This window comes from Pseudomonas sp. zfem003, from assembly GCF_032621675.1.
Taxonomy (GTDB): domain Bacteria; phylum Pseudomonadota; class Gammaproteobacteria; order Pseudomonadales; family Pseudomonadaceae; genus Metapseudomonas; species Metapseudomonas otitidis.
The window spans coordinates 113,231-167,620 of sequence record NZ_JAVYJG010000010.1; the positions used below are offsets into that span (position 1 = coordinate 113,231).

52 protein-coding genes, 1 tRNA gene and 2 riboswitches (1 of these 55 running past the window's edge) are annotated in these 54,390 nt (G+C 68.3%); of the genes, 25 read left to right on the top strand and 28 right to left on the bottom strand.

Annotated elements, in window-relative coordinates; translation table 11 throughout:
• Positions 1-254: 254 nt before the first annotated feature.
• The gene (locus tag RTK35_RS23425) at positions 255-2,264 is read right to left on the bottom strand and encodes an NADPH-dependent 2,4-dienoyl-CoA reductase (protein WP_316909116.1); all 2,010 of its coding nucleotides are present in this window, start codon (positions 2,262-2,264) and stop codon (positions 255-257) included.
• 199 nt (positions 2,265-2,463) lie between these two features.
• Between RTK35_RS23425 and fdnG the strand changes: the two genes are divergently transcribed.
• The 7 genes from fdnG to RTK35_RS23460 all read left to right on the top strand — a co-directional run bounded on the left by fdnG (position 2,464) and on the right by RTK35_RS23460 (position 12,551).
• A complete protein-coding gene (gene fdnG, locus RTK35_RS23430; RefSeq protein ID WP_139233695.1) occupies positions 2,464-5,538 on the top strand; it encodes a formate dehydrogenase-N subunit alpha in 3,075 nt (1,024 codons plus the stop codon).
• Positions 5,539-5,548: 10 nt separating this feature from the next.
• Complete coding sequence (gene fdxH / locus RTK35_RS23435; protein ID WP_316909117.1) at positions 5,549-6,475, top strand: formate dehydrogenase subunit beta; 927 nt, start codon at positions 5,549-5,551, stop codon at positions 6,473-6,475.
• Positions 6,476-6,550: 75 nt separating this feature from the next.
• Positions 6,551-7,180: a formate dehydrogenase subunit gamma gene (locus RTK35_RS23440; protein WP_142012440.1), complete on the top strand. Its 630-nt coding sequence runs from the start codon at positions 6,551-6,553 to the stop codon at positions 7,178-7,180.
• Between the two features lie 36 nt (positions 7,181-7,216).
• Complete coding sequence (gene fdhE / locus RTK35_RS23445; protein ID WP_316909118.1) at positions 7,217-8,146, top strand: formate dehydrogenase accessory protein FdhE; 930 nt, start codon at positions 7,217-7,219, stop codon at positions 8,144-8,146.
• A gap of 545 nt (positions 8,147-8,691) precedes the next feature.
• Entirely contained in the window at positions 8,692-10,098 is a 1,407-nt protein-coding gene (gene selA, locus RTK35_RS23450; RefSeq protein ID WP_069561565.1) for an L-seryl-tRNA(Sec) selenium transferase, read from the top strand.
• Positions 10,095-12,005, top strand: a complete 1,911-nt coding sequence (gene selB / locus RTK35_RS23455) for a selenocysteine-specific translation elongation factor (protein WP_316909119.1) — start codon at positions 10,095-10,097, stop codon at positions 12,003-12,005. The genes selA and selB overlap by 4 nt, the downstream gene beginning before the upstream one ends.
• Positions 12,006-12,119: 114 nt before the next feature.
• Positions 12,120-12,551 (top strand): hypothetical protein, encoded by a 432-nt coding sequence (locus RTK35_RS23460; RefSeq protein ID WP_316909120.1) that lies wholly within the window; start codon positions 12,120-12,122, stop codon positions 12,549-12,551.
• Between the two features lie 176 nt (positions 12,552-12,727).
• Here the strand turns inward: RTK35_RS23460 and RTK35_RS23465 are convergent, their stop codons facing one another.
• Genes RTK35_RS23465 through RTK35_RS23475 form a run of 3 tightly spaced genes read right to left on the bottom strand, consistent with a single transcriptional unit; the run spans position 12,728 to position 14,481 of the window.
• Positions 12,728-13,207, bottom strand: a complete 480-nt coding sequence (locus tag RTK35_RS23465) for a Mov34/MPN/PAD-1 family protein (RefSeq protein ID WP_316909121.1) — start codon at positions 13,205-13,207, stop codon at positions 12,728-12,730.
• A 19-nt stretch (positions 13,208-13,226) separates the two neighbouring features.
• Positions 13,227-14,054, bottom strand: coding sequence for a hypothetical protein (locus RTK35_RS23470; protein ID WP_316909122.1), 828 nt, complete (start codon positions 14,052-14,054; stop codon positions 13,227-13,229).
• Position 14,055: 1 nt separating this feature from the next.
• Complete coding sequence (locus RTK35_RS23475; RefSeq protein ID WP_316909123.1) at positions 14,056-14,481, bottom strand: hypothetical protein; 426 nt, start codon at positions 14,479-14,481, stop codon at positions 14,056-14,058.
• A gap of 616 nt (positions 14,482-15,097) precedes the next feature.
• Here RTK35_RS23475 and RTK35_RS23480 point away from each other — a divergent pair.
• The 4 genes from RTK35_RS23480 (at position 15,098) to RTK35_RS23495 (ending at position 18,810) form a co-directional block, all read left to right on the top strand.
• Positions 15,098-16,579, top strand: a complete 1,482-nt coding sequence (locus tag RTK35_RS23480; protein WP_316909124.1) for a hypothetical protein — start codon at positions 15,098-15,100, stop codon at positions 16,577-16,579.
• A 459-nt stretch (positions 16,580-17,038) separates the two neighbouring features.
• Positions 17,039-17,134 (top strand) — tRNA-Sec (locus RTK35_RS23485).
• A gap of 471 nt (positions 17,135-17,605) precedes the next feature.
• Positions 17,606-18,169: a hypothetical protein gene (locus RTK35_RS23490; protein ID WP_316909125.1), complete on the top strand. Its 564-nt coding sequence runs from the start codon at positions 17,606-17,608 to the stop codon at positions 18,167-18,169.
• Positions 18,166-18,810 carry a hypothetical protein gene (locus tag RTK35_RS23495; RefSeq protein ID WP_222900915.1) on the top strand — a complete coding sequence of 215 codons (645 nt, stop codon included), beginning with the start codon at positions 18,166-18,168 and terminating at the stop codon, positions 18,808-18,810. The genes RTK35_RS23490 and RTK35_RS23495 overlap by 4 nt, the downstream gene beginning before the upstream one ends.
• A 28-nt stretch (positions 18,811-18,838) precedes the next feature.
• On the opposite strand, the gene RTK35_RS23500 is transcribed toward RTK35_RS23495, so the two are convergent.
• From RTK35_RS23500 to RTK35_RS23535, 8 genes are all read right to left on the bottom strand, one after another.
• Complete coding sequence (locus RTK35_RS23500) at positions 18,839-19,132, bottom strand: hypothetical protein (RefSeq protein ID WP_316909126.1); 294 nt, start codon at positions 19,130-19,132, stop codon at positions 18,839-18,841.
• 50 nt (positions 19,133-19,182) lie between these two features.
• Entirely contained in the window at positions 19,183-19,683 is a 501-nt protein-coding gene (locus RTK35_RS23505) for a GNAT family N-acetyltransferase (RefSeq protein WP_316909127.1), read from the bottom strand.
• Complete coding sequence (locus RTK35_RS23510; protein ID WP_208276529.1) at positions 19,680-20,174, bottom strand: GNAT family N-acetyltransferase; 495 nt, start codon at positions 20,172-20,174, stop codon at positions 19,680-19,682. The genes RTK35_RS23505 and RTK35_RS23510 overlap by 4 nt, the downstream gene beginning before the upstream one ends.
• Before the next feature lie 8 nt (positions 20,175-20,182).
• On the bottom strand, positions 20,183-20,743 hold the full coding sequence (locus RTK35_RS23515) for a DUF4136 domain-containing protein (RefSeq protein ID WP_316909128.1): 561 nt from the start codon (positions 20,741-20,743) through the stop codon (positions 20,183-20,185).
• Between the two features lie 95 nt (positions 20,744-20,838).
• A complete protein-coding gene (locus RTK35_RS23520) occupies positions 20,839-21,438 on the bottom strand; it encodes a DUF4136 domain-containing protein (protein ID WP_142012405.1) in 600 nt (199 codons plus the stop codon).
• A gap of 50 nt (positions 21,439-21,488) precedes the next feature.
• On the bottom strand, positions 21,489-22,241 hold the full coding sequence (locus tag RTK35_RS23525) for a methyltransferase domain-containing protein (RefSeq protein WP_316909129.1): 753 nt from the start codon (positions 22,239-22,241) through the stop codon (positions 21,489-21,491).
• Positions 22,238-22,543, bottom strand: coding sequence for a nucleotide pyrophosphohydrolase (locus RTK35_RS23530; RefSeq protein ID WP_044411248.1), 306 nt, complete (start codon positions 22,541-22,543; stop codon positions 22,238-22,240). The genes RTK35_RS23525 and RTK35_RS23530 overlap by 4 nt, the downstream gene beginning before the upstream one ends.
• A 78-nt stretch (positions 22,544-22,621) precedes the next feature.
• Positions 22,622-23,479, bottom strand: a complete 858-nt coding sequence (locus RTK35_RS23535; protein ID WP_316909130.1) for a MaoC family dehydratase — start codon at positions 23,477-23,479, stop codon at positions 22,622-22,624.
• 183 nt (positions 23,480-23,662) lie between these two features.
• Here RTK35_RS23535 and RTK35_RS23540 point away from each other — a divergent pair, with 183 nt between their 5' ends.
• Positions 23,663-24,667, top strand: coding sequence for an AraC family transcriptional regulator (locus RTK35_RS23540; protein WP_044411304.1), 1,005 nt, complete (start codon positions 23,663-23,665; stop codon positions 24,665-24,667).
• Positions 24,668-25,181: 514 nt separating this feature from the next.
• Here the strand turns inward: RTK35_RS23540 and cobJ are convergent.
• From cobJ to cobG, 4 genes are read right to left on the bottom strand one after another with little or no spacing between them, the layout of a single operon-like run.
• Entirely contained in the window at positions 25,182-26,828 is a 1,647-nt protein-coding gene (gene cobJ / locus RTK35_RS23545; RefSeq protein WP_316909131.1) for a precorrin-3B C(17)-methyltransferase, read from the bottom strand.
• On the bottom strand, positions 26,828-27,574 hold the full coding sequence (locus RTK35_RS23550) for a precorrin-2 C(20)-methyltransferase (RefSeq protein WP_202119880.1): 747 nt from the start codon (positions 27,572-27,574) through the stop codon (positions 26,828-26,830). Before RTK35_RS23550 ends, cobJ begins: the two co-directional genes overlap by 1 nt.
• Entirely contained in the window at positions 27,574-28,200 is a 627-nt protein-coding gene (locus RTK35_RS23555; protein ID WP_044411259.1) for a precorrin-8X methylmutase, read from the bottom strand. Before RTK35_RS23555 ends, RTK35_RS23550 begins: the two co-directional genes overlap by 1 nt.
• Positions 28,197-29,510 carry a precorrin-3B synthase gene (gene cobG, locus RTK35_RS23560; protein WP_316909132.1) on the bottom strand — a complete coding sequence of 438 codons (1,314 nt, stop codon included), beginning with the start codon at positions 29,508-29,510 and terminating at the stop codon, positions 28,197-28,199. The genes RTK35_RS23555 and cobG overlap by 4 nt, the downstream gene beginning before the upstream one ends.
• A gap of 87 nt (positions 29,511-29,597) precedes the next feature.
• A riboswitch (cobalamin riboswitch) is annotated at positions 29,598-29,802 on the bottom strand.
• Positions 29,803-29,882: 80 nt separating this feature from the next.
• Here cobG and cbiE point away from each other — a divergent pair.
• From cbiE to RTK35_RS23580, 4 genes are all read left to right on the top strand, one after another.
• Positions 29,883-31,085 carry a precorrin-6y C5,15-methyltransferase (decarboxylating) subunit CbiE gene (gene cbiE, locus RTK35_RS23565; protein ID WP_308724542.1) on the top strand — a complete coding sequence of 401 codons (1,203 nt, stop codon included), beginning with the start codon at positions 29,883-29,885 and terminating at the stop codon, positions 31,083-31,085.
• Positions 31,082-31,813, top strand: a complete 732-nt coding sequence (locus RTK35_RS23570) for a cobalt-precorrin-6A reductase (protein WP_160483150.1) — start codon at positions 31,082-31,084, stop codon at positions 31,811-31,813. Before cbiE ends, RTK35_RS23570 begins: the two co-directional genes overlap by 4 nt.
• The gene (locus tag RTK35_RS23575; protein ID WP_074972774.1) at positions 31,810-32,517 is read left to right on the top strand and encodes a (2Fe-2S) ferredoxin domain-containing protein; all 708 of its coding nucleotides are present in this window, start codon (positions 31,810-31,812) and stop codon (positions 32,515-32,517) included. Before RTK35_RS23570 ends, RTK35_RS23575 begins: the two co-directional genes overlap by 4 nt.
• A gap of 62 nt (positions 32,518-32,579) precedes the next feature.
• Positions 32,580-32,990, top strand: a complete 411-nt coding sequence (locus RTK35_RS23580) for a hypothetical protein (protein ID WP_316909133.1) — start codon at positions 32,580-32,582, stop codon at positions 32,988-32,990.
• 5 nt (positions 32,991-32,995) lie between these two features.
• Here RTK35_RS23580 and RTK35_RS23585 read toward each other — a convergent pair whose 3' ends face one another.
• The 3 genes from RTK35_RS23585 to RTK35_RS23595 all read right to left on the bottom strand — a co-directional run bounded on the left by RTK35_RS23585 (position 32,996) and on the right by RTK35_RS23595 (position 36,053).
• Positions 32,996-34,138 carry an MFS transporter gene (locus RTK35_RS23585; protein WP_074972778.1) on the bottom strand — a complete coding sequence of 381 codons (1,143 nt, stop codon included), beginning with the start codon at positions 34,136-34,138 and terminating at the stop codon, positions 32,996-32,998.
• Between the two features lie 254 nt (positions 34,139-34,392).
• Positions 34,393-35,121, bottom strand: coding sequence for a vWA domain-containing protein (locus RTK35_RS23590; protein WP_316909134.1), 729 nt, complete (start codon positions 35,119-35,121; stop codon positions 34,393-34,395).
• Entirely contained in the window at positions 35,046-36,053 is a 1,008-nt protein-coding gene (locus RTK35_RS23595) for an ATP-binding protein (protein WP_316909135.1), read from the bottom strand. Before RTK35_RS23595 ends, RTK35_RS23590 begins: the two co-directional genes overlap by 76 nt.
• A gap of 513 nt (positions 36,054-36,566) precedes the next feature.
• On the opposite strand from RTK35_RS23595, the gene RTK35_RS23600 reads away from it, so the two are divergent.
• Entirely contained in the window at positions 36,567-37,658 is a 1,092-nt protein-coding gene (locus tag RTK35_RS23600; protein ID WP_253124622.1) for a 3-deoxy-7-phosphoheptulonate synthase, read from the top strand.
• Positions 37,659-37,709: 51 nt separating this feature from the next.
• Here the strand turns inward: RTK35_RS23600 and RTK35_RS23605 are convergent, their stop codons facing one another.
• Entirely contained in the window at positions 37,710-38,051 is a 342-nt protein-coding gene (locus tag RTK35_RS23605) for a zinc ribbon domain-containing protein YjdM (protein ID WP_044402578.1), read from the bottom strand.
• Between the two features lie 242 nt (positions 38,052-38,293).
• On the opposite strand from RTK35_RS23605, the gene RTK35_RS23610 reads away from it, so the two are divergent.
• Positions 38,294-39,004 (top strand): sulfotransferase family 2 domain-containing protein, encoded by a 711-nt coding sequence (locus tag RTK35_RS23610; protein WP_107331005.1) that lies wholly within the window; start codon positions 38,294-38,296, stop codon positions 39,002-39,004.
• On the top strand, positions 38,991-39,599 hold the full coding sequence (gene cysC / locus RTK35_RS23615) for an adenylyl-sulfate kinase (protein WP_044402573.1): 609 nt from the start codon (positions 38,991-38,993) through the stop codon (positions 39,597-39,599). The genes RTK35_RS23610 and cysC overlap by 14 nt, the downstream gene beginning before the upstream one ends.
• A 103-nt stretch (positions 39,600-39,702) precedes the next feature.
• Here cysC and RTK35_RS23620 read toward each other — a convergent pair whose 3' ends face one another.
• Entirely contained in the window at positions 39,703-40,179 is a 477-nt protein-coding gene (locus RTK35_RS23620; RefSeq protein WP_410478710.1) for an LEA type 2 family protein, read from the bottom strand.
• A 233-nt stretch (positions 40,180-40,412) separates the two neighbouring features.
• On the opposite strand from RTK35_RS23620, the gene RTK35_RS23625 reads away from it, so the two are divergent.
• Positions 40,413-41,312: a YihY/virulence factor BrkB family protein gene (locus tag RTK35_RS23625; RefSeq protein WP_142012372.1), complete on the top strand. Its 900-nt coding sequence runs from the start codon at positions 40,413-40,415 to the stop codon at positions 41,310-41,312.
• Between the two features lie 4 nt (positions 41,313-41,316).
• Here RTK35_RS23625 and cobN read toward each other — a convergent pair whose 3' ends face one another.
• Both cobN and cobW read right to left on the bottom strand, forming a co-directional pair.
• A complete protein-coding gene (cobN, locus tag RTK35_RS23630) occupies positions 41,317-45,051 on the bottom strand; it encodes a cobaltochelatase subunit CobN (RefSeq protein WP_316909137.1) in 3,735 nt (1,244 codons plus the stop codon).
• A 61-nt stretch (positions 45,052-45,112) separates the two neighbouring features.
• Entirely contained in the window at positions 45,113-46,165 is a 1,053-nt protein-coding gene (cobW, locus tag RTK35_RS23635) for a cobalamin biosynthesis protein CobW (protein WP_074972792.1), read from the bottom strand.
• A 90-nt stretch (positions 46,166-46,255) separates the two neighbouring features.
• A riboswitch (cobalamin riboswitch) is annotated at positions 46,256-46,450 on the bottom strand.
• Positions 46,451-46,548: 98 nt separating this feature from the next.
• Between cobW and RTK35_RS23640 the strand changes: the two genes are divergently transcribed.
• From RTK35_RS23640 to RTK35_RS23655, 4 genes are all read left to right on the top strand, one after another.
• The gene (locus tag RTK35_RS23640; protein ID WP_236213731.1) at positions 46,549-46,989 is read left to right on the top strand and encodes a cobalamin biosynthesis protein; all 441 of its coding nucleotides are present in this window, start codon (positions 46,549-46,551) and stop codon (positions 46,987-46,989) included.
• On the top strand, positions 46,986-47,738 hold the full coding sequence (gene cobM, locus RTK35_RS23645; protein ID WP_236211387.1) for a precorrin-4 C(11)-methyltransferase: 753 nt from the start codon (positions 46,986-46,988) through the stop codon (positions 47,736-47,738). Before RTK35_RS23640 ends, cobM begins: the two co-directional genes overlap by 4 nt.
• A 211-nt stretch (positions 47,739-47,949) precedes the next feature.
• Positions 47,950-48,834 (top strand): sugar nucleotide-binding protein, encoded by an 885-nt coding sequence (locus RTK35_RS23650; protein WP_074972798.1) that lies wholly within the window; start codon positions 47,950-47,952, stop codon positions 48,832-48,834.
• On the top strand, positions 48,827-49,753 hold the full coding sequence (locus RTK35_RS23655; protein WP_316909138.1) for an NAD-dependent epimerase/dehydratase family protein: 927 nt from the start codon (positions 48,827-48,829) through the stop codon (positions 49,751-49,753). The genes RTK35_RS23650 and RTK35_RS23655 overlap by 8 nt, the downstream gene beginning before the upstream one ends.
• 134 nt (positions 49,754-49,887) lie before the next feature.
• Here RTK35_RS23655 and RTK35_RS23660 read toward each other — a convergent pair whose 3' ends face one another.
• From RTK35_RS23660 to RTK35_RS23680, 5 genes are all read right to left on the bottom strand, one after another.
• Entirely contained in the window at positions 49,888-50,580 is a 693-nt protein-coding gene (locus RTK35_RS23660; protein ID WP_142012364.1) for an OmpW/AlkL family protein, read from the bottom strand.
• A gap of 285 nt (positions 50,581-50,865) precedes the next feature.
• Positions 50,866-51,387: a DUF3299 domain-containing protein gene (locus tag RTK35_RS23665; protein ID WP_044402546.1), complete on the bottom strand. Its 522-nt coding sequence runs from the start codon at positions 51,385-51,387 to the stop codon at positions 50,866-50,868.
• Positions 51,388-51,394: 7 nt separating this feature from the next.
• The gene (locus RTK35_RS23670) at positions 51,395-52,657 is read right to left on the bottom strand and encodes an ABC transporter permease (RefSeq protein WP_316909139.1); all 1,263 of its coding nucleotides are present in this window, start codon (positions 52,655-52,657) and stop codon (positions 51,395-51,397) included.
• A gap of 1 nt (position 52,658) precedes the next feature.
• Positions 52,659-53,366: an ABC transporter ATP-binding protein gene (locus tag RTK35_RS23675; RefSeq protein WP_074972806.1), complete on the bottom strand. Its 708-nt coding sequence runs from the start codon at positions 53,364-53,366 to the stop codon at positions 52,659-52,661.
• Between the two features lie 40 nt (positions 53,367-53,406).
• The gene (locus RTK35_RS23680) at positions 53,407-54,003 is read right to left on the bottom strand and encodes a DUF2796 domain-containing protein (protein WP_316909140.1); all 597 of its coding nucleotides are present in this window, start codon (positions 54,001-54,003) and stop codon (positions 53,407-53,409) included.
• A 104-nt stretch (positions 54,004-54,107) separates the two neighbouring features.
• On the opposite strand from RTK35_RS23680, the gene RTK35_RS23685 reads away from it, so the two are divergent.
• A protein-coding gene (locus RTK35_RS23685) for a hypothetical protein (protein ID WP_074972810.1) crosses the window boundary here: on the top strand, positions 54,108-54,390 show its 5' portion. It continues 71 nt past the right edge of the window; 283 of the gene's 354 nt are visible here — the first part of the coding sequence; it begins with the start codon at positions 54,108-54,110; its stop codon lies beyond the right edge, outside the window.

Consider the following 54,390-nt stretch of genomic DNA (forward strand, 5'->3'; position numbering starts at 1 on the left):
CAGCGGCCCATGAGCGTTGCGTTTGTGGATCGATTCCGCACGCCGCGCACCCTGATGGGCTTCGCACAGCTCAGCCCATCCTACGGATGGAGCGGAACCGTAGGATGCGGTGAGCTCGGCGAACCGCATCGATGTTGAAAGGCTCCCACAGGGTGCAGCCAAACAGCTTCAGGCATCGGTCGTAGGGTGGGGCGGGCGGCGTTCCGCTTCAGCCCACCGGCTTCTATCTACATGCCCGGGAATGTCGACGACCCTCACAACCGCGCCGCCAGCTCGGCGCCTTCGCGGATGGCGCGCTTGGCGTCGAGTTCGCCGGCGCGGCGGGCGCCGCCGATGAGGTGCAGGCGCAGGTGGTCGGAGCCCTGCACCGGGTGCAGGTCGCGCACGGGTTCCTGGCCGGCGCAGATCACCACGTTATCCACAGGCAGCACCTGCTCGCGTCCGTCGTGGCGGATGTGCAGGCCGTCGTTGTCCACGCGCAGGTATTCCACCCCGCCCAGCATCCGCGCGCCCAGGCGTTGCAGGTGGGCGCGGTGGACCCAGCCGCTGGTCTTGCCCAGCCCCCGACCGAGGGGCGCCAGCTTGCGTTGCAGCAGCCACAGCTCCCGCTGCGGCTGCAGGGCGAGCGGCGGAACCAGCCCACCGGGCGTGGTGCCTTGCAGGTCGATGCCCCACTCGGCACGCCAGCGTGCCGGGTCCGGTGTGTGCGGCTGCAGCAGGAAGGCCGCCAGGTCGAAGCCGATGCCGCCGGCCCCCACCAGCGCCACCCGTTCGCCCACCGGCGCACCCAGCAGCACCTCGGCGTAGCTGAGCACCTTGGGGTGCCCGCCGCCCGGCAGCGCCAGCGCGCGGGGGCGCACCCCGGTGGCCACCACCACCTCGTCGTAATGGCCGCTCAGCTCGCCGGGGCCGATGCGGCGGTTGAGCACCAGCTCCACCCCCAGCTCCGCCAGGCGGGTACGGAAGTAGCGCAGCGTCTCGTCGAACTCCGCCTTGCCGGGGATGCGCCGGGCCAGGTTGAACTGCCCGCCGATCTCGGCCGCCGCCTCGAACAGCGTCACCCGGTGCCCGCGCTCGGCGGCCACGCAGGCGGCGGAAAGCCCCGCCGGCCCGGCGCCGACCACGGCGATGCGCTTGGGCTGGCGGGTGCGGCGGTAGCGCAGCTCGGTCTCGAAACCGGCCCGTGGGTTGACCAGGCAACTGGCGCGGCGGTTGGCGAAGGCGTGGTCCAGGCAGGCCTGGTTGCAGGCGATGCAGGTGTTGATCGCCTCGGGCCGACCCGCCGCGGCCTTGGCGACGAACTGCGGGTCGGCCAGCAGCGGCCGGGCCATGGACACCAGGTCCGCCTGGCCGTCGGCGATCAGCGCCTCGGCCAGCTCCGGGGTGTTGATGCGGTTGCTGGCCACCACCGGCACCCGCAGCACGCGCCGCAGCCGTGCGCTGACCTCGGCAAAGGCCCCGCGCGGCACCGAGGTGACGATGGTGGGCACCCGCGATTCGTGCCAGCCGATGCCGGTGTTGAGCAGGTCGATGCCGGCCTCCTGCAGCGCCAGGGCGATCTGCTGCACCTCTGCGGCGGTGTTGCCGCCCTCCACCAGGTCCAGTAGCGACAGGCGGAAGCCGATGGCGAAGCCGTCCCCGGCCATGCGGCGGATGCGTCGGACGATCTCCACCGCCAGGCGCATGCGGTTTTCCAGCGAGCCGCCCCAGCGGTCGCGGCGCTGGTTGGTACGCGGGCAGAGGAACTGGTTCAGCAGGTAGCCCTCGCTGCCCATGATCTCCACCCCGTCGTAGGCCGCCGCCTTGGCCAGCCGCGCACAGCGCACGAAGGCCCGCAGGGTGCGCTCGATGCCCCGCTCGCTCAGCTCGCGCGGGGCGAACCAGCTGATGGGCGACTTCAGCGGCGAGGCCGAGACCACCAGCGGGTGATAGCCGTAGCGCCCGGCATGCAGGATCTGCAGCAGGATGCGCCCGCCCTCGGTGTGCACCGCCTGGGTCAGGCGGCGGTGGGCCGGCACTTCCAGGCCGCGGGTCAGGCTGCTGCCGAAGGGCAGCAGCCAGCCCTCCCGGTTGGGCGCGAAGCCGCCGGTGATGATCAGCCCGACGCCGCCCCGCGCCCGCTCCCGGTAGTAGGCCGCCAGCTTGTCGAAGTCCCGCAGGCGGTCTTCCAGGCCGGTGTGCATGGAGCCCATCACCACGCGGTTGCGCAGGTGCAGCGGGCCGACGTGCAGGGGCGAGAGCAGATGGGGATAGGCTGTGTTCATGGCGGACCGGCGCGGGGAGAAGGGCCTTCACCATAGGAAGTTGCGCCCGGCGGGATAACGGCCCGGTTGACGTGCCGCTCGGGCATTTCGGTCAAACCATTGCTCTGGATCCATGCGCGGAGCGGTTCGCTTGACTAAGCTTCCGGGGCTGAAGAGTCGCCGAAGAGCGGCTCCCTTGCCTGATGCAGGAGAACCCACGATGGACATGAACCGTCGACAGTTCTTCAAGGTCTGCGGTGTAGGCCTTGGAGGATCGAGCCTGGCGGCGCTGGGGATGGCACCCCCGGTCGCCTTCGCCGACCAGGTGCGCCATTTCAAGCTGGCGCGAACCGTCGAAACCCGTAACACCTGCCCCTACTGCTCGGTCGGCTGCGGCCTGATCATGTACAGCCAGGGCGATGCGTCGAAGAACGTGGCGCAGAACATCATCCACATCGAGGGCGACGCGGACCACCCGGTCAACCGCGGCACCCTCTGCCCGAAAGGCGCCGGCCTGCTGGACTTCGTCCACAGCCCCAACCGCCTGAAGTACCCCGAGGTCCGCGAAGCCGGTTCCAGCGAGTGGAAGCGCATCGAATGGGACGAGGCGCTCGACCGCATCGCCCAGCTGATGAAAGCGGACCGCGACGCCCACTTCGTGGCCAGGAACGACGCCGGACAGACGGTCAACCGCTGGCTCACCACCGGTTTCCTCGCCGCGTCGGCATCAAGCAACGAAGCCGGCTACATCACCCACAAGGTGGTGCGTTCACTGGGCATGCTGGGGTTCGATAACCAAGCACGTGTCTGACATGGCCCGACGGTGGCAGGTCTTGCCCCGACGTTTGGCCGTGGCGCCATGACCAACCACTGGACCGACATCAAGAATGCCGATCTGGTGCTGATCATGGGCGGCAACGCTGCCGAAGCCCATCCCTGTGGCTTCAAATGGGTGACCGAAGCGAAGGCCCACAACAAGGCCCGGCTGATCGTGGTCGACCCGCGTTTCACGCGCTCGGCTTCCGTGGCCGACTACTACGCACCCATCCGTACCGGGACCGACATCGCGTTCCTGGGGGGGCTGATCAACTACCTGATCACCACCAACCAGATCCAGCACGAGTACGTCCGGCACTACACCGATGCGTCGTTCATCGTGAACGAAGGCTTCAGCTTCGAAGACGGCCTGTTCAACGGCTACGACGAGGCCAAGCGCGCCTACCCGGACAAATCCGCCTGGAGCTACGCCAAGGGCGAGGACGGCTACGCCCGCGTCGACCCGACGCTGGAAGACCCGCGCTGCGTGTTCCAGCTGATGAAGAAGCACTACAGCCGCTACACGCCCGAGGTGGTCAGCCGCACCTGCGGCACCCCGCCCGAGCAGTTGCAGAAGGTCTGGAGCCAGATCGCCGAGACCTCCGCGCCCGGCAAGGTCATGACCATCCTGTACGCCCTCGGCTGGACGCAGCACTCGGTGGGCTCGCAGATCATCCGCACCGGCGCCATGGTGCAGCTGCTGCTGGGCAACATCGGCATGCCCGGTGGCGGGATGAACGCCCTGCGCGGCCACTCCAACATCCAGGGCCTGACCGACCTGGGGCTGCTTTCCAACTCCCTGCCGGGCTACCTGACCCTGGCCGGCGACGCGGAGCAGGACTATGCCGCCTACATCGCCAAGCGCGCCGCCAAGCCCGCGCGGCCGGGGCAGCTGTCCTACTGGCAGAACTACGGCAAGTTCCACGTCAGCCTGATGAAGGCCTGGTTCGGCAAGTCCGCCACCGCCGAGAACAACTGGTGCTACGACTGGCTGCCCAAGCTCGACGTGCCGGCCTACGACGTGCTGCGCTACTTCGACCTGATGCACCAGGGCAAGGTCAACGGCTACTTCTGCCAGGGCTTCAACCCCATCGCCTCGTTCCCCAACAAGGGCAAGGTGGTGGAGAGCCTGGCCAAGCTGAAGTACCTGGTGGTGATGGACCCGCTGGCCACCGAGACGTCCGAGTTCTGGCGCAACGCCGGCGAGTACAACGACGTCGACACCGCCAGCATCCAGACCACCGTGTTCCGCCTGCCCACCACCTGCTTCGCCGAGGAGGACGGCTCCCTGGTCAACAGCGGACGCTGGCTGCAGTGGCACTGGAAGGGCGCCGAGCCGCCCGGCCAGTGCCGCACCGACATCGCCATCATGGGCGCACTGTTCCACCGCCTGCGCGCGGCCTACACCCGCGACGGCGGCGCCTTCCCCGACCCCATCCTGGGGCTGGACTGGAACTACCTGCGCCCCGACGAGCCGGCCCCGGACGAGATCGCCCGCGAGTTCAACGGCAAGGCCCTGGCCGACCTCAACGACCCGGCCACGGGCGCACCGCTGCTCAAGGCCGGCGAGCAACTGCCCGGCTTCGCCCTGCTGCGGGACGACGGCAGCACCGCCAGCGGCTGCTGGATCTTCGCCGGCTGCTGGACCGCCGCCGGCAACCAGATGGCCCGCCGCGACAACGCCGACCCCTACGCCATGGGCCAGACCCTCGGCTGGGCCTGGGCCTGGCCGGCCAACCGGCGCATCCTCTACAACCGCGCCTCGGCCGATCCCAACGGGCAACCCTGGGACCCGAAGAAGAAGCGCCTGGTGTGGTGGAACGGCAAGGCCTGGGGCGGCACCGACGTGCCCGACTACAAGCCCGACGTGCCGCCGGAGCAGGGCATGAACCCGTTCATCATGAACCCCGAGGGCGTCGCGCGATTCTTCGCCCTCGACAAGATGAACGAAGGGCCCTTCCCCGAGCACTACGAGCCGTTCGAGACGCCCATCGGCCGCAACCCGTTGCACCCGGAGAACCGCAAGGTCACCAGCAACCCCGCCGCCCGCCTGTTCCCGGGGGACCGCGAGATGCTCGGCACCGCCGACGAGTTCCCCTATGCGGCGACCACCTACCGCCTCACCGAGCACTTCCACTTCTGGACCAAGCACTGCCGGCTGAACGCCATTGCCCAGCCCGAGCAGTTCGTCGAGATCGGCGAAGCGCTGGCGCGGGAGCTGGGCATCGTTGCCGGCGAGCGGGTCAAGGTGTCGTCCCAGCGGGGCTACATCAAGGCGGTGGCCGTGGTCACCAAGCGCATCCGCCCGCTCGAGGTGGACGGCAAGACCGTCCACCAGATCGGCATCCCGCTGCACTGGGGCTTCTCCGGCGTGGCGCGCAACGGCTACCTGACCAACACGCTGACGCCCTTCGTCGGGGATGGAAACACCCAGACGCCGGAGTTCAAGTCGTTCCTGGTCAAGCTGGAAAAGGCATAGGAGCAGCGCCATGGCCTCACAAGACATCATTGCCCGCTCCGCCACCACCACGCCCAGCCCGTCCGTTCGGCAACTGGGCGAGGTGGCCAAGCTGATCGACGTCTCCAAGTGCATCGGCTGCAAGGCCTGCCAGGTCGCCTGTTCCGAATGGAACGACCTGCGCGACGAGGTCGGCCACAACCACGGGGTGTACGACAACCCCATGGACCTGACGGCCGACTCGTGGACGGTCATGCGCTTCACCGAGCACGAGCCCGAGGAGAACAAGCTGGAGTGGCTGATCCGCAAGGACGGCTGCATGCACTGCGCCGAACCCGGCTGCCTCGCGGCCTGCCCGAGCCCCGGCGCGATCATCCAGTACGCCAACGGCATCGTCGACTTCAACCAGGACAAGTGCATCGGCTGCGGCTACTGCGTCACCGGCTGCCCCTTCAACATCCCGCGCATCTCGCAGAAGGACCACAAGGCGTACAAGTGCACCCTGTGTTCCGACCGCGTGTCCGTCGGGCTGGAACCGGCCTGCGTGAAGACCTGCCCCACCGGGGCCATCGTCTTCGGCACCAAGGAGGCCATGAAGGAGCACGCCGCCGAGCGCATCGTCGACCTCAAGTCGCGCGGCTACGACAACGCCGGGCTGTACGACCCGCAGGGCGTCGGCGGCACCCACGTCATGTACGTGCTGCACCACGCCGACAAGCCCGCGCTCTACGCCGGCCTGCCCGAGGCGCCTGCCATCAGCCCGCTGGTCGGGTTGTGGAAGGGCATCACCAAGCCTCTTGGCCTGCTGGCCATGGGCGCGGTGGCGCTGTTCGGCTTCTTCCACTACGTGCGGGTCGGCCCCAACCGCGTGGAAGAGGACGAAACGCCCCCCAGCGAGCCGGCGGTGCACAAGGTCGACCCCTCGGTCCACGAGTTCGACCCCAGGGCACCGTGTTGACAGACAACCCCCTCGCCCAGCGGGCGAGGGCCGGTCAGGGGCGCAGGGACGCGCCCCCGGGTTACGGAGTACGACATGAACAAAGACATCCAGCGCTACACCGCCTCCGAGCGCAGCAACCACTGGGCGGTGGCCATCCTGTTCTTCCTCGCCGGGCTGTCCGGCCTGGCCCTGTTCCACCCCTCGCTGTTCTGGCTCACCCACCTGTTCGGCGGCGGCCCCTGGACGCGCATCCTGCACCCCTTCATGGGCGTGGCGATGTTCCTGTTCTTCAGCGTCCTGGCCCTGCGCTTCGCCCACCACAACCGCTGGGAGAAGGGCGACGGCCAATGGCTGCGGCAGATGAAGGACGTCATCAACAACCGTGAGGACCGCCTCCCCGAAGTCGGCCGCTACAACGCCGGGCAGAAGATCCTCTTCTGGGTCCTGCTGGCCTCCATGATCACCCTGCTGCTCACCGGCATCGTCATCTGGCGCCAGTACTTCAGCCACTTCTTCGGCATCGACCTGATCCGCCTCGCCGCGCTGCTGCACGCCTTCGCCGCCTGGGTGCTGATCCTCAGCATCCTCGTGCACATCTACGCCGGCATCTGGGTCAAAGGCTCCATCGGCGCCATGCTCCACGGCTGGGTCAGCCGGGGCTGGGCGCGCAAGCACCATGGCGCCTGGTTCAAATCCATCGAGAAGGGCGACGGCAAGCACTGACCTCGCCCCATCCAGCACCTTCACAAGGAGTCCTGCGTGTCAGGCCAATTGCTCGAACCGGAACAGATCGCCGCCGCGGCGAACATCCCGCCCTTCCTCCACCTGCCGCAGCGCTACCTCTTCGCCACCCGCGCCGAACGCCTGCGCCAGCTCGCCGACGGCCACCCGCTGGCCGCCTACCTGCTGCTGATCGCCGACCTCTGCGAGGCCCAGCAGCGCGTGCTCGACAACCCGCCCGCGCTGCCCGGCCCCGCCCCGGAAGCCGTCGCCCGCAGCCGCGAGCACCGCATGCCGCCGCTGCCCTTCGAAACCCTGGTGCGCGCCGACGGCTGGCTGGCGGCCGTGGATGCCCTGCTGGACCAACTGCCGGCCCCCGGCAACCCCGCCGTCGCCGCCGCCCTCCAGCAGCTGCGCCAGGCCGCCGCCGGCCAGCGCAAGGCCTGGGGCATCAGCCTGCTCAGCGGCCAGTTCGACCTGCTGCCGCCCGCCGTCGTCCCCTTCCTCGGGGGCGCCCTGCAGGTCGCCTTCAGCCACTGGCTGCTGGCACTGCCCGCCGGCAGCGTGCAGGACGGCGAAGCCAAGGTGGTCTGCCCCGCCTGCGGCTCCCCGCCCGTGGCCGGCATGGTCCGCCACCTCGGCCAGCACAACGGCCTGCGCTACCTCAGCTGCTCCCTGTGCAGCTGCGAATGGCATTACGTGCGGGTCAAGTGCAGCCACTGCCAGGAGAGCAAGCGCCTGGCCTACCTCAGCGTCGAACGCGACGACCGCCCGGCCGACAAGGCGCCCCTGCGCGCCGAGACCTGCCCCAGCTGCCAGGGCTACCTCAAGCACTGCTACCTGGAGCACGACAGCCATGCCGACGCCCAGGCCGACGACCTCGCCAGCCTCGACCTCGACCTGCGCCTGGCGGAGGAGGGGTATCTGCGACGTGCGCCGAACCTGTTGCTCGCGCCTGGGAGCGAATGAGCACCTAGACTCAGCAACCAACCCCAATGGACTCGGCCGGCCACGGGAGGGCTGGAGAACATGGCTATGTCCGCGTCGCGTGCTGCCAGCAGGTCAAGGAGCCCAGCTCATTACTGCGTGTGCTGCGAGCCCCTGTTTCGCCTTGCCTGGCGAGTTTCTTTTTTCAGTCGCCAAAAAAGAAACCAAAAAGGCTTGCCCCTGCATCCGGGTCCCGCTGCGCGGGACTTCCCTCGCTCCATCGGTGCCCCGGGGGCACGGCGCGACTGGCCATCCATGGCCAGATCGCGCCTCTCGCGGCATCCATGCCGCTCAACCCCCGTTGCACCGACTCCGCTCGGCCTCCTGAAGGGGCGTTATCCCCGCCCCACCTTTTCCGCTCCGTATGAATACGGAGTGGGCACCCGAGGTATTTTGGCTCCCACGTCAGGGCGCGCGATGACGATGGCGGGACGCGCTCGTAACAGGCATTGCCCCAGCGCAATCCCATGTCAACCGCGCTACCGAACCCGCACGCGCTAACCCGGACGCCGCTCAAGGAATCCCCCATGTCAGCCCCCCGCCTACCTTCAGTCGACCGCCTGCTGCGCAGCCCCGCCTGCACGCCGCTGCAGCAGCGCTACGGCCGCGAGCCCCTGTTGAAAACCCTGCGCGACCTGCTCGACGAACTGCGCGAGCCCGCCCGCCAGGGCCAGCTCGCCGCCATCGAACTCAGCGAAGCCGTGCTCGCCGGCCGCGCCGGTGAACGCCTCGCCGCCTGGCACGCCAGCCGCGTGCGCCGGGTGTTCAACCTCACCGGCACCGTGCTGCACACCAACCTCGGCCGCGCCCTGCTGCCCGAGGAGGCCATCGAAGCCATCACCCTGGCCGCCCGCTATCCGCTCAACCTCGAATTCGACCTCGCCAGCGGCAAGCGTGGCGACCGCGACGACCTCATCACCGGCCTCATCCGCGAGCTGACCGGCGCCGAAGCCGTCACCGTGGTCAACAACAACGCCGCCGCCGTGCTGCTCGCCCTCAACAGCCTCGGCGCGCGCAAGGAAGGGGTCATCAGCCGGGGCGAGCTGATCGAGATCGGCGGCGCCTTCCGCATCCCCGACATCATGGCCCGCGCCGGCGTGAAGCTCGTCGAGGTGGGCACCACCAACCGCACCCACGCCAAGGACTACGAGGCCGTCATCAACCCCCGCACCGGCCTGCTCATGCGCGTGCACACCAGCAACTACAGCGTCCAGGGCTTCACCGCCAGCGTCGCCACCCCCGACCTCGCGCGCATCGCCCACGCCCACGGCCTGCCCCTGCTGGAAGACCTCGGCAGCGGCACCCTGGTGGACCTCACCCGCTGGGGCCTGCCCAAGGAACCCACCGTGCAGGAAGCCCTGCGCGACGGCGCCGACATCGTCACCTTCAGCGGCGACAAGCTCCTCGGCGGCCCCCAGGCCGGGCTCATCCTCGGCAGCAAGGAACTCATCGGGCGCATCAAGAAGAACCCCCTCAAGCGCGCCCTGCGGGTGGACAAGCTCACCCTCGCCGCGCTGGAAGCCGTGCTCGCCCTCTACCGCGACCCCGAGCGCCTCGCCGAACGCCTCACCACCCTGCGCCTGCTCAGCCGCCCGCAGCCCGACATCCTCGCCCAGGCCCAGCGCCTCGCCGCGCCCCTGGCCACCCAGCTCGGCGCCACCTGGCAGGTCAGCGTCGAGCCCGCCCTGGGCATGATCGGCAGCGGCGCCCAGCCCGTCGCCCGCCTGCCCAGCGCCGCCCTCTGCCTGCGCCCGCAGCAGCCCAAGCGCCTGCGCGGCCGCGCCCTGCGGCAACTGGAGGAAAGCCTGCGCACCCTGCCCATCCCGGTGATCGGCCGCCTCGACGACGACGCCCTCTGGCTCGACCTGCGCCAGCTCGACGACGAGCCCGCCTTCCTCGCCCAGCTGCCCCACCTCGACGGAGCCCTGCCGTGATCGTCGGAACCGCCGGCCACATCGACCACGGCAAAACCGCCCTGCTCACTGCCCTCACCGGCCAGCAGGGCGACCGCCGCCCCGCCGAGCGCGAGCGCGGCATCACCATCGACCTCGGCTACCTCCACGCCGACCTCGGCGACGGCCAGAGCACCGCCTTCATCGACGTGCCCGGCCACGAACGCTTCGTCCACAACATGCTGGCCGGCGCCTGCGGCATCGACCTGTTGCTGCTGGTGGTGGCCGCCGACGACGGCGTCATGCCGCAAACCCGCGAGCACCTCGCCATCGTCGAACTGCTCGGCATCCGCCGCGCCCTGGTGGCCCTCACCAAGATCGACCGCGTCGAGCCCGCGCGCATCGCCCAGGTCCGCGCTGAAATCACCGCCCTGCTGGCCTCCGGCCCCTTCGCCGGCGCCCCGGTGTTCCCGGTGGACAGCCTCGGCGGCCAGGGCATCGACGCCCTGCGCCAGGCCTTGCTGGGCGAGTCCCTGCTGGCCGCCACCCGCCGCGACGACGGCTTCTTCCGCCTGCCCATCGACCGCGCCTTCAGCGTTTCCGGCGCCGGCGTGGTCGCCACCGGCACTGCCTTCGCCGGGCAGGTGCGCATCGGCGACGAACTGGTGCTCAGCCCCTCCGGGCGCCTGCTGCGGGTGCGCGGCCTGCACAGCCGCAACCAGCAGGTGGAGAGCGCCCGCGCCGGCCAGCGGGTCGCCATCAACCTTGCCGGCGAGCGCCTCGCCGTCGACGACCTGCACCGGGGCGACTGGCTGCTGGCGCCGGCCCTCGCCGCGCCCACCACCCGCCTCGACATCGACCTACACCTGCTGCCCGGCGAGCCCCATCCGCTCGCCCACTGGACGCCCGTGCACGTCCACCTCGGCGCCCAGGACGTCACCGGCCGCGTCGCCCTGCTGCAAGGCAACAGCCTCGCCCCCGGCCAGCAGGCCTTCGCCCAGCTGCTGCTCAACGCCCCCGTCCACGCCGTGCACGGCGACCGGCTGGTGCTGCGCGACCAGTCCGCCCAGCGCACCCTCGGCGGCGGCCGCGTCCTCGACCCCTTCGCCCCCACGCGCAACCGCCGCAGCACCGAACGCCTCGCCCAGCTCCAGGCCCTGCGCAGCGCAAGCCTGGAACAGGCACTGCCGGCCCTGCTCGACGCCGCCGACAACGGCCTCTACCCGCAACTGCTGGAACGCCAGTTCAACCGCCCCCGCAGCGGCTGGCAGCTGCCGCCCGACACCCTGCAGATCGACACCCGCCTCGGCCCCCGGCTGTTCACCCGCGCCCGCTGGCAGGCCCTGGAAAACCGCCTGCTGGACGGCCTCGCGCGCTTCCACACCGAGCAGCCCGACGAACTCGGCCCCGACCGCGACCGCCTGCGCCGCTATGCCCTGTCGGAACTGGAGCGCCCGGTCTTCATCGCCCTGCTGGAACAGCTCATGGTGCGCGAGGCCGTCCAGGCCAGCGGCCCCTGGCTGCACCTGCCCGGCCACCGCGTACAGCTCAACGACGCCGACGAAGCCCTGCGCCAGCGCATCTGGCCGCTGCTGGAGGCCGGCCGCTACGACCCGCCCTGGGTCCGCGACCTGGCCCGCGAACTGAACGTGGATGAAAGCGCCATGCGCCTGCTGCAACGCAAGCTCGCCCGCCTCGGGCACCTGCACCAGGTGGTGAAAGACCTCTTCTACCCCGACGCCACCCTGCGCGAACTCGCCCAGCACGCTCGCCAGCTGCAGGCCGCCCACGGCACCATCAAGGCCGCCCACTGGCGCGACCGCATCGGCCTCGGGCGCAAGCGCAGCATCCAGTTGCTGGAGCACTTCGACCGCATCGGCTACACCCGCCGCATCGGCGACGAACGCAAGATCCGCGAAGACTCCGCCCTGGCCCTGCTCACCCCCTAGCCCCCGGTGCACCGCGAGCGCCCCGGCCGGCAGAGTCTGTAGGACGCCCCGCGCCGGGCACACTGGCGGCCTGATCGGCGACGACGTCGCCCCGCCCGGTGAAGGAGCCAAAGGATGAAACCCTGGATCGTCGGGGCCGTGGATGCGGCCCTGTTCCTGTTCGGCTGGAGCGCCATCGCCCTGGCAGCCGCCCCTGACGCACAGGCCGCGCTGCTGTTCTCCGCCTGCTGGCTGCTGCCCGTTTCCATCGCCGTGTGGGCACTGGGCACCCGCCAGGCCCGCACCATCCTGGCTGGTCGGGGCGGGCTACGCCGCGCGGCGTGGGAGGGGTTCTGCTGGGGCGCCGGGCTTGGGCTGGCCGTCGTACTGCTCAGCAACGCCCCGGATACCCTGGCGGCAGGGCGCGTGTTGGAGGGGCAGCCGTTGTTCAGTGGGCATACGGCGCGGTTTCTGCTGGATGGCTGGCCGGTTTATTTGGTGACGGGGGTTCTGGGGGGTGGTCATGCGGTGGGGTTTTACGGCGTCAATGTGTGGCTGCTGCGGTAGGTGGCCCTTGGGAGAGTGAAGGAGGTAGTAACGCCCAATGGCGTAACTGTTCATCCCTTTGGTTTTGATGTGTTGTTTTTCTGGCAGGGGACTTATGTCTGCTAACGGCCAATAGCTGCCGGTGGCTACAGAATGCACTGGGCTAAGAAACCTAATCACCAGGCGCCTCGAAGTAGCTAGGTCCCCTCGGTGGTTGTTGGGCTGCATTTAATTAGTGCGTTGTTAACAGATAGCCCCAACCATATAGTTCCTGTCAGGCCTAAAATCATGAACGCCATAGGCTTGGTTAGCCGATTTGTGATCTTGACCCACTCATTGATATCGACGCCTGAAGGAGATGGATTGATTTCTGGGTGTGCGTGCCATTCGCCCAGATAATCCATTGTCTTTTCACTAACATGCCATTGTTCCAAGGCGATTTGCTGATGATGAGTAGACCTGTCAAATCGGAAGCGGCGGCGCCGATCGGTCAACTGCGGAACTGTAACTTGGACGATGTGAAGGTGTTGACCTTTCCGATATCCCAGTAAAATCCCCCCGGCTTCGGTTTTGTCGCTTCGGTCTTGGCGGTACCTATCCATGGTCTGGAGAGGCTCGTCTTCTACAAGAATTTTGTGATGTTGTGGTGAGGCTTCCCACGCTATTGCGGTTCGCATGCAGGACTCTCGTGAGCGGTTAGGCGGAGGTCCTAGGATCTTTTAGCAGCTCTGCCGGTACGCCAACTTTCTTGTAGAGTACGTCAAGATGCTTAAGCCCCTCGATCCAGCCAGCAGTCAGGGTGCTGCCGTTGCTGATCCAGTTTAGGAATTCGACGTAGGAGATGCTTCTGGAAAGTTGAGGCAGTTCGTACTGGAACTCAAACTGGCGATGTTCTTCGGTCCCCGCGTGTGCTTTGAACACATGTTCCTGTGTGAGCTTGGCCTTCTTCCTAGGCGTGCGTCTGGCACGTTTGGCAAACGTGAGTTCGGAAAAGATCCAGGGAGAGGAGAGGTATTCATCCCCTTCCATGAGATCCTTGACCTTAACGGACTGATCCGTATCCAAAAAAATCAGCAACTCAGAGCGGTCGATCATCTCATGCAGGGCTGAATTCAAGATCATGTGAACGTTGGATGTCGTTCGGTTCCTCAGTTCGTAAGAGTACGAGTGCTCTTTCTCTCGGTTGGCGCTGAATTGCTTGTCTACTTTGAGCAAAAGGTCATCCGCATGACCCCACACGCACGAATCCACAAACGCAGTGAGCCCGATTCTTTGGAAAGCGATAGCGAGGTTGATCGCTTGTGCTTTATCGGCATGGGCATGCGATATGAAGACGTCAGTATGCATTTTGGGAAAGAGGTGGTTTTCGATAGCCTTGGCGTTGAGGTTCTTCTCGCCGTCGACCAGGTACCGCTCGATATCGGCAGTCAGGTTGGCATTTTTGGATTCAAACTCCGCGATTTCGGTAGTAGTGGCGCTCAAGTTTGCCCCGGAAAATCCACTGATCCGCAAGTCCAGAAACATATCAACCTCTCGGGGAAAGACAGAAGACGATGACAAAACCAGCGATCATGGGGAGGTGAAACCCCCAAATAGTTTTTCTAAACAAGACGGACCAGTAGGTCTCCTTCGCTGAATTAATCTTTGCCGCGTCAATCACCAAACTTACCTGTGTGGTGATTGGTTGGGCCGCAGCAATATTGTAAAGCTTCACGAATGCACGCTCCTGCTGCAAAAAGTAAGCGTGATAACACATGAAGATCAGGCCTGGCAGAATGAACATCCACGCATGAAATTTGACATGCTCTCCACCGGCGAAGGCAAGCAATGCGCTAAGCACGGTGACGCTCGCACCTTTAATGACAGAGGAACTGTTGGCCAAGCGTGAAATTATCCCCTGAACAATGTTCAGGTATGCCACCCGCAGAGCGGCGTTGTCTGAATCAGACATCATTCATCCTTATGTATTGAGTTTCTTAACAGTCCCGAACGCTGAGCCGGAAGGTGGCACATTGGTATCATATGTGTAGGGCTGCGTAAACATCAGATTCGCTGATACTGCCAAGCTTATAAATGGTATGGCCGAATCAGGATTTTCTGTGCATCCCGAGGGTAAATGGTTTTCCGAACGGGTCTTTCGTTTTCAGGACGATCACATCCGAGCTGACCGACTGTAATTCATATTCTTCAGCCATTAAGAGTCGCTGGGGGGTGGCAAAGGTTGGCCCGACAGCCTCACAGCAAGCTCCTGGGGGATGTTGACACCAGCGAGGGTCAGCGATTTGGTCATAGATTTCATATTGGTCAGAGAGACCTACATCCGCTCGCTGTCGCCACTCCAGACCCCAGCCCCCACCACGTCATAGGTGCAGAAAACCAACCGGTGTAGCTTTTTCTGTGGGTAGGCATTTGACGGACGTCCCGTTATGAGAGACATGCGTGTTGCATGGAACGGCAAGACAGAAATAGCACCATGTCGATTGGGCCTCCTCTACTAAGAGGGCTTGCTCTTTAATAGGCTCAGTGTCTTAATCGTCCTTATGAATCTGCACACGGAGGGCGTTAGAATGGCTGGCTCGTCAAATCTGGAAGATGTTTTCGTAACTGAAGGTGTTCCGCTAATAACATTTGTAAAACCCCCAAATTATACCGCGCTGTTGGTAGATATACGTCGCGAAGCTAAGCCCGTAATAATCGAAGGCCAGTCAGGAACTGGAAAAACGACTACTTTGAAAAAAGTGTTGTCAGATGTGTTTCCCGACAATCCTCCCCGAGTCTTAACGCCTAGAAATCCTGACGACCTTCCTATAATTGAAGCAATATCAGAAAAATCCGGTGCGGAAATATTCGTTATCGATGACTTCCATAGACTACCTAAATCCACCAAAGAAAGATTAGCTAACCTTGCGAAGATTGTTGCAGAACGGGAAGATCGGGCGGGCCTTCCCAAAATAGTTATCATAGGAATAAATGAGGTAGGCTCCGATCTAATTCAACTTGTGCCAGATATCGCCAAACGAATTGGTGTGCATCGAATATCTCCCGGCACGTCAGAAGCCATTCGAGAAATAATCAGCCTAGGTTCAAAGCAGCTAAACATTATAATATCCGACCACGAGGGAATTATTTCCGACAGTCGCGGCGACTATTGGCTCACGCAGCAAATTTGCAAGACTATCTGCATAGCAGCGGAAATATCCCAATCCCAACAAAGCACAAAGACAGTAACCTGGCAGCACGAAAATATCAGGGGTTTAATAGTCGCAATACTAAAACATAATTATGACGCACCGGTTCGTGAGTTTTGCCGCGGCCGGAGGTTTAGACCATCAAACGATCCATATTTCAAGCTTCTGAGAGCAATATCAGAGCAAGAGTCTTCGAACGTTGATTTAAATGAGTTAGCCAACTCCAGGCCAGATATTAAGGGCAGCATCAATAATATAAAGGACCACAGACTAACGGTTCTGCTTGAGAGGAAGGAGGCATGCTCAAGATTATTCTATTATGATTCAGCTACAAAAAACTTTGCACTTGAGGACCCGGCATTGTTTTTTTATCTAAAAAACTTGAACTGGGATGATCTTAGGCAGCGTTGCGGCTTTAGAGATGGCGCGAAAGACTTCGAGTTTGATATAGCTATTTCATTCGCGGGGGAGAATCGGGTCCTAGCTAAATTCATCGTAGATCAGCTGGCAGAGCTCGACATCTCATCCTTCTATGATAGAAATTATGAAGACAACTATTTAGGTGGCCCGTGGGCAAAACTTTTTAAAGAGATCTTTGTTGAGAAATCTCGCCTAGTCGTCGCGATATTGGATGCACATCACTATGAAAAAGTCTGGCCGACGTTCGAGCGAGACTGCTTTACGGTCAGAGTCGCGCAGTCCGAAGTGATACCTATAATTCTTGATGACACTGTCTTCCCTGGCTTTCCAAAGGATTTGGTATCGATTTACACTAGTTTGGAAGGAGGCATCGAATCCAATAGAGATAATTTAATTGATAATGTAGTTCTCAGAATCGCTTCTAAATTAGACTCACTGTAATCATGATGGTGCCGGGGGCATTAATGGCTCGAGGAAAGGCCCCATGTGATAGGCGCGTGGGGCTTCACCGTATAGGCGCATTCGGGCAAATCCAGGTGTAACAAGAAAACTCATGACCCTCTGATTCATAAGCTTAAATTGCCTTCCTTGTAATAAATCGCTCTCAAGTCATGAAGAGCGCCAATTCGCCATTCTGTTGCGGCGACCGATTGAATCCACAGTAGACTGCTACCCTTCGCCACAGGCAGCAATGCCCCAGAGCGGCCCTTCGTGGAGGGCAGCATTTGGCCGGTTCCGGCCGAGTGCAGACGGTTGGAAAACCAAGATGCTCATGCGATATGCTCGCCGCGCTCTAGGGCATAGGCGGACGTGCTAGCGGTCGTCGAACTATCGACGCTTCGTAGACACTCCACGTGGGGTCGGTAACGGAGCTGACGCGAAAGCCCTGCAGGTCAACAAGGAAGGCAATCACGCCCGGTGGCGTGGCCGGGCTTCAAACCCGGTGGGGGACGGCAGCCGTTCCTGGGTGGGTTCGACTCCCACTGCCTTCCGCCACGTTCCCTCCCTTCTTCACTGTCCTGACCGGATGCAATGCGCGGATGTCTGACCAGAAGAGTTCTTCCGGGAACATCTGCGAGCCGTTGTATTGGAAGGTGAGGAAGTGCGGGGCGTCGTAGACGCCTTCCATCGCCATCACCACACCGACGATATGCACGCAGGTGAAGGTGGGTTCCGGGACGTCGGGCCAGTTCAGTTCTATCCAGGCGGTGCGGCCCATCAGTGCGCAGGCGGCGTCGAAGGTGAAGTCAGCCATGTTCAATCTCCTTTCAAACGGGGTGCTGTGGAACATGTCCATAACGCCAGGCTGAACTTTCTTGCAGGCAGCCCCGGCCCTTCCAGTTCCTGGCAGGTTCCTTCAGTATTCGTGGGTTTCGATGCGGCTTAATGGCAAATAATTAGTCTGTCGCGCTCACGATTCTGACAAATATCTTGTCAATCAAATAAATTGTCTGGCTAGGGTTCAGGATGATTGAGGATCGGCTTCGGTTTCTGGTGCGCCATCTCGGCGCGACCCGCCTGGCAGGTGTGACGGCAATTGAGCGCAGGCGCTGGCAGACCGTTGCGACCAACTACGCTGTAAAGCCCCGCGTAGAGGACCTTGAGGCGCTGATTCAGGCGTTTCCGCAATACGAGCTCTGGCTGTGGCGCGGGCAGGCCGATCCGGAAAACGGTCAGCTCGCCCCCGATACCGAGAACATGTCTAGCACTCAGGCTCCTCCTGTTTCGCCTGATCCACAGAATCTAGTTTATGATGAAAACACATATTCCCGCAATGCCATGGCGGAAGGTGTGACCGATCGCGTGCTCCATCTGCTCAACCTGACCAGCTTGAAAGACCTCGCCGAGGTCAACAGCAAGGAATACGTGCGCTGGCAGAGCATCAAGCGCGGCAATGCACGTCTCCGCGCGGATGACCTGGAGAAATTGAGTCGGTTTTATCCACAGTTCCGCTGGTGGCTGCTAACCGGGGAGGTGCTGCCCGAGGCCGGCCAGACCAGCCCCATCGACGTCCCCCCGCCGGACGCATGAGCCGCCTCACCCACCTGATCGAAGCCGCCCGTGGCGACCTGCCGCCCTGGGTGTCGACACCGGCCGAGCGCTGGGACGCCATCGCGAGCGAGTGCGGGCCGGATGAGGTGCTGGAGATCGAGCAGCGCCTCTACGCCTTGCGCTTGGAACTGGATGCGGTGGAGGACTGGGACGGCGACACCCGGGACGATATCCACAAGGCCATCGAACAGTTCCGTCGTCTGCTGCAGCTGGCGTTGCTGCGTGTGGGGGCGGCATGGACGTATTCCATTGAAACGCTGGCGGGGCCACTGGAGGGCGACGCTCTGCAGGCTGCAAGGCGCTGGCTGGCGGGGTTGCCCGAAGGCGAGCGGCTAGAGGTGTTGAAGGGCCTCTGGCACCTGCACTTTCGCCGGGCGTTGGCATTGATGCAGGGGGCGCAACTGTCGCGTGCCTCGGCACGGGCGCTGTGCCGCTACTGGCTGCAGTACGGCGGTCACAACGCCGCGCAGATGTTGATCAAGGCTTTTGTGCCGGTACTGGGAGAGGCGCGCTTCTGGCAACTGGCCGCCGAGGCGCCGCTGCTGCCGGCCATGGCGGAGTTTCTCGACTACGCCAGCAACGGCCGCTTGAGTGAGACCCGGGCGGCTAAACGTACCTAGCGCGGCTGTGGATAAGCCGCTTCCCGCCTTACGACGCGCCCACCATCTCAGCAAGACGCGCCAGCACCAACAGCACCAAAGCCCCTGCAAACAGCCCAAGGCTTGGCGCGGGCAACCGCTGGCCATCCCGCAGGCTTTGCAGAAGCCGGCCGCGCACGACTTGCGGGGTGAGGGCGAGCCCGGCGAACAGGCTGCATATGGCAGCGGTTTCGAGCAGGGCCTGTACGTTGAAGGGCTGGGTGAGCAGCAGGCTGAGCGGCATCAGCAGCACGATCAGTGCGGTGCCGCGTTGGCGGGCAGTGAGGGTGGTCCATTCGAGCATGGTGGGTCCGTCCAGAAAACATCCGGCGCAGTTTATCGACGGCCCCGACCTCAGCCAACAACCCGCCGCATGGCCACGCGCCCGCTGAGGCCGGCTTCACGCTCGGCGGCAAGGTGCGCGGCGAGGGCGCTGTCGCAGGCGGCTTCGGCCAGTACCTGAAAGCCCGCGCGTTCGTAGAAGGGGCGGTTCCAGGGCACGTCAGCGAAGGTGGTGAGGGTGAGGCAGGGCAACCCTTCGGTGCGGGCGCGTTCGGCGGCGGCCTCCAGCAGGGCGCGGCCGTGGCCCTGGCCGCCATGGTCGGGGTGCACGCTGACTTCGGCGATGTGCAGCCCCTGGCCTTCACGCTCGGCCAGCAGGAAGCCGACGGCGTGCCCGGCGTGTTCCACCACCCACAGCAACCCGGCCTCTAACCCGCGCTGGAGCACGTCGCGCGGCAGTGTGTGGCCGCGCAGGTGCGCGGGCAGGTGGGTGGTGCTGAAGCGTTCGGCGGCGAGCCGTTCGATGTCGCCCAGGGCGGGCAGGTCGGCGGGGTGGGCGAGGCGAAGGGTCATGAAGCGGTATCTACCAGGGGTTTCTCCATCTGCACCAGGGCCACGCGCTGGCCGCCCGGTGCCTGGCGCTCGACGATGGCGCGGGGCTGGTAGCCGAGGCGGGTGTAGAGCAGCAGGCCGCCGGTGTTGGCGTTGAAGCAGGAGATCTTCATCAGCTTGGCGTCGTAGCCGGCGCGGGCCTGCTGTTCCATCACGCCGATGAGGTACTGCGCCACGCCCTGGCCACGGGCCCAGTCGGCCACGAGCATGTTGCCGAGGGCGCAGTAGGCGCCCGGTTCCCACTGGTAGAAGTTGGCGAAGCCGGCGATGCGCCCGTCCAGCAGGGCGACGGTGCTGCCCTGGCGCTGGGCGATGGCGTCGGCCAGTTGCTCGACGCTGAAGGGCCAGGTGGCGCGGGGGTAGGCGAAGAAGAGTTCGTCGGCGTCGCGGGGGAAGCGGACGACCTCGGCGAGGTCGTCCGCGCCCACGGGGCGGTGGCTGAGTGCGGGCATGGCGGGGCTCATCGGGGCGGGTAGTGGTCGAGGATGCGGCCGATGGTGTCGCGGATGGCGGCTTCGCGCTCGGCGGGGCTGGGCGGGGTGGCGGGGAGGATCTGGGCGGCGCTGCCGCGCCAGACGAGCTTGCCGTCCTTGCTGTCGTAGAGGTCCACCTGCAGGGTGCCCACCTGGTAGTCGTAGGTACGGGTTTCGGTCAGGCCGGGGCCGCCCCAGTAGTTGCCCCAGCTGCCGCCCCAGTAGCCGCCGTAGTTGGTGCTGACCTGCTGCTGGCGGTCGTCGACGATCAGCCAGCTCTGCACCAAGAGGTCGGCGCGGGCGCCGGGTGCAGCGGGGCGCAGGCCGCGCTGGTCGAGATGCTGGGTGAGGGCGTCGCGCAGGCGCTGTTCGGTGAGGTCGCTCTTCAGGCGCGGGTCGTCGGGGCGGTACTGCAGGGCGGGCTCTTTCCAGGCCCAGCTGCGGTAGGCGCCGAAGTCGCGGGTGCGGTCGTAGTCGCGGTCGATCTCCACGCTCTGGCAGGCGGCCAGCAGCAGGACGGAGGCGAGCAGGAACAGGCGGCGGATCATGGTGGGTCTCCTAGGCCGGGGGGCCTATCCAATCCCATGCCGGGGTGGCCGGCAAGGGTCTGGGTCAAGGTTTTGCACGCTGTCGGGGGTTCGCTTCAGCGCGGGGGGTACTCGCCGAGGGCTTCGGCGGTGGCCTCGCGCAGGGCCTGGTTGCGGTCGCTGCGCTCGCCGCTGGCGTCGGTTTCGGCGCTGCCGGTCCACACCACCTGACCATCGCGGGCGTCGCGGAACTCCAGGTAGACCACCGCCACCTGCACCTCGTAGGTACGTACCAGCGGGGCGCTGGCCCAGCCGCCGTAGCGGTCGCCCCAGGGGTCGTTGCCGTAGTAGACGCCGCTGCGGTCTTCGTATTGGCGCAGGCGTTTCTCGAAGCGCAGGCTGGCGCTCACCCGCAGGTCGGCGCCGGCCGGGTCGTGGGCCTGGCGCAGGCCGCGCTGGTCGAGCCCGGCGTTGACGATCTCGGCCATCTGCTCGGGGGTGACCCAGGTGTTGCCGGCGGGCAGGCGGCCGTCCTGCCAGCTCCAGCTGCGGTAGCGGCCGAAGTCGCGCGGGGCGGCGGGGTAGGCGCTGCGGTCGAAGTGGGTGGCGGCGCCGGGCGGGGCCGGCGGCATGGGCAGGGACTGGGCCTGGTAGGGGTTGGGGCTCTGGCAGGCGCTGAGCACCAGCAGGCTGGCGATGAGGGTGGCGCGGTGCATGGTGGCCTCCGTCGAGGCGGGTTCTGGGTGCCCCGTTTCCGGGGCGCTGCTCATAGCGGGCGGCAGATCCAGTGTAGATAGCGCCCCAGGCCGGCGAAGGCCGGGTGGCGCCGGTGGGCCAGTTCCATCTCCAGCAGGTCGGCCAGTTCGGCACGGGCCTGGAACTCGCTGGGCATGTAGTCGTGGAACACGCGGATGCCGCTCTGCGCTTGGACACGCCAGTGCGTGCCGAGTTGCGCGGCCAGCTCGCGCGGGTCCAGCGGGCGCTGGGGGGTGAGGCTCTGGCCTTCACCGGCGAAGCGGTTGCGCCGCAGCTTGCGGAAGTGCCCTTTGAGCAGGTTGCGGTAGATGAGCGCATCGCGGTTGTAGAACGCCAGGGACAGCCAGCCCTCCGGGGCGGTGAGGGCGTGCAGGGCCGGGAGGATGGCGTGGGGCTCGGCGAGCCATTCGAGCACGGCGTGGCAGATGACCAGGTCGAAGCGGCCGTCGAGCTGCTCCGGCAGGGCCTGCCAGGGGGCCTGGATGAAGGTGGCCTGGCAGCCGGCTTCGGCGAAGCGCTCGCGGGCGCCGTCGAGCATCGGTTCGGCCGGTTCGGCGAGGGTCACCTGGTGGCCGCACTGGGCCAGCCAGAGGCTCATGTGGCCGAGCCCGGCGCCAACGTCGAGCACCCGCAGGGGGCGTTCGGGCAGGGCTTCGCCGAGGTCGGCCTGGAGCACGGCGAGGCGGATGGCGCCCTTGGCGCCGCCGTAGATCTTCTCCGCGAAGCGCGCGGCGAGGGCGTCGAAATGGCGGTCGTCGGTCATGGCAGGAAGCGCCGTTCGCTGTCGGCCAGCTTGTCCAGCACGGCCTGGTTCATGTCGATGCCCAGCTCGCTGCACATCAGCAGCAGGTAGAGGATCACGTCGCCCACTTCCTGGCCGGCGTGGTGGAGGGTGTCGGCGTCGAGCTGGCGGGACTGGTCTTCCGTCAGCCACTGGAAGATTTCCACCAGCTCGGCCATCTCCACGCTGGCGGCCATGGCCAGGTTCTTGGGGCTGTGGAATTGGCGCCAGTCGTTGTGGTCACGAATGGCGTGCAGGCGGCGGGTAATGGCGTCGAGGTTCATGCGGCTCTCCTGGGAGGCCGCATAGCTTGGTGCCGGGGACGGCGGGGTGCAAGCGCCGCGCAGGGGGCGGCGCTGGTGCTAGTCGGCCAGCGGTGCCCAGCTGCCGGCCATGTGCGGCAGGTCGTCCTTGCCGCGCAGGGCGAACTGGCCGCTGGGGCCGGCGGCGCTGGCCAGCAGGCGCACTTCGGCAGGCAGCAGGACGGGCTTCTGGAAGCGCACCTCCACTTCGTAGCCGGCATCCGGCAGGTGGGCGCCGAGGGCGGCCAGGGTGCGCGCCTTGTTCCACAGGCCGTGGGCGATGGCGCGGGGGAAGCCGAACAGCTTGGCGCTGGGGGCGCTGAGGTGGATGGGGTTGTAGTCGCCGGCGACGCGGGCGTAGCGCCGGCCGATGTCCTTGGTGGCGCGCCAGTGGTCCAGCTCGGTCAGCGGCAGGGCGTCGACCTCCTCGCGCGGGGCGGGGGCGCCCTCCAGGCGCAGGCCCCGGTAGAGGATGCGGCTGTCGCCTTCCCAGAGCAGGCCGAGCTGGTCCTCCAGGCGGGTGATGAGGCTGAAGGTGGCGCCTTTGTCGTGGGGGCGCAGGTCCTGCACGGCGACGCTGACGCGGAACGGCCCGAGGCCGCCGAGGGTGCGCAGCACGCGGATGCGGTTCTCCAGGTGCACCAGGCCGAGCAGCGGGAAGGGGAAGCGCTTGTCGGTCAGCAGTTGCATCTGCAGCGGGAAGGCGAGGATGTGCGGGTAGGTGGCCGGCAGCCGGCCGTTGTCGCCAAAGCCGCAGACCTGGCGGTAGCGCGCCAGGTGGCGGGCATCTACCTCCACCTGGGTGCGCAGGCCGAGGTCGGGCAGGGTGCGCCCGCTGGCACCACGGCGCAGGGCGGCACGCAGGAACAGGCCGGGCAGGGCCGGGAGGGTGGGCAGGTCGAGCCAGTCGGTGGCCATGGGCGATCTCCTCGTTGCGAACGCGATGCAGCTTAGCCGCCCCGTCCGGCGGCACATTGGCCGCGCCGCATGGCGTCCTGGCAGGGCAGTCAATCCGTCCGGGCGGCTCAAGCGCGCCTTGAGCGCACGGTAAAAAGCTGCATAAGATGGCCCCCGCCTCGCATGACAAGAATTCGGAAAATGATGCGTGACCTGACCGACGACGTGGCGCTGATGCGCGCGGTGATCGACGCCCTGCGCGCCAGCGGCGCCGACCCTGACAAGGTGTTGGGGCGGCTCGGCCTGCCAGCGGGCGGCCTGCCCGCCGGACGCTTCCCCCATGCTGCCCAGGCCCAGTTCTGGCGGGCCGCGGCGGAAGAGTGCGGGGAGGAGCATGTCGGCCTTTACCTGGCCGGCCACCTGCCGGCCTTCCATGGCCTGCTGCTGGAATACCTCTTCCTCTCCAGCGAAACCTTCGGCGATGGCCTGCGCCACGCCCTGCGCTACGTGCGCCTGCTCTCCGACACCCTCAATGCCCGCCTGGAAGTGGACGGCGACCGCGCCGTGCTGTCCCTGGGCCAGAGCATCGGCAGCAACCGGCACTTCCCGGAGATGCTCGCCGGGGCGGTGATCCGCCTGTTCCATGCGCTGACCGAAGGTGACTTCATCCCCCGCGAGGTGCTGCTGATGCACGCCGAGGGCGCGCCGGCCGAGCGCTACCAGGCGGTCTACGGCTGCCCGGCACGCCTGGGCGCCGAGCGCTACGCGCTGGTGTTCGACGCCGCCGTGCTGGACAAGGCCTCGCGCCATGCCGCGCCGGAACTGCTGCGCATGCACGAGTCCCTGGCCCGTCGGCAACTGGCGGAAGTGGAACGGCTGGACCTGGTGCGCAAGGTGCGCGAGCTGATCGGCGAACTGCTGGTGGACGGCGGCGCCACCCTGGAACAGGTCGCCGCCCGCCTCAACATGCCCGCCCGCCGCCTGCGCGAACGCCTGGCCATGGCCGGCGTGCGCTTCAACGACCTGGTCACCGACTACCGCTGCCGCCTGGCCAAGGAACTGCTGCTCAAGACCGACGAACGCATCGAGGTGATCGTCGAACGCACCGGCTTCTCCGAACCCAGCACCTTCTACCGCGCCTTCAAACGCTGGGTCGGCGAAACCCCCGTTGAATTCCGCCGCCGAGGCCGCCCCCAGGCTGATGCCTGACCCGCCCACTCCCAATGCCGTGTGCCTGGACTTGGTGGATGAAAAGAGCGTCATCCACCCTACGCGAGCCCGCGCCGCCGCTGCCCCGTAGGGTGGATCGCGCTCCACCGATCCACCGTCTCGACGCCAGAACGGAGTGAGTTCGTAGGATGCGGTGAGCTATGCGAACCGCATCAATCCAAGCCCCGCCCGGGATGATGGGCTTCGCACAGCTCAGCCCATCCTACGGGGGCCGCCGTGCCATCCGGTGAGCGCCGATCTATGGGGGTATCCCCAAGGCCTGGGTGCCGGGAGTTGGTGGATGAAAAGAGCGTCATCCACCCCACGCGAGCCCGCGCCGGGTGGATCGCGCTCCACCGTCTCGACGCCGGAACGGTGTGAGTTCGTAGGATGCGGTGAGCTATGCGAACCGCATCATTCCGCACCCAGCCCACCATGCCATCCGGTGACTACCGATCCACCGCCGTAGCCCGGGCTTCAGCCCGGGAACTGGAGTTATCCCGAAGGATGAGGCTCAGCGATACCAGCGCGGGGTGTAGACCCATTCGTGGCCGTCGGGGCGGGGGATGCGGCGGGTGAGGGAGGAGCCGATGATCACCAGGGTGCGCATGTCCACCTGGTCGGGGGTGAGGTCGCCGAGGGTCGTCACGGTGAGCTTCTCCGCCGGGCGGCCGATGTCGCGGCCGAGCACCACCAGGGTCTCGGGCGTGCGGTGCTGGCGGACGATCTCCAGGGCGCGGGCCAGTTGCCAGGGGCGGGCCTTGGAGATGGGGTTGTAGAAGGCCATGGCGAAGTCGGCGGCGCCGGCGTGGTCGAGGCGCCGTTCGATCACGTCCCAGGGTTTGAGGTTGTCCGAGAGCGAGATCAGGCAGAAGTCGTGGCCGAGCGGCGCACCGGCCTTGGCTGCGGTGGCCAGGGCGGCGGAGACGCCCGGCTGGATCTGCAGGTCCACCTGTTGCCAGGCCGGGTCGCGGGATTCGTCGAGGGCTTCCAGCACGGCGGCGGCCATGGCGAACACGCCCGGATCACCGGACGACACCACCACCACCCGGCGGCCGCTGGCGGCCAGCTCGAAGGCGTGGCGGGCGCGTTGCAGTTCTTCGCGGTTGTCGGTGCAGTGGGCCACCTGGTCGGCGCGCAGCGGGCCGGCCATGCGGATGTAGGTTTCGTAGCCCAGCAGGTCCTGGGCTTCGTCGAGGGCCTGACGGGTGGCGGGGGTCATGAAGGCCGGGTCGCCGGGGCCGAGGCCGATCACCGTCAGCCGGCCCCGGGCCTGGCCGATGCGGGTCGGGTCCAGGGGCGCGTCGGCGCGGTACAGCTGCACTGCGCCGAGGCGGGCGACCGGCGCGGGCAGGTCGGCGTCATCGCTGGCGAAGCGCAGCGGCACGCGCAGTTCGGCGGCCGTGGCGGCCAGCCCGGCGTCGCTCATGCGCGCTGGGTCGGCCACCAGGCAGGCCAGGGCCTGGGGGGCCAGGCTGGCAGTGGCGAGGGCCTGGCGGATGGCCTCGGCCGAGGCCTCGCCCTCCACGCGCAGCACCAGCACGCGGGGGTGGATCAGCAGTTCGTCGCGGGCGGCAGGGCGTTGTTCGGGGGTGATGTGCAGGGTCAGCTTGGCGGCGCTGTCGCGGGGCAGGGCGACGGCTTCCAGCCAGGGGGCTTCACCGGCCACGTGCAGTGTCTGGCCGCCGAGCAGGTCGGCGACGAAGCGCTTGCCCTGTTCCAGGTCGGCCAGGGCGTAGCCCTCCGGCGGGTCCAGCAGGCAGGTGCCGAAGCGCAGTTCGCCACTGGTGGTGATGGCCGGGGCCACGTCCAGCCAGGCGGCGATCTCGCGGGCCAGGCTGTTGACCCCGCCCAGGCCGCCGAGCAGCGGCACCACGGCGCTGCCGTCTTCGGCCAGGGCCAGCACCGGCGGTTCGGCGCCCTTGTGGGCGATCAGCGGTGCGAGGGTGCGGATGACGATGCCGGCGGCGCACAGGGCGATGATCGGGGTGTCGTTGCGGTACAGCTCGCGCAGGGTCTCACCGAACTCGCTGTAGCGCTCGTCGGCACCGTCGACGCGGCCGGCGAGGCCGAGCACCCGGGCCTGTGGATAAAGCGCCTGGAGTCGACGGGCGACGGCCAGGCCGCCGTTGCCGAGGAGGACGATGGCGGGGGCGTTCATCAGCCCCTCCATTTCTGGCCGGGGACCAGGATCATCGAGAAGTACGGCGAGGCCATCGGGTCCACCTCGTCCAGCGCCACGATGCGCTGGTTGGCCATGGTGGCGCGTTCGACGTAGTGGGCGCGGTCGGCCAGGCCCAGCTCGCCCAGCACGCGGCGCACCTTGTCGAAGTTGCGCCCGAGCTTCATCACCACGGCGGCTTCGGCGGTGGCCAGGCGGGCCTTGAGTTCAGCCTCGGGGAGCACCCCGGAGAGCACCGAGAGGCTCTGGTTGCGGTACACCAGCGGCAGGCCGAGCACGGCGGCGCTGCCGAGCATGGAACACACGCCGGGCACCACCTCCACCTCGTAGCGGTCGGCCAGGCGGTCGTGCAGGTACATGTAGGAGCCATAGAAGAACGGGTCACCTTCGCAGATCACTGCCACGTCGCGGCCGGCGTCGAGGTGCTCGGCCACCTGCTGGGCGGCGGTGTCGTAGAAGTCGCTGATCACCGTTTCATAGGACAGCGGCGGCTCCAGCTTCTCGGTGGTCACCGGGTACACCAGCGGCATGCGCACCTGGGCGTCCACCAGGTGCTGCTCGATGATGCCGAAGGCGTTGCCACCCTCGCCGCGATTGGCCTTGGCCTTGGCGACGAAGTAGCCCACCACCTGGGCCGATTGCAGCAGGCGCAGGGCCTTGAGGGTGATCAGTTCCGGATCGCCCGGGCCCACGCCGAGGCCGATCAGCCGTCCCTTGCCGCTCATCACTCCACCTCCGTGGCCAGGGCGTTGACGGCGGCGGCGGCCATGGCGCTGCCGCCGCGACGGCCGCGCACCACCACGTAGGGCACGCCGCGGCTGTCGGCGGCGAGCATGTCCTTGGACTCGGCCGCGCCGACGAAGCCCACCGGGAAGCCGAGGATCAGCGCCGGTTTCGGGGCGCCGGCGTCGAGCATCTCCAGCAGGTAGAACAGCGCGGTGGGGGCGTTGCCGATCACCACCACGCTGCCTTCCAGGTGCGCGCGCCAGTGCTCCAGGGCCACTGCCGAGCGGGTATTGCCCAGTTCGCGGGCCAGCTCCGGCACGCCGGGGTCGTTGAGGGTGCAGATGACCGGGTTGTTGGCCGGCAGGCGCGCGCGGGTGATGCCTTCGGCCACCATGCGCGCATCGCAGAGGATCGGCGCGCCAGCGGCCAGGGCGGCGCGGCCGGCGGCACCTGCTCCGGGGGAAAAGGCCAGGTCCTGCACCACGTCGACCATGCCGCAGGCGTGGATGACGCGCACGGCGAGCTTCTCCAGGTCCGGCGGGATGGCGCTGAGGTCCGCCTCGGCGCGGATGATGGAGAAGGAATGGCGATAGATCTCCTGACCATCGCGGATGTAATCGATCATTCGGTGGAGCTCCAGCTGTCAGGAGTGGCGGCCAGTCGGGCGCTGGCCTGTTCGAGGTCGAGGTCGCTCGCCAGCAGCAGGCCGAAGCCGCTGCGGGCGCGCTGGTAGAGGTCGTAGCGGCCCGGTTCGCGGGCCAGCAGGGTGAAGGGCGCGACGTGGGCGGCGGCGCAGGAGCGCGGGCAGCCGGTCAGGTGCAGCTGCACCCGGGGCGGCAGGTGCGGCGCCAGGGCCAGGGCGTCGGCCTTGGTGTCGGCCAGGCTGCGTGGGCAGCCGCTGGAGCCGGTGCAGGCGATGAGCCGGGCCAGGGGCGCGTCGGGGTCGGTGACCAGGCCCAGGGCGGCGAGGGCGGCGAGGGTACCGTCGAGGTCGCGGGGGGCCGGCAGCAGCACCGATTGCCAGGGGGTGAGGCGCAGGTGGCTGTCGCTCTGCTGGTCCGCCAGGTCGGCCAGGGCCATCAGTTGTTCGGCATCGAGCCGGCCGAGGGGGGCGGCGGCGCCGGCATGGCGGCCAGCCACGGCGCCCAGGTGGCCGAGGGCGCCGGCGCTGTCGCGACGCCAGTCCGGCACGGCATGCAGGGGCGCGCCGAGGCGGGCTTCCAGCTCTGCCAGCAGGGCGGTGGGGCCGAGGTCGGCCAGCAGGTGGCGCATGCGCGTCTGCTCGGGGCGGGCGCGGTCGAGGAACAGGTGCAGCAGCGCCTCCACCAGGGCCGGCACCTGGGCGGCGGGCACGGCGCCCAGGGCGGGGGCGTCGTACGCCTGTTGCGGCGGGCACCCGGCCAGGCCGAAGGCGAAGAGGGCGTCGGCCTGCGGCCCGAGGGCGCAGAGCCAGAGGTCGTGGGGGTGCTCCAGCATGGCCAGGGCTTCGCCGCCGTCCAGCAGCAGGGCGAACTTGGGCGACAGGGCGTGGAAGCGCGGGGTGTCCTGCAGCAGGGCCAGCAGGCGGTCGGCCAGGGCAGCGGTCGTTTCGTGGCCGGGCACCAGGCCCAGCAGAGGGCTGACCATCAGGTTGCGCACGTCGTCGGCACCCGGCGAGGGGGCGCCCAGGTCGGCGGCCAGCAGTGCGTCGATCAGCGCCGCTTCGGCACCGATCCGAACGCCGCGGATCTGCAGGTTGGCGCGGTTGGTGGCCTCGATCACGCCGCTGGCGTACTGCCGGGCGGCTGCGGCCACGGCGCGGGCCTGGCGGGCCTGGAGGCGGCCACAGGGCAGCTTGATGCGGCAGATGCCGCCATCGCCGGATTGCACGATGCGCAACAACCCCGGGCAGGCCGAGGGGCGGACGGTGGCGGCAGCGGATTCGGCCTGTTTCAACGGGTCACCCTGGTTGGCGTCGCGGCGACCGGAATATCCCTAGCCCAGGGACACGTTTGCATCGATACACCCCGCCCGATGCGCTCACACGCGACTGGTTTCACCGGCAGGTCTCCTGGCTGGCAGGTCGTCATCCTCCGCGGCCTTCCCGAGCGCTGCTCAGTGGCCAGGGTGCGTGGACTCGCTGCTTACAGTTGCGGGGGCAGCCACGGTGCGACCGTGTTCCCTCAGTGTCCGGATGGACGCTGGCCAGCGCCTGTAGGGGCCGGCAACCGATGAAGGGCGCTATTATGCCCGCTTTGCGCGACATGAGGAAAAGGCTGCCTGTCGGAACGGCAAGCGGCTGACACCTCGCTAGAGACGGGAGTTTCCATGCAGCCCTGGCTGACGGTTGTGGGTATCGGTGAGGACGGCTATGCGGGCCTCGGCAAGGCGGCGCGCCATGCGCTGCTGGGGGCCACTGAAGTGGTGGGAGCGCCGCGTCAGCTGGCGCTGCTGCCGCGCTGCGTCCGTGCCGTGCGTACGCCCTGGCCGAGCCCGTTCTCCCTGGAACCGGTGCTGGCGCGGCGGGGTACGGCCCTGTGTGTGCTGGCCAGTGGCGATCCGATGCTGTTCGGCGTGGGCGCCAGCCTGGCGCGGCAGGTGCCGGCCGAGGAGATGCAGGTGCTGTCGGCGCCTTCGTCCGCAGCCCTGGCGGCGGCACGGTTGGGCTGGCCGCTGCAGGAGGTGACGCTGCTGTCCACCGTGGCGCGGCCCCTGGCGGTGCTCAACGGCCACCTGCACCCTGGCGCGCGGCTGCTGGTGCTGAGCAACGATGGCCGCACCCCGGCGGCCCTGGCGGCGCTGCTGGCCGAGGGCGGCTTCGGCGCCAGTCGCCTCACCGTTCTGGAGCACCTGGGCGGCCCCCTGGAGCGCCGGCTCGACGGCCTGGCCAACGCCTGGAGCGACGTGGCGGTGGCCGACCTCAACCTGGTGGCGGTGGAGGTGGCGGCCGACCCCGGCACCCGCGCGCTGCCGGTCACCTGCGGCCTGCCCGACGACGCCTACCGCCACGACGGCCAGCTCACCAAGCGCGATGTCCGCGCCGTCACCCTGGCCCGCCTGGCGCCGCGCCCCGGCGAGCTGCTGTGGGACGTGGGCGCCGGCTGCGGTTCCATCGGCATCGAGTGGATGCGCGCCCATCCGGCGTGCCGTGCCCTGGCCATCGAGGCCAACGCCGGGCGCCAGGCGCACATCCAGCACAACCGCGATGCCCTCGGCGTGCCCGGTCTGCAGCTGGTGGCCGGCGAAGCCCCGGCCGCACTGGAGGGCCTGCCGGCGCCGGATGCCATCTTCATCGGCGGCGGCGTCACCGACCCCGGCGTGCTGGCGCAGTGCTGGGCGCGGCTCAAGCCGGGCGGTCGCCTGGTGGCCAACGCCGTGACCCTGCAGAGCGAGGCGACCCTGGTGGCCTTCCGCGCCGAGCACGGCGGCAGCCTGACCCGCATTGCCGTCGCCCAGGCCCAGCCGCTGGGGGACTTCGACACCTGGCGCTCGGCCCTGCCCATCACCCTGCTGGAAGCATTCAAGCCATGAGCCGCCTCCTGCTGCTGGGCGGCGTGACCGAGGCTTTGGCCCTGGCCCGTCGCCTCGGCCCCGCCCATGTCTACAGTCTCGCCGGCCTCGGCAAGGTGCCCCAGGACCTGGCCTGCCAGGTGCGCGTGGGCGGTTTCGGCGGGGCGGACGGGCTGGCGCAGTACCTTCGTCAGGAAGGCATCGATCTGCTGCTGGACGCCACCCACCCCTATGCCGCGCAGATCAGCCACAACGCCGCCCGCGCCGCCGAACTGGCTGGGGTGCCCTGCTGGGCGCTGCGCCGCCCCGGCTGGCAGGCCGGCCCCGGTGACGATTGGCGCGAGGTGGACGACTGGGCCGGCCTGATGGCCGCGCTGGCGCCGTTCCGCCGGCCTTTCTTCACCCTCGGCCGCGAGCCGCTGGAGCACCTGCACAGCGTGCCCGAGCACCAGCACTGGACGGTGCGCTGCCTGCAGGGGCAGGCCCCCGGCGAGCGCTTCGAGGTGATCGGCTCGCGCGGGCCGTTCCACCTGGACGAGGAGCGTGCGCTGTTCGAGCGCCTCGGCACCGACGTGCTGATCAGCAAGAACAGCGGCAGCCAGTCCACCGAACCCAAGTTGCAGGTGGCCCGTGAGCGCGGCCTGCCGGTGCTCATCCTCAAGCGCCCGGCATTGCCGCCGGTGACCCGCGAATTCGACTCGGTCGAGGCCCTCTGGCAGGCCCTCGGCCCCTACCTGGACACACCATGACCGCCACCGTTTACGCCCGCGTGCTGTTCGCCGGGCCCGATCTTGCCGAGGGCGCCTTCGCTGAGCTGTTCCGCCGCCAACTGGTCGCCCTGCGGGGCGAGGCCGCGCTGGCCGATGTGATCGATACCGGCACCGGCCTCGACGCCCTGCGCGAGGCCGTACAGGCCAGCCCGCGCCCGCTGCTGGTGATCGACCTCGACCCGCAGAGCACGCCGCCGCACCTGGACTGGCTGCGCAGCGAACTCGGCCAGTACCCGGCCCCGGAGCAGCTGTTCATCGCCAGCCTGCTGGGCCAGTACGACAGCGACCCGGCCGGCGCCGCCTGCGCCCTGGTGGCGCGTACCGAACTGCACCTGGCCTGCGCCGAGGTGCCGGCGTTGCCGGAGAGCCACGCCTGGTCCTGCATTCCGCCCCATGCCCGGCGCCTGCTGCTGTGCAACGGCCCGCGCTGCACCCGCCGGGGCGCGCTGCCGCTGTGGAAAAAGCTGCGGGAGACCCTCAAGGCCGCCGGCAAGCTGGAATGCGCAGGCGGCGTGCACATCACCCGTACCCAGTGCCAATACCCCTGCGACCTCGGCCCCACCGCCAGCCTCTACCCGGAAGGCGAGTGGTACCGCCTGGAGAGCGAAGAGCAGGTGCTGCGCTGGGTGCAGGCGCGCATCGTCGAAGAGCGGGCGGTGCCGGAGTTGTTGATGAAGGGGTGAGCGTTGCTCTTCGCTAAACGGACAGATGCCGGGCCGGGATGCCCGGCCTGCATGGAGCTGTGATGAGCCGGTCGGCTTTTGCCTGGGGTCTTGCCTTGTCCACTGTCGTCCTCGTTCAGGCTAAGGCTCAGGCTGATCCGGATTGCCCGCCGCAGCGTGAAGAGGCCGCCGCGTTGAATGCCTTGCTGAAACAGTCGCCCGAGGCGCTGGCGCTGGAAGCAGCCCGTGCGGGGCGTATCGAATTCATGCTCGTCCTCGGTTACACGGGGACGCTTCCGGGGCTGTCCCCGGCGACACTTGAGTGCCTGGGGCCGTTTCCCACCCGAGTCGTGCCGGGCACCTCGGACGTGGTTTGTACCGAGGAAATGGCTGAACTCCAGCAGCCGGCCCGGGATTTCGCCAAACGCTACAACCACCGCTTGCTGGCGCTCACCGCGCCGGCTTGCGAGAGATACAACTCTGCTGACCGCTGAACGGGTCAGCGCACGAACCAGCGCGCCGTCAGCGGGGCCGAGAGCATCAGCACCCCGAGGATCACGAAGGCCGTCACCAGCCCCAGCCCCTGGGCGACGAAGCCCACCAGTGCCGGCCCGGCGAGCACGCCGGCGTAGCCCACGGTGGTCACCGCCGCCACGGCGAGATTGGCCGGCATGGTGCCCTGGCGACCGGCAGCGCTGAACAGCACCGGCACGATGTTGGCCGCGCCCAGCCCCACCAGCAGGAAGCCCGCCAGTGCCAGGACGGTGTGCGGCGCCAGCAGCATCAGCGCGAAGCCGGCCGTGGCCAGCAGGCCGCCGCCCACCAGTACGCGGTATTCCCCCAGCCGGGCGATCACCCGGTCCCCGGTGAGCCGACCGCTGAGCATCGCCAACGAGAACAGTGCGTAGCCGATCCCGGCCTTGGCCGGGTCGAACTGGCGCGTCTCCACCAGCAGGATGGCGCCCCAGTCCAGCAGCGCGCCTTCGGCCAGGAACATGGCGAAGGTCAGCGCCCCCAGCAGCAGGACCAGCCCGCGCGGCACCACGAACAGCGGCCCGCTGCCGCCCGAGCGGGTGCGCAACAGGCGCGGGGCGGCGAGGGCGAGGCCGGCGATCACCACCAGCAGGGCGACGAGGATCGCCGGCAGCGGTGCCAGGCCGGCCGCCAGCAGGCCGGTCATGCCCAGGGAACCGACGAAGCCACCGAGGCTGAACAGGCCGTGGAAGCCCGACATCAGCGGCACCGGTGCATCGTTCGCCACCTCCACGGCGTGGATGTTCATCGCCACGTCCATGGCGCCCAGGGAGGCGCCGAACAGCGCCAGCGCGAGGGCCAGCAGCAGGCTGGAATCCGCGCCGGCCAACAGCGGCATGGCGCAGCACAGGCCCACCCCGCCCACCAGGATCACCGGGCGCGCCCCGATCCGCCCCGCCAGCACACCGGCCACCGGCATCGACAGCATCGAGCCGGCCCCCAGGCACAGCAGCAACAGCCCCAGCACCGCTTCGCCGATGTCCAGGCGCGCCTTCGCATAGGGCACCAGCGGCGCCCAGCAGGCCATGCCGAAACCGGAGACGAAGAACGCCAGGCGCGTGGCCAGGCGGGTGGCAGGGCTGTCGGCACAGGGCACGGCGTGGGTCATGGGCGCTTCCGAACGGGAAAAAGGGGTGGACCCTAACACGGGCGCGCGCGCCTTGTGGCTCCACCAGGCGGTTGATGGACGAGGTGGTGTGGTCGTGAGTGGGGCTCGCGTGGGGGATGGCGTTCTTTCCATCCACCAATTCCAGGCACGCAGCCTTGGGGATAACCCCGGTCCCGGGCTGAAGTCCGGGCTACGAGCTGGTGGGCTGAAGCCCACCCTACGGGCGGTGTCTCAATCCGTGTACCCCTGATGGATCAATCCGCCAGCGCCTGGTACTCGGCTTCGAGGAGGGTGGCGAGCTGGCGGGCGCGGCCGAGGCGGATGGGGCCGGACTCGATGTCCACCAGCAGGGTGGTGCAGCCCAGGGGTTGCAGGGCTGGCAGGTCCTTGAGGCGGCCGTCGGTGAGGATCAGCACGCGCTGCTCTTCGCTGGGCCGTTGCCGCTGGCGCGTGGCCAGCCAGCAGGCGGCCTGGGCCAGGGCGTCGGGCAGGGGCGTGCCGCCGCCGGCTCCGAGGCCCTGCAGCCAGGGCTGCAGGCGGGCGTCGGCCTTGCGGCCCTGCCAATGCCACTGGGCCTGGCGACCGCTGGCCGCGAGCACGGCGAGGCGTGCGCGTGCCTTGTAGGCGTCATCGAAGAGCTGGGCCAGCAGCCCCTTGGCACGGGACAGGGCGCCGTGGCGGCGGGTGGAGGCGGAGGCGTCGACGATCACCAGCCAGAGCTGTTCCGCCGCGCGGCTGCGGGGTGTACGGATGAGGTCCTCGGCCCGGCGCGGGCGGCCGCGCAGCAGGGTCGGCAGCCAGGCGATGGCGCCCCCTTGGCCGGGACTGCGGGCGCCGCTGCGGCCTTGGCCGAGGCGCCCTGGCCGGGGCTTGGCACCCGTCCCCTTGGCGTGGCGCGGGCGGGTGCTCAGGGCTTTTTTGGCCAGGCGGGCAGGGCCCTGCGCTCCCCGGTGGGCATGGGTTGGGCGGGCAGTTCGCCCCATTGGCCTTCGCCGCTGGCGTCCTGCTGGGGGCGAGGGGCCTGGGCAGGCGCTTCGCGGGGTGGCTGTGCGGCCGGCGGCGGCGCGTGGTGGCGACGGTGGGCGAGGGCGAAGTGCTCGACGGCGTCGATGTCCTCGGGGGCGATGGCGGTCGCGCCGCGCCAGGCGGCGTGGGCGCGGGCGGCGCGCAGCCAGACCAGGTCGGCGCGCAGGCCGTCGACGCCGGCGTCGAAGCAGCGCTGGGCGATGGCGTCCAGGGCGTGGTCGTCCAGCGGGATGGTGGCGAGGTGTTCGCGGGCGTCCTGGCAGCGGCGGGCCAGGGCCTGCTGGTCAGCGCTCCAGCGGGCGATGAAGGTAGCGGGGTCGGCGTCGAAGGCCAGGCGACGGCGGATGATCTCGGCGCGTTCGGCCGGAGCCGGGGCGTGGTCGAGGCTGACCTTGAGGCCGAAGCGGTCCAGCAGTTGCGGGCGCAGTTCGCCTTCTTCGGGGTTCATGGTGCCGATCAGCACGAAGCGCGCCGGGTGGGCGTGGGACAGGCCGTCCCGCTCGACACGGTTGGTGCCGCTGGCGGCGACGTCCAGCAGCAGGTCCACCAGGTGGTCCGGCAGCAGGTTCACTTCGTCCACGTAGAGCACGCCCTCGTGGGCGCGGGCCAGCAGGCCGGGGGAGAAGCGCGCGCGGCCTTCGCCGAGGGCGGCGTCCAGGTCCAGGGTGCCGACGATGCGGTCCTCGCTGGCGCCCAGGGGCAGGGTGACGAAGATGCCGCGCGGCAGCAGGTCGGCGATGCCCCGGGCCAGGGTGGACTTGGCCATGCCGCGCGGGCCTTCGATCAGCACGCCGCCGATGGCGGGGTCGATGGCGGCGAGGTAGAGCGCGAGCTTCAACGCGTCGGCGCCGACCACGGCGCTGAGGGGATAGTGGCCAGGTTCGGACATGGTGGGTTCCTGCTCAGACATGCCGCGCATGGTAGCGAAAGGCCGATGCAGCCGATAGAAATCCGTGATTGAACGGCGCCTCGGGATGCAGTAGGTTAGCCAGCATTCGCTTTGGAGATCGTCATGTCGCACCGTCCGTCCACTTCGCTCATCGCTGCTCCGGCCCTGGCCGTGGCGGGTGCGCGCGTGGCCACTGCGACCGGCTATTTCTACGGGTATTGGTTTAGCCACGGGCTGACCTGATACCCATCAGGCGGCCCACTCCAGCAGGGTCGCCGCCAAAGCTCCACGAAACCCCCGGTCGGCAACCCGACCGGGGGTTTTTGTTTTCCGACGGTCCACAAGACCACCACGACGTTACCGAGGATCGCACCATGATCAGCTACCGCACCTATCGCTATTACCGCACCGACTGGCGATTTAGCCGCTCCACCCGCACCCCCACACCGACAAGTCGAACACCCAGTTAGTGCGCCGCGCGCGGACCTGCCGCGCCGGCCGAGGAACCCAGCCATGAATTCGTCCGTTTCCGCCCTGTCCACCGCCGCCCAGCCCCTGCACGTCGTTGCCCTGGATGCGCCGGCATCGTCCTCCCGCACCACCCGCCCCCTGCCCACCCCCGCCGAGCTGCGCCGCCGCTTGCCGCTGTCCGTCGAACTGGCCCGCCAGATCCAGGCCCAGCGCGAAGCCGTGCGCGCCGTGCTGGATGGTGAGGATCCGCGCCTGCTGGTGGTGGTCGGCCCCTGCTCGATCCACGACCCGGAGGCCGCCCTGGACTACGCCCGCCGCCTGGCGGCCCTGGCCCCGCTGGTGAGCGACCAGTTGCTGCTGGTGATGCGCGCCTACGTCGAGAAGCCGCGCACCACCGTCGGCTGGAAGGGCCTGGTGTACGACCCGCACCTGGACGGCAGCGGCGACATGGCCGAGGGCCTGGCCCTGAGCCGCCGGCTGATGCTGGAGATCGCCGGGCTCGGCCTGCCGGTGGCCACCGAGCTGCTGCAGCCGCTGGTGGCCGGCTACCTGGACGACGCCCTGAGCTGGGCGGCCATCGGCGCGCGTACCAGCGAGTCGCAGATCCACCGCGAGATGGTCAGCGGCCTGGACCTGCCGGTGGGCTTCAAGAACGGCACCGACGGCAGCCTCGGCATCGCCACCGATGCCATGCGCTCGGCGGCCCACGCTCACCAGCACTTCGGCCTCGATGCCCAGGGTCGCCCGGCGCTGGTGGAAACCGCCGGCAACCCGGACACCCACCTGGTGCTGCGCGGTGGCCACAAAGGCCCGAACCATGATGCCGCCAGCGTGCAGGCGGCCCGCGAAGGGCTGGAGAAACTGGGGATCGCGCCGCGCATCCTGGTGGACTGCAGCCACGCCAACAGTGGCAAGGACCCGCTGCGCCAGCCGGCAGTGCTGACGGACGTGATCGACCAGCGCCTGGCCGGCCAGGACGCCCTGCGCGGGGTGATGATCGAGAGTCACCTGTTCGACGGTGCCCAATCGCTGTCGTGCGAGCTGCGCTACGGCGTGTCCATCACCGATGGCTGCCTGGGCTGGGAGGGGACGCAGCGGATGCTGCTGGAGGCGGCCGCGCGCCTGCGCGGTTGAAACGAGCCGGGCGCACCGCGAGGGTGCGCCCGTGACGCGGAGGTGCGGGGGTCAGACCTTGCGCACGAACTCCGACTTGAGCTTCATGGCGCCGATGCCGTCGATCTTGCAATCGATGTCGTGGTCGCCGTCCACCAGGCGGATGCCTTTCACCTTGGTGCCCACTTTCACCACCAGGGACGAACCCTTGACCTTCAGGTCCTTGATCACGGTGATGGTGTCGCCGTCCTGCAGCACGTTGCCGACCGAATCCTTGATCACGCGGCCTTCTTCAGCGGCGGCTTCGCCAGCCTCGGCGGACCATTCGTGGGCGCATTCGGGGCAGATCAGCAGCGCGCCGTCTTCGTAGGTGTATTCGGAATTGCACTTGGGGCAGGGTGGCAGGTTGCTCACGGGGTACTCACTGTGTGGCACGAAAAAGGCCGCATAGTGTATAGGGTTTTAGCCTCGGATTGGCGGTGGCTGTGCGGGCCGGGCTTTGTATCGGTTTGCTGACACTCTTTACCAACTGGGCATAAGCCGTGGCATCGCGGTTGATAAGGTTTTCGCAGGGAGCATGACTGCTCTTGCGTACAGGGATGTGGCGCGACCTCAACCGTAGGGCCGTGAGGCCCCCGTACCACCAGGACCACCCGATGCTGCAACGCCTCCTCTGGAAACTCCTGCCCAAGGCGCAACGGCGCTTCCTGCTGGACCGCCTCTCGGTGGTGGATCGCCAGGCCGTTAACAAGGCGATGTCGGCCAACCTCGCGTTTCCCGAGCCGTTCCAGCAGCGCGCCTGCCTGTTCATCCACGTGCCCAAGTGCGCCGGCAGCAGTGTCTGCCTCAGCCTGTTCGATGGCTGGTACCCCGGCCACCTGCCGCTGTACTGGTACGAGCGGCAGTTCCCGGAGCAGTACGCCGAAAGCTTCAAGTTCACTTTCGTGCGCGACCCGCTGGAGCGGGCCTATTCGGCCTATGCCTTCCTGCGGGGCAACCCGCTGTCGACCCGCGATGCCGAGGCCCAGCGCCTGGTGCGCAGCTTCCGCGACTTCGACGAGTTCGTCGCCCGCTGGCTGCACCCGGACAATCTCCACCGCCAGCTACACTTTGCGCCGCAGACCGATTTCCTGGTCGATTCGCTCGGGCAACTGGCCGTGGATTTCATTGGCCGCCAGGAAAACATGGCGCATGATTTCCACCGTCTCTGCCAGCGGCTCGGGGTCCAGGCCGACCTGCCCCGCGCCAACGTCTCATGCGAGCGCCAGGCGGCGCCGGTGAGGCAGTTCTGTACCGCTCGAACCCGCCGCCTGGTGCGACGGGCCTATCAACGCGACTACGAGATGCTTGGCTATGCCCAGTCCTGACTCCTCCGCCGTGCCGGCGTGGATCCGCCCCTACAACCTGGCCCTGTCCAAGTCCGCGCGCGCCGCGATCAAGCACCAGCGCCCCTGCTGCATCTGGCTGACCGGCCTTTCCGGCGCCGGCAAGTCGACCCTGGCCAACGCCCTGGAGATGGAGCTGAACGCTCGTGGCCTGCACACCTTCGTGCTGGACGGCGACAACGTGCGCAACGGGCTCTGCCGTGACCTGGGCATGGACGATGCCTCGCGCCGCGAGAACATCCGCCGCATCGCCGAGGTGGCCCGGCTGATGGTGGATGCCGGGCTGGTGGTGATCGTCTCCGCCATCTCGCCGTTCCGAGCCGACCGCGAGGCGGCTCGGGCGCTGTTCCAGCTGGGCGAGTTCCACTGCGTGTACGTCAGCACCTCCTTCGAGGCCTGCGCCCGGCGCGACCCGAAGGGCCTGTACAAGGCCGCGCAGGAAGGACGCATCCGCAACTTCACCGGGCTCGACAGCCCCTACGAGCCGCCGCTGGACGCCGAATGCGTGATCGACACCGAGGAGGTGGAGGTGCCGCAGGCGCTGGAGCTACTGGTGGACCTGGCGCTGGGGCGTTAGGCGCTCGGTCGTTCCCGGCGGGGCCGTTTGGCCTCGCCCGCCACCTCGCTCCATGGGGCGCTGTTCCGCCCCGCCTCGCCTGTGCTTCCAGCCACCCAGCCGCTCAATACACCTGCACCGGTTCGGCCAGGTTCAGCACGCCGCTGTCGTTGAAGCGCACGGTGCCCCAGAACCCGCCGCCGAGTTTGCCGCGCACGCTGTAGGGAATGCCTGCGCGGGTGTTGCGGCTGCTGGTGGCGCCCCAGGCCTGGCGCAGGGCGGAGAAGGCCGAGATGGTCACCGGCACGCTCACCACGGTTTCGCTGAAGCGGGGGATTTCCCCGGCCTGGTCGGAGACGCCGCTGGCCAGCGGCTGGTCGTTGATGTCCAGGTCCAGGGCGACGCCGTTGTAGCGGATGGGCGTGTCGTTGGGGTTCTGCACCCGCAGCTTCACCACGAAGCGCATCTCCAGCCCCTGGCCGGGGACCGGCTCCATGCCCACCAGGTCGATGCGCACCGGGTCCCGTGGGGCCAGGTTGGCGCAGCCCGAGAGCGCCAGCAGGAGCAGGGTGCAGAGCAACGCGTGGAGGGGGTGGCGAATCGTGTGCATCGGGGCGGTCCATCGACAACGGGAGCTGTGTGTACAGACCGGTCGTGGCGCCGATCATTCCCCGCCGGCCGCAAAGCGCAGCGCGGCGCAACGCCTCGACCCTCCGGGATGCCGCGGCCCAGGCGCGGCGGCGCCGGGCTGACCGCCGGTCGGAAAATCCCCCTGAACTCCTGCCTCCGCTGCGCCGTCCATTGCCTTGCCAAGGAACTAGAGCGAGCCGAGCCATGATCCGCTACCTGGGCCTGAAGGGCGTCAAAGGGCGCACCCTGCTGGTCAGCACCGTCAACGAGTTCATCGACGATGAACTGCCGACCTATGCCTCGGCGCTGGCCTTCCAGATGTTCTTTTCCCTGTTCCCGTTCCTGCTGTTGCTGATCGCGCTGATCGGCTTCCTGCACCTGCCGACCTTCTTCGACTGGTTGCAGACCCAGGCGGCGCTGGTGCTCCCGGTGGAGGCGATGGACCTGGTGCGCCCGGCCATCGAGCAGTTGCAGACGCAGAAGCCCGGGCTGTTCTCCCTGGGTGCGGTGGTGGCGCTGTGGTCCGCCTCGTCGGCGGTGCGTTCGAGCATGGATGCGATGAACCGGGTCTACGACGTGGTGGAGAGCCGCCCGGCCTGGAAGCGCATTCCGCTCTCGGTGCTCTACACCCTGGGCGTGGCGGCCTTCCTGCTGGCGGCGGCGGGCTTGATGATCACCGGGCCGCAGGCCATGGGCTGGCTGGCGCAGCGGGTGGGCATCGAGGAGGCGGTGGTGATCCTGTGGAACTGGCTGCGCATTCCGGCCGCGATCCTGCTGATGATGGCGGTGGTGGCGACCCTCTATTACCTGCTGCCGGACGTGAAGCAGGAGTTCCGCTTCATCACCCCCGGCTCGGTACTGGCGGTGCTGGCCTGGCTGCTGGCCTCGTTCGGCTTCAGCTACTACGCCCAGCACTTCGCCACCTACAACGCCATGTACGGCAGCATCGGCGCCATCATCATCCTTCTGCTGTACCTCTACCTGTCGGCGGCGGTGCTGCTGCTTGGGGCGGAGCTGAACGCGGTGATCGAACACCACTCCCGCGAGGGCAAGAACCCCGGCGAACGCCGGCCGGGGGAAGACGGCAGCGTGGCGCAGGGCTGAGCCGTCACTGTTCCTCGATGTCCAGCAACAGGTCTTCGAGGGCCTCGCGGTAATCCCCCGGTTCTTCCCACAGGCCGCGTTGCTGGGCTTCCAGCAGGCGCTCGGTGATGTCACGCAGGGACTCGGGGTTGTGCTGCTGGAGGAAGGCGCGGGTGTCGGCATCCAGCAGGTAGGCGTCGGCCAGCAGGGCGTACTGGTGGTCGTCCACCAGGTGGGTGGTGGCGTCGAAGGCGAACAGGTAGTCCACCGTCGCGGCCAGTTCGAAGGCGCCCTTGTAGCCGTGGCGCTTCATGCCGGCGATCCACTTGGGGTTGGCGGCGCGGGCGCGCACCACCCGGCCCAGTTCCTCCCGCAGGGTGCGGATGCGCGGCAGGTCCGGCTGGCTGTGGTCGCCGTGGTAACTGGCGACCGCCTGGCCGCGCAGGGTCTCGGCGGTGGCGAGCATGCCGCCCTGGAACTGGTAGTAGTCGTTGGAATCGAGGATGTCGTGCTCGCGGTTGTCCTGGTTCTGCAGCACCGCCTGCAGCCCTTCCAGGCGCTCGCCGAAGCGTTGCCGGGCCGGGGTCCCTGCATCGCTGGCCCCGTAGGCGTAGCCGCCCCAGTTGAGGTAGGCCTCGGCCAGGTCGGTGCGGGTTTCCCAGGTGCGGGCCTCGATCACCCCTTGCACGCCCGCGCCGTAGGCACCGGGCTGGGCGCCGAACACCCGCCAGCCGGCTTCGCGGCGCGCGGCCTCGGCAGGCAGGCCTTCGCCTTCCAGGCGGGCGCGGTCTTGGCGCACGCGGGCGGCGAGGGGGTTGAGGTCGTCGGGCTCGTCCAGCTCGGCGACGGCCTGCACGGCCGCGTCGAACAGGCGGATGAGGTTGGCGAAGGCGTCGCGGAAGAAGCCCGAGACCCGCAGCGTCACGTCCACGCGCGGGCGGTCCAGCAGCGACAGCGGGAGGATCTCGAAGTCCTCCACGCGCTGGCTGCCGGCCTGCCACACCGGGCGTACGCCCAGCAGGGCCATGGCCTGGGCGATGTCGTCGCCGCCGGTGCGCATGGTGGCGGTGCCCCAGACGGACAGGCCGAGCTGGCGCAGGTGGTCGCCTTCGTCCTGCAGGTGGCGCTCCAACAGCAGGCTGGCGGACTGGAAGCCCAGGCGCCAGGCGGTGGGCGTGGGCAGGTTGCGCACGTCCACGGTGAAGAAGTTGCGCCCGGTGGGCAGTACGTCGAGGCGCCCGCGGCTGGGGGCGCCGCTGGGGCCGGGGGGCACGAAGCGCCCGTCGAGGGCGGCCAGCACGCCGCCGATTTCCGCTGCGCCGCAGGCGTCCAGGGCGGGGGCGATCACCTGCCGCAGGTTGTGGATAACCGCGTCGCTGGCGGGGCCGATGGCTTCGGCGGCCGGGTTGGCGATCAACTGGCGGGCCAGCAGTTCCAGGCGCTCGCGGGTGTCGCCGTTACTGCGCCAGGGCGCGTCGTCGACGCCTTGGAGCACGGCGGGGCGTGGCCCCTCCCAGGGTTCGGCCCAGGCCAGGTCGAGCGGGTCGCGGCCGAGCGCCAGGTCGCGGGCGAGGGCGCGCAGCAGGCTGGCGTTGCCGCCCTTGCCGTCGGCACGGGGAATGCGCACCAGGGACAGCAGGGTGTCGTCGCGCAGGCCCGCCACGGGGGATTCGCCGAACACGTGCAGGCCGTCGCGGATCTGCGATTCCTTGAGGTCGCAGAGGTAGGCGTCCAGCTGCGGCAGCCAGCTGTCGGCGTCGTCGTTGAGGCTGAGGCCCAGCTCGCGGTCGAGGGCGGTGGCCCTGACCAGTTCGAGGATTTCGCCGCGCAGCTGTACGGCCCGGCGCGGATCGAGCAGGGAGGCGTCGTAGTACTCATCGGCCAGGCGCTCCAGGTCGCGCAGCGGGCCGTAGGTTTCGGCGCGGGTCAGCGGCGGCATCAGGTGGTCGATGATCACCGCCTGGGCGCGGCGCTTGGCCTGGGCGCCTTCGCCGGGGTCGTTGACGATGAAGGGGTAGATGTTCGGCAGCGGACCCATCACCGCGTCCGGCCAGCATTCGGCGGACAGGCCGACGCCCTTGCCGGGCAGCCATTCGAGGTTGCCGTGCTTGCCGACGTGCACCAGCGCATCGGCGCCGAACACCTCGCGCAGCCAGAAGTAGAACGCCAGGTAGCCGTGGGGCGGCACCAGCGACGGGTCGTGGTAGATAGCCGCCGGGTCCAGCTGGTAGCCCCGCGCCGGCTGGATGCCGACGAAGGCGAGGCCGAAGCGCAGGCCGGCGATCATCATCCGTCCGCTGCGGAACATCGGGTCCTGTTGCGGCTCGCCCCAGCGCTCCGTCACCGCCCGCTGGTTGGCTTCGGGGAGGCGGGCGAAGCAGGCGAGGTAGTCGTCCAGAGCCAGGCTCTGGGCGCAGGGGCGGGCGTCGAGGCTGTCGAGGTCGTTGCTGACGCCGCCCAGCAGGCTGTGGATAAGGGCGGTGCCGCTCTCCGGCAGGCCGGCCACGGGGTAGCCCCGGGCCTCCAGGGCGCGGAGGATGTTCAGCGCACCGGCCGGGGTGTCCAGGCCCACGCCGTTGCCGATGCGGCCATCACGGGTGGGGTAGTTGGCGAGGATCAGCGCCACGCGCTTGTCGGCATTGGCCTTGCGCGCCAGCAGCAGCCAGCGCCGCGCCAGTTCGGCGACGAAATCCATGCGCTCGACATGGGGCAGGTAGCAGACCACGTCGCTCTGGCTGCGCTCGCTGCGCCAGGCCAGGCCCTTGAAGCTGATGGCGCGGGTGATGAGGCGGCCGTCCAGCTCCGGCAGGGCGACGTGCATGGCCAGGTCACGGGGACCCAGGCCCTGGGCGTTGGCCTCCCACTGGGGCTGGTTGTCCAGGCTGCAGATAGCCTGGAACACCGGCACGTCGCGGCGGAACGGGCGCAGGCTGGGGGCCTCCGGCGAGGACTGGGCGAAGCCGGTGGTGTTGATGATCAGCTCGACGCCGGCCTCGTCCAGCCAGTCTTCGAGGGTGGCCAGGCAGGCGGCCTCCTTGAGGCTGGCCACGGCGATGGGCAGGGGGTTGAGGCCCTGGGCGGCGAGGCGTTCGCAGAAGGTGTCGAGGAAGCCGGTGTTCGCCGCCTGCAGGTGGGTGCGGTAGAACACCAGCGCCACCACCGGCTGCTCGGGTTGCCAGTCGGCGCGCCAGTGGGCGAGCCCGGCGTTGGGCTGGCGCGGGTGGTAGACCGCGACGCGGGGCAGCGCCCTGGGCTCCTCCCAGGGCATCGCGTGGCCCAGGCAGCGGCTGGCGAGGCAGGCGAACAGCTGCCGGGCGTTGTCCAGCCCGCCCTGGCGCAGGTAGTGCCAGTAGCGCTCGGCATCCTCTGTGGGAACGGTGCAGAGCCGTGCCAGCTCGGGATCGGGGCGGTCGTCGCCGGGCACCAGGATCAGCGTGGCGCCGCGCTCGGCCAGCGCCACCAGTTGCTCGATGCCGTAGCGCCAGTAGCCGACGCCGCCGTGTACGGAGATGAGGATGACCTTGGCGTGCTGCAGCACCTCGTCGACGTAGAGGTCCACCGAAGCGTGGTTCTGCAGCTGCATCGGGTTGGCCAGGCGCAGGCTCGGGTAGTCCTCCGGCAGCGTGCGGGCGGCTTCGGCCAGCAGCGCCAGGTGCGAGTCGCCGCTGCAGAGGATGACCAGCTCGGCGGGCGTCTGGGCCAGGTGGGCGATGCCATCGTCGGGGACGAAGCCGCCGGGCTGGGTGCGCAACAGGTGCATGGCTCGGGCCTCGGCTCGGTGGAGCGGCCCTCTCCCGGGGGGAGAGGCGCCGGTTCGGCGGTTACGCCAGGGCGGTGCGCAGTTCGTTGGCGATGGTGGCCTGGTCCAGCTCCTGGCCGATCACCACCAGGCGGGTGGCGCGGGGCTCGTCGCTGCGCCAGGCGCGGTCGAAGTGCTTGTCGAAGCGCTTGCCGACGCCCTGCACCAGCAGGCGCATGGGCTTGCCGGTGACGGCGACGAAGCCCTTGATGCGCAGGATGGCGTGGCGTTCCACCAACTGGCCGAGGGCCGCGAGCAGGGCGCGCTCGTCCACTTCCGGGAGGTCGACGTGGAAGGAGTCGAACTCGTCGTGGTCGTGGTCCTCGTGTTCTTCGTGATCGTGGTGGGTGGGGCGGCTGTCGATGTGCAGCTCGGCTTCGGCGTTCAGGCCCAGCAGCACGTCCAGCGGCAGCTTGCCGGAGGCGGCCTCGACCACCTTCACCGCCGGCGGCAGCTCTTCGCTGACTTCGGCGCGTACGGCGGCCAGGGCGTCGGCATCCAGCAGGTCGGTCTTGTTGAGGATCACCAGGTCGGCGCTGGCCAGCTGGTCTTCGAAGAGTTCGTGCAGGGGCGATTCGTGGTCGAGGTTCGGGTCCTGCTTGCGCTGCTCGTCCACCTGGTCGGGGAAGGCGGCGAAGGTGCCGGCGGCGACGGCGGGGCTGTCGACCACGGTGATCACCGCGTCCACGGTGCAGGCGTTGCGGATCTCGGGCCACTGGAAGGCCTGCACCAGGGGCTTGGGCAGGGCCAGGCCGGAGGTCTCGATGAGGATCTGGTCGAGGTCGCCACGGCGCGCCACCAGCTCGCGCATGACCGGGAAGAACTCTTCCTGCACGGTGCAGCACAGGCAGCCGTTGGCCAGTTCGAAGACGCGGCCCACGGCCTCTTCCTCGCTGCAGCCGATGCTGCATTGCTTGAGGATGTCGCCGTCGATGCCCAGCTCGCCGAATTCGTTGACGATCACCGCGATGCGGCGACCCTGGGCGTTGTCCAGCATGTGGCGGAGGAGGGTGGTCTTACCGGCACCGAGGAAGCCGGTGACGATGGTGACGGGGAGCTTGGCCAGGGTTTTCATGCGCGCCTCTCAGGTGCTCTGTGGCGGGCATGACGAATGCAGCGGGCCGGGCCCACTGGAGGTATTCGCCACCGGATCACCCCGCCCGGTTGTCTGGAAATTCGCCGAGGCAGGTCTCCTGGCTCGCAGCCTGGCGCGGGGCGCCGCCGGGTCCGCCTTCCCGCCCGTGGGCAGTGGCTGTGGACAGGGCATCAGCTGCTTACAGTTGCGGGGGCAGCCGTGGCTTGGACCACGTTCCCTCTTAGCTCCAGCGCTCGCTGGAGAACCTCGAAAGGACGGAAGGCTACGCAGGGCCCGGGCGGCGGTCAATCGCGTTGGTTGACGCCTCGTCGGGCCCGTGCTGTCCTTGCGCGGATTTTTCCCGCCCGGTCGCCTGCCACGCCATGAACCCCGCTGCTCCTTCCCTGACGCCGCCTTCGCTGGTGGCCGGTTTCGGCTGCCGCCAGGGCTGCACGACGGCGGAACTGGGGGCCTTGCTGGATGCCTGCCTGGCCGAGGCCGGGGTGCCGCCGGCGTGCCTGGCGGCGTTGTCGACCCGCGAGGACCGCGCCCTGGAGCCGGGCCTGCAGGCGCTGGCGGCGGAGCGCAACCTGCCGTTGCAGGGCGTTTCCCCCGAGGCGCTGAATGCTCTGGAGGCGCGCCTGAGCCAGCCGTCCGAGCGGGTCCGCGCCCTGGCAGGCAGTGCGGGGGTGGCCGAGGCAGCGGCCCTGGCGCTGGCCGATCGGCTGGGGCAGGGGCCTTCGCACCTGCTGCTCGACAAACGCCGCAGTGCCCGCGCGACCTGCGCGCTGGCCTGCATCCACCTGGAGGCTGAACGGCCATGACGGTCTATTTCATTGGCGCCGGTCCGGGCGATCCGGAACTCATCACGGTGAAGGGGCAGCGGCTGATCCGCCATTGCCCGGTGATCCTCTATGCCGGTTCGCTGGTGCCGGAGGCGGTGCTGGAGGGGCACCAGGCGCAGCAGGTGGTGAACACCGCCGAGCTGCACCTGGAGCAGATCGTTGCGCTGCTGGCCGAGGCCCATGCTCGGGGCCAGGACGTGGCGCGGGTGCATTCGGGCGATCCGTCGCTGTATGGCGCCATCGGCGAGCAGATCCGCCACCTGCGCGAGCGCGGCATTCCCTACGAGATCGTGCCGGGCGTCACCGCCACGGCGGCCTGCGCGGCCCTGCTGGGCTGCGAGCTGACGCTGCCGGAGGTGTCGCAGACGCTGATCCTCACCCGCCACGCCAGCAAGACGCGGATGCCCGAGGGCGAGTCCCTGGGGGACCTGGCCCGTCACCGGGCGACCCTGGCGATCCACCTGGGGGTGAGCCGGATCGAGGAGATCGTCGCCGAACTGCTGCCGCACTACGGGCCGGCCTGCCCGGTGGCGGTGATCCACCGCGCCAGCTGGCCGGACCAGGCCCAGGTCACCGGCACCCTCGCCGACATCGCCGAGAAGGTGCGGGCCGTGGGCTTCCGCCGGACGGCGCTGATCCTGGTGGGGGAGGTGCTGGCGGCCGAGGGCTTTGCCGACTCGTCGCTGTACCGCGCCGGGCATGCGCACCTGTACCGGCCGGGCGAGTGACGGCCCGGTCGCGGGAGGTTCACTGCATATCGCCGGTTGTTGCCTGCCGGATGCCGGCTTTTTCGCCTGCGTTCGCCTTGCCCGCCCCGATCCGCCCTGGCTTTTCGGCGGGCCTGTAGTGACGTACCGCTGTGAAACCCGCAGAATGCAGCCTTTCCGGCCTTTGGCCGGCCCGTCCGTATGACTTCGGCCTTGAGCGACCTGACTCCTTATGCGAATGCGCTTGATGCTGCTGGGCGGTGGCAATGCCCTTGGACAGGCGCTGATTCGCCTGGGTGCCGAGGATGATGTGGGGTTCCTCGCCCCGCGCCCGCCCGAGCAGGGTTGGGACGCCGCCAGCCTGACGCAGTTGCTCGACGACACCCGCCCCGACGCGGTGGTGAACCTCGCCTACTACTTCGACTGGTTCCAGGCCGAAGACGTGAGCGCTGAGCGCTTCGCGGCCCAGGAGCGGTCGGTGGAGCGCCTCGCCGAGCTGTGCCAGCACCACAACATCGTGCTGCTGCAGCCTTCCAGCTACCGGGTCTTCGATGGCGCCCGCGCCACGGCCTACAGCGAGAAGGACGAGACTATTCCCCTGAGCCTGCGTGGCCAGTCCCTCTGGCGCATCGAACAGAGCGTTCGCGCCCTGTGCCCGCGCCACGTGCTGCTGCGCTTCGGCTGGCTGCTGGACGACAGCCGCGAAGGCACCCTGGGCCGTTTCCTGGTCCGCGCCGAGCGGGACGACGAGATCTGCCTGGCGGACGACCGCCGTGGCAACCCGACCCCGGCCGACGATGCCGCGCGAGTCATGCTGGCAGTGCTCAAGCAGCTGGACTGCGCCGCGCCGCTGTGGGGCACCTACCACTACGGCGCCCACGAAGCGACCACCACCCTGGCCCTGGGCCAGGCGGTGCTCACCGAAGCACGCGCCCTGCACCCGCTGAAGGTGCAGGACATCACCCCGCAGGCCCACGCGGCCCGCCCCGACGCGGCGGACGAACCGCAGCACGCCGTGCTGGCCTGCAAGAAGATCTTCCACACCTTCGGCATCAAGCCGCGCGCCTGGCGTGCGGCCCTGCCGGCCCTGCTGGACCGCTACTACCGACATGGCTGATCCCATCCTCATCACCGGCGGCGCCGGCTTCATCGGTTCGCACCTGGCGGACCAGTTGCTGGCCCGCGGGCACGCAGTGCGCGTGCTGGACAACCTCTCCACCGGCAAGCCCGGCAACCTGGCACTGGACAACCCGCGCCTGGAGCTGATCGAGGGCGATGTGGCCGATGCGGCGGTGGTCGCGCGTGCCATGGCCGGCTGCAAGGCGGTGGCGCACCTGGCCGCCGTGGCCTCGGTACAGGCTTCGGTGGATGACCCGGTGGCGACCCACCAGGCCAACTTCATCGGCACCCTGAACGTCTGCGAAGCCATGCGCACCTACGGGGTGAAGCGCGTGCTGTTCGCTTCCAGCGCGGCGGTCTACGGCCAGAACGGCGAAGGCCAGGCCATCGACGAAGACACCGCCAAGGCGCCACTGACGCCCTACGCGTCGGACAAGCTGGCCAGCGAGCACTACCTGGATTTCTACCGGCGCGAGCACGGCCTGGAGCCGGCGATCTTCCGCTTCTTCAACATCTACGGCCCGCGCCAGGACCCGTCGTCGCCCTACTCGGGGGTGATCAGCATCTTCACCGAGCGGGCGCTGGCCGGTTCGCCCATCACCGTCTTTGGCGATGGCGAGCAGACCCGTGACTTCCTCTACGTCGGCGACCTGGTGCAGGTGCTGGCCGAGGCGCTGGAGATGCCGGCTGTGGAGGTGGGGGCGGTGAACGTCGGCCTGCGCCAGTCCACCAGCCTGAACCAACTGCTGGCGGCCATCGGCAAGGTGGTGGGTGGCCTGCCGGAGATCCGCCATGCGCCCGGGCGTGCGGGGGACATCCGCCACTCCCTGGCCGACAACCAGCGCCTGCTGGCACGCTTCGACTTCCCCGAGCCGACGCCCCTGGCCAAGGGCCTGGCCGAACTGCTCGGCCGCTGAGCCGCTCCATGAGAAAGGCGCCTCCGGGCGCCTTTCTTCTTTCCGCTCGCTTTCACCCTAGGGCTTCACCCCGGGACCGCAGCAGCCCAAACGAAAAAGGCGCCCGAAGGCGCCTTTGTTCTGTGCAGCAGGGCTTAGAACTTGTAGCCCAGGCCGACCATGTAGACCCACGGGTCGACGTCGACGTTGACCTTGGCACGCACGCCCAGGGCGTTGTTGTCCACGTAGGCGCGGGTGTCGATGTCGATGTAGCGGACCTGGGCGTTCAGCATGACGTTGTCGGTCAGCATGTAGTCGGCACCGACCTGCCAGGCCAGGCCCCAGGAGTTCTTCACGTTGAAGTTGTCGAAGCCGGCGGCGGTTGCCTGGCTGCCGACGTGCTCGTCATAGATCCAGGTGTAGTTGATGCCACCGCCCACGTAGGGCTGGAAGGCGGACTTCGGATCCAGCGGGTAGTACACCAGGCTCAGGGTCGGCGGCAGGTGCTTCAGGGTACCCAGCTTGCCGTTGGCGGCGTCGAGGACGGTGCCCTTGATCTTCACGTCGTGCTCGAACGGGGTGGCCGCCAGCAGTTCGATGGCCAGGTTGTCGGTCAGCATGTAGGCGAAGTTCAGGCCGAGCTGGGTGTCGCTGCTCATGGTGGCCTTGCCGCCCAGGTCGGTGCCGGCCAGGCCGCCGCGATCCACCTTCACGCTGGAGGAATCGGCTTCCGGGTTGACGGTGATGGCGCCGGCGCGGATCAGGATGTCACCGGCCTGGTGGGCCTGGGCCATGGGTGCAGCCACGGCCAGTGCGAGAAGAGAGGCAGCGAGGAACGACTTTTTCATGGAGGGCTCCAGGTCTTGAGCTGTGTTGGCTGTGGCGCAGTTTCAGGGAACCGGCCCCCCATTCGCCTTGATCTAGCTCAATACCGATGCGGATTCGTTAGCAGGCTTGCTAAACAGGCCACTGAAAAACGGGCTGCGTTGCCGCTGCGGCGTTGAAGGCACCCTCGTGCGCGAGTCCGATCAAAATGCTCATTTACACCACGTAAACTGCGCTTTTTCGGCCGCTTTCGCCTTGCATCGGCGGCCTCGCCAACGTCTTCAGCGGCCTGTTAGCCCCCGCCGTTTTCACTGGGATTCGTACGGATAGATCTTGCTCGCCTCCATCTGGTAGCCGGCTTCGGCCAGTTCGCTGGTGGAGGCTTTCACCTGCAGCGGGCCTTCGATCCAGAACGGCTGGTAGAGCGCATCCATCAGCACGCCCAGTTCGGTGGTGACGTGGACGATCTGGTTGGACGGCGGCGGCGGGACGTGGATGCAGGCGCCGAAGTAGGGCACCAGCAGGAACTCGGTCACGCGGCCTTCCTCGGTGACGTCCAGCGGGACGATGTAGCCGGGCAGTTTCACCTCCTGGCCGTCCAGTTCCTTGACCACCGGGGCGGCCGGGGATTGCTGGGTGGCCGCCGGGCCGGACTCGCTGGCCAGGGAGTCGGCCAGCTGCGACAGGTCGTGGATCGGGGCGGGCGGCGGAGGCGGCGGGGCGTCGGCGGGGATCATCTCCGACCAGGTCAGTTCACGCACATCCCCCGCCCAGAGGGCGGTGGTGGCCAGCAGCAGGAGGGCCGGCAGGGTCAGCAGGGCACGTTTCATTCGCAGCTCACAGGCGGATGGAGAGGCCGTCGGCCAGGGATTGTCGATAGGCGCGCCAGGCCGGCACGCTGCCCATCAGCAGGGCGGCGGCCAGGATACCGCCCAGCAGTGTCCACTCATAGTTGGAGGGCAGCGCCAGGGGCAGGTAGAGGCCGTAGTTGGCCTGCACGTAGCCCTGGCTGACGGCGATGCCGAGGTACAGCAGGCCGAGCCCGAGTACCGCACCGGCCACGGCCAGGGCGAAGGCCTCCAGCACCAGCAGGCTGCCGATGTGCCAGGGACGCGCGCCCACGGAGCGGAGGATGGCCATTTCCCGACGGCGTTCGTTGAGGCTGGTGAGGATGGCGGTGAGCATGCCGATCAGCCCGGTGAGCACCACGAACAGCGAGACCACGAACAGCGCCTTCTCGGCCGTGCCCATCAGGCTCCACAGCTCCTGCAGGGCGACGCCGGGGAGCACCGCCAGCAGCGGCTCGCTCCGGTATTCGTTGATCTGCCGCTGCAGGGCGAAGGTGGCGATCTTGCTGTTGAGCCCCAGCAGGAAGGCGGTGATGGCCTTGGGCTGCAGGTCCATGGCCCGGGCCTGGTCGGCGCTGACCTTGCCGTTACCGCGCGCGGGCACGCCGTTCTGCCAGTCCACGTGCAGCGCTTCCATGCCGGCCAGGGAGATGTGCAGGGTGCGGTCCACCGGGGTGCCGGTGCGTTCGAGGATGCCGACCACGGTGAACGGCTTGTCGTCGTGCTGCACCAGGCTGACGGTGCTGACGCCGTGGGCCAGTACGATGTGATCGCCCAGCTTGTACTTCAGCGCCTCGGCCACTTCGGCGCCGAGCACCACGTCGAACAGGTCGGCGAAGGGCTTGCCTTCGGCCAGCTTCAGCGGCTGGGCGCGGCCGTAGCGGTAGTGCTCGAAGTAGGCCTCGCTGGTGCCCATCACCCGGTAGCCCTTGTGGGAGTCGCCGAGGGAGATCGGGATGGCCCATTTCACCCGCTTGTCCTGGGCGATGGCTTCGAAGCTCTCCCAGCGGATGTTGTTGGTGGCGTTGCCAATGCGGAACACCGAGTAGAGCAGCAGGTTCACCGACCCGGAGCGGGCGCCGACGATCAGGTCGGTGCCGCTGATGGTGCTGGCGAAGCTGGCGCGGGCCTCAGTGCGCACCCGCTCCACCGCCAGCAGCAGGCAGACCGAGAGGGCGATGGCGAAGACCGTGAGCAGGGCGGTGAAGCGGCGGTTGGCGAGGCTCGCCAGGGCCAGGCGTAGCAGGTGCATCTCAGGCCTCCAGCGGGCGGGCTGCGCGGTTCAGGTCCAGCAGCGAGAGGCTGCGGTCGAAGAGGGGGGCCAGGCTCTGGTCATGGCTGACGAAGAGCAGGCTGGTGCCGGCGTCGCGGCATTCGTCGAAGAGCAGGCGCAGGAAGCTTTCGCGGGCATCGGCGTCCAAGGCCGAGGTGGGCTCGTCGGCGATCAGCAGCTCCGGCTGGCCGATTAGCGCGCGGGCGGCGGCGACCCGCTGCTGCTGGCCGATCGACAGGGCGTCGGCGCGGCGCTCCAGCAGGGCCTCGCCGAGGCCGAGGTGGCCGAGCAGGGTCACGGCGGCGGCCGACACGCTGCCGTGGCGTTGGCTGGCACGCTGGGCACGCAGGCGGGAGAAGCGGCAGGGCAGCTCGACGTTCTCGCGCACCGAGAGGAACGGCAGCAGGTTGAACTGCTGGAAGATGTAGCCGGTGTGGTCCACCCGGAAGCGGTCGCGGGCCCCGGATGAGAGGGCGCCGAGGTCCTGGCCGAGCAGGCGGACATGCCCGCGCCCGGGCGCCTGGACGCCACCCAGCAGGCCCAGCAGGGTGGTCTTGCCGCTGCCGCTGGGGCCTTTGAGGAAGAGGGTTTCACCGCTGTTGAGGGTGAAGGCGGGGATGTCCAGCAACTCGGCCTGGCCGGGCCAGGCGAATCCCAGGTCGGTGATGTCGATCAGTGTCTGGCTCATGTACGGACGGCCGGGTTGCCCCGGCCGGCTCATCGGGGGATCAGAAGCTCAGGAAGGGGGCTGCGGGGGTCAGTTCGGCGCCCTGCTGGCCCTTCGGGCCGATCAGTTGTACCTGAATTTTCTGGGTGGCGGGGAAGCGCGTGAACAGGCCCTTGAGGTCCAGCCCGGTCAGCTTGGCCGGCGTTGCGCATTCCAGGTGGTAGCGCGCGTGGATCTCGCTGTGGGCGTGGTCGTGCTCATCGCCGTCCTCGTGCTTGTGCTCGGGCTCGTGGGCCTCTTCCGGGGCGTTGCCGAACAGCGGGCTTTCCAGTTCCTGTTCTGACACCTTGCAACCGGCGGCTTCGGGAAGGGCGAACAGGGCCAGGGGTTTTTCCAGCTCGGCGCGGGCCTTGGCCACGGCGGCCTTGTCGGCATCGCTGCGGGCCTCGTGCTCGAAGCCCACCAGGTTCATGGCCGGGCTTTCCAGTTCCAGCTCCAGGGTGCTGCCGTCCAGGGCAGCGTTGAGGCGGGCCACACCGTGCTCGTGGGCACCCAGGCTGCCGTGGCCTTCGTGGTCGTGATCGTCGTGTTCATGGGCCTGGACGGAGAAGGCCAGGGGGAGCAGTGCGAAGGGCAGGGCGAGCAGCAGGCGGCGCATGGGAGTCTCCAGATGCGGGTGAAAAGCGGCGTTACGTTATAACAACTGTGGGCCGGCTTCCAGAGGCGTGAGAGCATGGCGCGTCGTTTATCGAGGAACCTTGCATGCTGCGCATTCGCGGACGGATCGGTGATTGGCCGGTGGACCTGACGGTGGAAATGGACGAGGAGGACTGGCAGCGCCTGGGCGCTCAATTGCACGTGGCCCCGGCAGCATCGCCCGAGCCGGTTGCGCCACCAGCGGCCGCCCCTTCCCGGCAGGCGGACCCACGCTGGGAGGCCGCCCTGGGGCTGCTGCGCGAGGCCGGCCGTCTGGAAGGCCCGCGCCTGCTGGCCGATCTGGAGGCCCTGGCGGGCAGCGCGGCAGCCGGCAAGCGCCTGCTGGTGC

Excerpts from the sequence above, each read along its gene's own strand:
- RTK35_RS23425 (WP_316909116.1), bottom strand. The coding sequence starts at position 2,264 with ATGAACACAGCCTATCCCCATCTGCTCTCGCCCCTGCACGTCGGCCCG.
- fdxH (WP_316909117.1), top strand. The coding sequence starts at position 5,549 with ATGGCCTCACAAGACATCATTGCCCGCTCCGCCACCACCACGCCCAGC.
- RTK35_RS23440 (WP_142012440.1), top strand. The coding sequence starts at position 6,551 with ATGAACAAAGACATCCAGCGCTACACCGCCTCCGAGCGCAGCAACCAC.
- selA (WP_069561565.1), top strand. The coding sequence starts at position 8,692 with ATGTCAGCCCCCCGCCTACCTTCAGTCGACCGCCTGCTGCGCAGCCCC.
- RTK35_RS23460 (WP_316909120.1), top strand. The coding sequence starts at position 12,120 with ATGAAACCCTGGATCGTCGGGGCCGTGGATGCGGCCCTGTTCCTGTTC.
- RTK35_RS23465 (WP_316909121.1), bottom strand. The coding sequence starts at position 13,207 with ATGCGAACCGCAATAGCGTGGGAAGCCTCACCACAACATCACAAAATT.
- RTK35_RS23470 (WP_316909122.1), bottom strand. The coding sequence starts at position 14,054 with ATGTTTCTGGACTTGCGGATCAGTGGATTTTCCGGGGCAAACTTGAGC.
- RTK35_RS23475 (WP_316909123.1), bottom strand. The coding sequence starts at position 14,481 with ATGTCTGATTCAGACAACGCCGCTCTGCGGGTGGCATACCTGAACATT.
- RTK35_RS23480 (WP_316909124.1), top strand. The coding sequence starts at position 15,098 with ATGGCTGGCTCGTCAAATCTGGAAGATGTTTTCGTAACTGAAGGTGTT.
- RTK35_RS23490 (WP_316909125.1), top strand. The coding sequence starts at position 17,606 with ATGATTGAGGATCGGCTTCGGTTTCTGGTGCGCCATCTCGGCGCGACC.
- RTK35_RS23495 (WP_222900915.1), top strand. The coding sequence starts at position 18,166 with ATGAGCCGCCTCACCCACCTGATCGAAGCCGCCCGTGGCGACCTGCCG.
- RTK35_RS23500 (WP_316909126.1), bottom strand. The coding sequence starts at position 19,132 with ATGCTCGAATGGACCACCCTCACTGCCCGCCAACGCGGCACCGCACTG.
- RTK35_RS23505 (WP_316909127.1), bottom strand. The coding sequence starts at position 19,683 with ATGACCCTTCGCCTCGCCCACCCCGCCGACCTGCCCGCCCTGGGCGAC.
- RTK35_RS23510 (WP_208276529.1), bottom strand. The coding sequence starts at position 20,174 with ATGCCCGCACTCAGCCACCGCCCCGTGGGCGCGGACGACCTCGCCGAG.
- RTK35_RS23515 (WP_316909128.1), bottom strand. The coding sequence starts at position 20,743 with ATGATCCGCCGCCTGTTCCTGCTCGCCTCCGTCCTGCTGCTGGCCGCC.
- RTK35_RS23520 (WP_142012405.1), bottom strand. The coding sequence starts at position 21,438 with ATGCACCGCGCCACCCTCATCGCCAGCCTGCTGGTGCTCAGCGCCTGC.
- RTK35_RS23525 (WP_316909129.1), bottom strand. The coding sequence starts at position 22,241 with ATGACCGACGACCGCCATTTCGACGCCCTCGCCGCGCGCTTCGCGGAG.
- RTK35_RS23530 (WP_044411248.1), bottom strand. The coding sequence starts at position 22,543 with ATGAACCTCGACGCCATTACCCGCCGCCTGCACGCCATTCGTGACCAC.
- RTK35_RS23535 (WP_316909130.1), bottom strand. The coding sequence starts at position 23,479 with ATGGCCACCGACTGGCTCGACCTGCCCACCCTCCCGGCCCTGCCCGGC.
- RTK35_RS23540 (WP_044411304.1), top strand. The coding sequence starts at position 23,663 with ATGCGTGACCTGACCGACGACGTGGCGCTGATGCGCGCGGTGATCGAC.
- cobJ (WP_316909131.1), bottom strand. The coding sequence starts at position 26,828 with ATGAACGCCCCCGCCATCGTCCTCCTCGGCAACGGCGGCCTGGCCGTC.
- RTK35_RS23550 (WP_202119880.1), bottom strand. The coding sequence starts at position 27,574 with ATGAGCGGCAAGGGACGGCTGATCGGCCTCGGCGTGGGCCCGGGCGAT.
- RTK35_RS23555 (WP_044411259.1), bottom strand. The coding sequence starts at position 28,200 with ATGATCGATTACATCCGCGATGGTCAGGAGATCTATCGCCATTCCTTC.
- cbiE (WP_308724542.1), top strand. The coding sequence starts at position 29,883 with ATGCAGCCCTGGCTGACGGTTGTGGGTATCGGTGAGGACGGCTATGCG.
- RTK35_RS23570 (WP_160483150.1), top strand. The coding sequence starts at position 31,082 with ATGAGCCGCCTCCTGCTGCTGGGCGGCGTGACCGAGGCTTTGGCCCTG.
- RTK35_RS23575 (WP_074972774.1), top strand. The coding sequence starts at position 31,810 with ATGACCGCCACCGTTTACGCCCGCGTGCTGTTCGCCGGGCCCGATCTT.
- RTK35_RS23580 (WP_316909133.1), top strand. The coding sequence starts at position 32,580 with ATGAGCCGGTCGGCTTTTGCCTGGGGTCTTGCCTTGTCCACTGTCGTC.
- RTK35_RS23585 (WP_074972778.1), bottom strand. The coding sequence starts at position 34,138 with ATGACCCACGCCGTGCCCTGTGCCGACAGCCCTGCCACCCGCCTGGCC.
- RTK35_RS23590 (WP_316909134.1), bottom strand. The coding sequence starts at position 35,121 with ATGGGGCGAACTGCCCGCCCAACCCATGCCCACCGGGGAGCGCAGGGC.
- RTK35_RS23595 (WP_316909135.1), bottom strand. The coding sequence starts at position 36,053 with ATGTCCGAACCTGGCCACTATCCCCTCAGCGCCGTGGTCGGCGCCGAC.
- RTK35_RS23600 (WP_253124622.1), top strand. The coding sequence starts at position 36,567 with ATGAATTCGTCCGTTTCCGCCCTGTCCACCGCCGCCCAGCCCCTGCAC.
- RTK35_RS23610 (WP_107331005.1), top strand. The coding sequence starts at position 38,294 with ATGCTGCAACGCCTCCTCTGGAAACTCCTGCCCAAGGCGCAACGGCGC.
- cysC (WP_044402573.1), top strand. The coding sequence starts at position 38,991 with ATGCCCAGTCCTGACTCCTCCGCCGTGCCGGCGTGGATCCGCCCCTAC.
- RTK35_RS23625 (WP_142012372.1), top strand. The coding sequence starts at position 40,413 with ATGATCCGCTACCTGGGCCTGAAGGGCGTCAAAGGGCGCACCCTGCTG.
- cobN (WP_316909137.1), bottom strand. The coding sequence starts at position 45,051 with ATGCACCTGTTGCGCACCCAGCCCGGCGGCTTCGTCCCCGACGATGGC.
- cobW (WP_074972792.1), bottom strand. The coding sequence starts at position 46,165 with ATGAAAACCCTGGCCAAGCTCCCCGTCACCATCGTCACCGGCTTCCTC.
- RTK35_RS23640 (WP_236213731.1), top strand. The coding sequence starts at position 46,549 with ATGAACCCCGCTGCTCCTTCCCTGACGCCGCCTTCGCTGGTGGCCGGT.
- cobM (WP_236211387.1), top strand. The coding sequence starts at position 46,986 with ATGACGGTCTATTTCATTGGCGCCGGTCCGGGCGATCCGGAACTCATC.
- RTK35_RS23650 (WP_074972798.1), top strand. The coding sequence starts at position 47,950 with ATGCGAATGCGCTTGATGCTGCTGGGCGGTGGCAATGCCCTTGGACAG.
- RTK35_RS23655 (WP_316909138.1), top strand. The coding sequence starts at position 48,827 with ATGGCTGATCCCATCCTCATCACCGGCGGCGCCGGCTTCATCGGTTCG.
- RTK35_RS23660 (WP_142012364.1), bottom strand. The coding sequence starts at position 50,580 with ATGAAAAAGTCGTTCCTCGCTGCCTCTCTTCTCGCACTGGCCGTGGCT.
- RTK35_RS23665 (WP_044402546.1), bottom strand. The coding sequence starts at position 51,387 with ATGAAACGTGCCCTGCTGACCCTGCCGGCCCTCCTGCTGCTGGCCACC.
- RTK35_RS23670 (WP_316909139.1), bottom strand. The coding sequence starts at position 52,657 with ATGCACCTGCTACGCCTGGCCCTGGCGAGCCTCGCCAACCGCCGCTTC.
- RTK35_RS23675 (WP_074972806.1), bottom strand. The coding sequence starts at position 53,366 with ATGAGCCAGACACTGATCGACATCACCGACCTGGGATTCGCCTGGCCC.
- RTK35_RS23680 (WP_316909140.1), bottom strand. The coding sequence starts at position 54,003 with ATGCGCCGCCTGCTGCTCGCCCTGCCCTTCGCACTGCTCCCCCTGGCC.